This is a genomic window from Pseudomonas sp. R1-6, from assembly GCF_051132115.1.
Lineage (GTDB): Bacteria > Pseudomonadota > Gammaproteobacteria > Pseudomonadales > Pseudomonadaceae > Aquipseudomonas.
In genome coordinates this window covers 2,695,631-2,753,301 of record NZ_CP071662.1, presented here as the reverse complement: position 1 = coordinate 2,753,301, position 57,671 = coordinate 2,695,631, and the positions used below count along the sequence as shown (strand labels likewise).

The window sequence follows — 57,671 nt, the reverse complement described above, 5'->3', positions numbered from 1 at the left end:
GCGAAAAATGCGCAAGCGCCAGGTCCACCGCATGCAGACTGGTCACCAGGGTGACCTGCTGCTCCCGGGCATGCTGGCAGAGCACCGAGAGCGTGTGCTCGGCGAGCACCGGGTCCATCGCCGATACCGGTTCATCCGCCAGCAACACCTCCGGCGCCTGGTAAAGCACGCGGGCGATGCCGACGCGTTGCAGCTGCCCGCCGGACAATTGCTGGCACTGCACGAACAGTTTTTCCCCCAGGTCCAGACGGGCCAAGGCTGCCCGAGCCCCGCGCACGTCCAGCGGATGGAACAGGTTCAGCAGGCTTTTGCCGAGACCCCATTGTCCCAGCTTGCCAGCCAGTACTGCGGTGACCACACGTTGGCGCGGGGGCAGGGGAGGCGCTTGATGAATCAAGCCAATGCGTGCACGCAGGCGTTGGCGCTGGCGCGCCGACAGCTGCCAGGCCCGCTCGCCCAGCACTTCTACTTCACCGTGGCCTGGCCGCAGCGCGGTGGCAAGGACGTTGAGCAGGCTCGACTTGCCAGCGCCGGACGGGCCGATGATCGCGACCTGTTCCCCTGCGCGCAGGTGCAGGTCCACGCCGCGCAACGCCTGGGCGCCGTTGGCGTGGATGACGCTGGCCTGGGTCAAACGCAATGTCATTTGAGCAGGTCAGCGGCGCGTGCGGCTTCTTCGATGCCCTTGTAGTTCTCGGGCTTTGTTTCGATGAAGCGGCTGGCGGCTTGCAAATCAAGGATCTCCTTGTCCTTTGGGTTCGCCGGATCGAGCGCCAGGAACGCGGCCTTGATCTTGGCGGCCACCGCCGGGTCGAGGGTCCCGCGCACCGTCCAGTTGTAGTCGAAATACGCTGGGGTGGTGGCGAAGACCTTGACCTTGCTGGTGTCGACCTTGCCGGCGGCCACCAGTTTTTCCCAGACGCTGGCGTTGAGCACGCCGGCGTCGACCTTGCCGGCCTGGACCCACGCGGCCGTCGCGTCATGGGCACCGGAGTAGCCCACGCGGCTGAAGTAGGTTTCCGGCTTGATGCCATCCTGGAGCATGAAGTAACGCGGCATCAGGCTGCCGGAGGTAGACGAAACAGAGCCAAAGGCAAAGCTCTTCCCCTTCAGGTCGGCCAGGGATTTGACGGCCGGGTCGGCACTGATGAATTTACTGGTGAACTGCGCGTCCTGCTCACGTTGCACCAATGGAATGGCGTTGCCGGTCTTCAGGCGAGCCTGGACGAAAGTAAAACCGCCCAGCCAGGCCATGTCGATGCGGTCGGTGGCCAATGCCTCGACCACCGCGGGGTAGTCGCTCACCGGTACGAACTCGACCTTCATGCCGATCTGCTGCTCCAGATAAGCACCCAGCGGCTTGAACTTGCGCAGCAATTCGGTCGGCGCTTCGTCGGGAATCGCGCTGACTTTCAGGGTGTCGGCGGCCTGCGCCAGGACAGAACTCAGGGTCAGGGTGAAACCGACGGCCAAGGCCAGGGAACGCTTGAGCATGGAAATCTCCGGTGCGTGAAAGCAAAAAGGTTCAATCACCTGGCATTCTTGCCGGGCGCGTTGTGAGGGTAGACGAATGGGGGCGATTTTGATCGTTTCCGGTGATCAGGTAAATGGCTATAGTCGCTTGCTACATCCTGTTGCGTCAGAGCGAATAACGTAGGCCGAGCATGACCGATGGGGCTTCGTACTGTGGACCGAGCAGATCCATGTGCCGACCAGTGCGTGTCTTGTGTCCGTCGAAAATCCTGACTGTTCAAGTCCGCAGTCCTTGCAATGCAGCTCATTACAGTTGCTGTCCGGTTGCATGACGCTGTGACCGTTCATGCTCAGTGTGAACGTGCTGAGGTGGCAATCGTGGCTTCAAATCTGTCTGCCCACGCCCCAGGTAGCTCCATACGAAGGTTCACATAATGTATATTATGTTAAACACGATGTTTACGTATCCGCTCCCTTCCTGTTGTCCACTTCCAGTAACCCCGCTTCTCGAAAATCAGAAGATTGACCCACATTCATAATCCACCTCTCGACATCGGCGCTCACTAACGGCTTGGACTGTTTCCGGCTCACACGCTCGCTACCAGAATTTTCCTAACGTCCAAGCGAGGGAGATGCCGGGCCGGAGCTTTGCAGCTGCGGCCCGGCTGATATCGACGGACACGTCGCCCAGGTTAAAGCACATTCTCCGTTGCAACCCGCTTGATCGCGGGGGCCGACCCGACATCTCTGACAGGGTTGCCGCCCGGCGCCTTCAGGTCCTTGGCAAACGTCCCGTCCACCTCCCCCTTGAAAAAGTTCTTGCCGTAGATCAGCAAGCACAACACAACGCCAATTCCAAATGCCCAGCTCGCGCCTTTGATCGCCAGCACCGCGCCAATCACGCCCGCGATGCCCAGGTCACGCTGGCTTCGGGCTTCGAGAATGCCCAGGCGTACGCTAACGTACCCTTGGATCAGCAGCGTCAGTGACAAGGCGACACCGAGAATCGGCTGTACCAGCGTGACGACCGGCAACAACAGCAGACCGCTGTTGGTACCCCAGCGGAACGACCCGACGCCGCCAATGATCGACTTCATTGCCTTCGGTCCACCTTTGAAACGCTCGATCACCACCACCAGCATCGCGGCCCATTTTGGCCCGCACATGGCGACATCGGGACCAAAGATGCTCATGAACGCGTTGCGCGCGCCGAAGATCAGGTGAGCGCGATCGGCGTTGTAGTCGACGACTTCGTCGGTGCGCACGGTTTCTGCCTCATCGAGGAGCGATTTGGCGCTGAGCACGTCGCCGAACACGATGATGTAGGCCGCCAGCATGGTCGGCAACGCTGAGATGAACATGGAGACTGGCGGCATGCCCAGACCGAAGACGGTGTAGTCATTCCACAATCCGGCAAAGTCCGGTTGGCTGATTCCCCACTGAATCGTCGGCCATGGCGCCTCACCAAACAACGGTGCAATCACCACCGCCAGCAGGATGATCGGCAGGATGCCGAGCTTGGCGAAGTTCCACCAGAAGCGGTTGCGTTGCTTGAGCTCGTTGAAGTGCTGGGAAAAGATCAGGTAGAAGGCTATGCCCACCGCAATGGAGATGGTCCAGGGCAATACATTGAATTTGCCGCCCACCTGGAACACCGCGATCACGGCACTCAAGCCAGCCCCGACGATGATGCCGGACTTGATTGCCGAGGGCACGAATTCCACAACCTTTTTCGCCATTCCAGTCGCCCCCAGGGCAATTGAAAAAACGCCAAGCATCAGTTGGAAGGCTATCAAGGCATGGACACGCTCCGGGCCCATTGGGAACTGCGCGCAGTAAGCCATCAACAGAGGAACCGCCGGCGTGATCCAGCCAGGAACGGTCGGGTCACCGAGCAAATGGTGCGCCAGGTAAAGCAAGCCGTTGAGCATCACCACGGCAAGCGCGACTTCGAAAGGCATGCCCAGCAGTTCGGTCATCAGCGGGATCGCGGCCAGGTCCACGGCACACATCAACAAGCCTTGGAGGTAGTCTGGAAGTTCGATTTTGTAATGGAGAAACGGCAACCGGACCTTGAAAGGACCGAGCGGGATGTATGGACTTTCGCCCCGCTGCGCAGGAGTGTCAGACATTGGGTTCACCTGTGTTATTGGTCTTGTAGTGGCGGGCGCACGCTCCGGGAAACCGGAGCCATGGCTTTATGGATCAGTAGGCGGCGCGATAGATCTTCTCGATATCGGCGGCCGTCAGCTTGCGCGGGTTGTTGCGCATCAAACGGTCGATCTTGCTGGCCTCCTCCGCCATCGCTGGGATGGCCTCCTCGGGCACGTTGAAACTGCGCAGCCCGGAGGGAATATCAACGCCAGCACACAGATCCGCCATGGCTTTCACAGCCTGGTCCGCAGCGTCCCTGTCGCTCAGGTTCGCGACGCGCACGTCCATGGCTTCGGCGATGTCACGGAAACGCTCGACGCAAGCCGTCTTGTTCCACTCCATTACGTACGGCAGCAGCAAGGCGTTGCTGACGCCATGGGCGATGTTGAACCGTCCGCCGAGCGGGTACGCCAGCGCATGCACCGCCCCTACCCCCGCGTTGCCAAACGCCATGCCGGCCATCAGGCTCGCGGTGGCCATGTCTTCCCGGGCTTGCAGGTTGGTTGGGTTGGCATAAGCCTTCGGCAGCGCCTTGCTGATCAACTTGATCGCACCGAGCGCGATGGCATCGGTGATTGGCGAAGCGTTGACTGAAAGATAGGACTCGACCGCATGCACCAGCGCATCGACGCCACTGGCCGCCGTCACACTGCGTGGGCAGGTCAACGTCATGGTCGGACTGACCAGCGCCACGTCCGGTAGCAGGTAGTCACTGACGATGCCTTTTTTCAGCTGTGCTTGCTTGTCGGAGAAAATCGCGACGTTGGTCACTTCCGAACCTGTGCCGGCAGTTGTCGGGATAGCAATCAAGGGCGGGCCCTTGCGTTTCACCAGATCGACTCCGAACAGTTCCGTCAGCGGACCTGCATGACCGGCATACGCCGCGACGCCCTTGGCAATATCGATGGCACTGCCGCCACCCACCGCAATCAGTCCGTCGTGCCCACCCTCGCGATAGGCGCGAGTGCACTCCTCCACGATGGCCACCTCAGGCTCCGGTTTGACCTGGTCGAAAACGCCGTAGTGGCGATCACCGAGTTGCGCCAGCGCCAGGTCCACAGTGCCGGAGTTCACCAGGACGGTGTCCGTGACGATCAGTGGGTTCTTGATCTCAAGGCGCGTCAGCTCAGCGCAAAGCTGCTCGATTGCGCCGGGTCCGGTGATTAATTTATTGGCGATTTTGAAAGAAGAAATGTTCATCGGGCTCGTCCAGTTGATGTTGTTTTATGGAAGACGTGCCAAATGGGATAGCGAAAGCCGTGCCAATGCCCTGGAAGCCCCGCCCTACGGGACTTTGCGTGAATTATGGGCTTATTTACCGGTGAGCTCCGATTAGTTTTCTGATCGTTTTACCCTAGATTGATCAGAATCCTAATCAGACTATTCCCAGCGTTTCATTTTCTGCACCACAGTCGCCTGGCTCACCCCTAACGCCTTGGCCGCAAGGCGCGTGGTCTTGTGCGCAAGCAGCGCGGCGCGAATCGCGCTGCGCTCGGCATTTTCCAATACCTTGCGCAGTGGCAGCCCCGCGTCATTGGTTTTCGACGGATTAAGGTTGAGGATCTCTTCCGGCATATCAAGCGCCTCGACAGTCCCGGTCTGATTGGTCACCACCAGCCGTTCGACGACATTGATCAACTCGCGAATATTGCCGGGCCAGGCGTATTCGCACATCAAGTCGAGGGCATCCAGACTCCACTGGACCTGGCGTTCATAACGAACGTTGAATCGGTCGAGGTAGTAACGCAGGAGTGGCGCAATCTCCTCCCGACGTTCGCGCAGTGCCGGTATGTGAATCGGCACCACGTTGAGCCGGTAATACAAATCAGCCCGAAAATGCCCCTCCGCCACCCGCTGCTTGAGGTCATGGTGGGTGGCGCTGATGATGCGTACATCCACCTCCTTCAATTCCAGGCCGCCTACAGGAATGAAGCGGTTCTCTTCGATGACCTTGAGCAGCTTGACCTGCACCGGCAGCGGAAGATCACCAATCTCATCTAGAAACAACGTGCCGTGATGCGCCAGTTCCAGCAGGCCACGCTTGCCTTTGGGACCTGCGCCAGTGAACGCCCCAGGTGCATAGCCAAACAGCTCGGCTTCGATCAGATTCTCGGGCAGCGCGCCGCAGTTGAGCGCGAGGAAGGGTTCGCTGGCACGGGGGCTGGCGTTATGGATGAATTGCGCGACGAGGGTCTTCCCGACGCCGGTTTGGCCTTGAAGCAACACCTTCACCGAGCTGCTCGCAACCTGCCGGGCCAGCGAAAGGACGCGGCCGGAAACTTCCTGATCGGCCATGAGCGGAGAACGCAGCAGATTGTCCCGTTGCCCGGCATGAAGCTTGGCGGTGCTGTTGCGCAGTTGTTTGAGCTGTTGCAACTCATCGCGCTCGTGTTTCATGCGCAGCAGTTCAGTCATGTCGCGCACGGTGCTGACCACATATGAAATTCGCTTTCCAGCGTCGAGAATTGGCGTGGCACTGACGAGCAGCTTTTTGCCATGGCTCAGGCTCTGCATCACCGATACCGGCCGACCGCCCTGTAACACGCGCAATGTGGCCGATTGCGAGATGACGCCCTCCTTCACCAGCTCCTGCATGGATCGACCGACGAGATCCGCACCACTGAGCCCGGTCAGGCGCTCATAGGCTTGATTTACTTTTAGCGTATTGCCGTCGCCATCCGTGATGTAGACGCCGTCATGGAGAGCGTTGAGCAGTTCTTCGAAGCTGGCGTCATTGACGTTCACCGGGGAGGTTCCTTCAGGGGGAGCAGTCATATGCAGAGGGTACATTCTTGCAAAACCCCGCCTGCGAGAAAATCGCTTCCCTGGGACAAGCCCTGAAATACGCGGGTCTTTCGGATTGCACGATTACACGGAACCGGAATCACGTGTTGTTCCGATACTGAGCCAGCCTACTCCACCGCCTCAACCACCCCCTGATCCTCCCCCAGGAAACCGCCACTCTGGTGATGCCACAATCGCGCATAGGTCCCGTTCTTCCCGAGCAGCTCGGCGTGGGTGCCCTGCTCGATGATGCGGCCTTCATCCATGACGATGAGCCGGTCCATGGCCGCGATCGTCGACAGCCGATGGGCAATGGCGATCACGGTTTTGCCCTTCATCATTTCATCGAGGCTTTCCTGGATGGCGACCTCGACTTCTGAATCCAGTGCGCTGGTGGCTTCGTCAAGCAGCAGGATCGGGGCGTTCTTGAGCATCACCCGGGCAATGGCGATGCGTTGTCGCTGGCCTCCCGAAAGCTTGATCCCACGCTCCCCAACCAGGGTGTCGTAGCCGCAATGACCTTGCTTGTCACTCAGTTGGCTGATGAATCCATCGGCTTGAGCGCTGATCGCGGCGCTGCGGATCTGCGCGTCGGTTGCATCGGGGCGGCCATAGGCGATGTTGTCGCGGATGGAGCGGTGCAACAGCGACGTGTCCTGGGTGACCATGCCGATGGCACTGCGCAAGCTGTCCTGGGTGACGTGGGCGATATTCTGCCCATCGATCCGAATCTCGCCGCTGTCCACGTCGTAGAAACGCAGCAGCAGGTTGATCAGCGTGGATTTCCCGGCGCCGGAACGGCCTACCAGGCCGATCTTTTCGCCCGGGCGGATGCTCAGGCTCAGACCATCGAGCACCTGTCGTTCGCCGTTATAGTTGAAGCGCACCTTGTCGAAGGTCACCGCGCCGCCCGTGGTGACCAGCACGCCGGCGTCTGGCGCATCCTGCACCTTGGGGCCGCGGGTCAGGGTCGCCATGCCATCCTGCACCGTGCCGATGTTCTCGAACAGCGAGGTCATTTGCCACATGATCCAGTGCGACATGCCATTGATACGCAACGCCATGGCGGTAATCGCCGCGACGGCACCGGTGCCGACTTCGCCTTGATGCCATAGCCAGAGGGCATAACCGCCCGAGCCCATGATCAACCCGACCACCAAAGCCTGGTTGACGATCTCGAACTGGCTGACCAAGCGCATCTGGCGAAAGCCGGTTTGCTTGAAATCCTCCATGGCGGCGCGCGCAAAATGCGCTTCGCGCTTGGAGTGGGAGAACAGCTTCACCGTGGTGATGTTGGTGTAGGCGTCTGAAACTCGCCCGGTCATCGACGACCGCGCATTGGCCTGTTCCTGCCCGACTTTCTCCAGGCGCGGCACGAAGTAGCGCATGGCGACACCGAACAAGACCATCCAGGCAATGAAAGGCAGCATCAGTTTCAGGTCAAAACCGCCTGCCAGGGCGATGATCGCGATGAAGTACACGCCGATCCCGGGAACGATCTCGATGATGGTGAACAGCACCTCACGCACCGACAGCGCCGTCTGCATCACTTTGGTGGTGACCCGGCCGGAAAACTCATCCGAAAAGAACGACAGGCTTTGCCTCAGCATCAGCCGGTGAAAATCCCAGCGCAGGCGCAACGGCAAGTTGATCGCTAGAATCTGGTGCTGCACCATCGTGCGCAACGCGACCAGCCCAACGCTGGCCACCAGGATGATGCCGATGCCCCACAGCACCCGACTCTCTTGCGCTGCCGCATCGCCGCCTGCCTGCCAGGTCGAGAGCAAGTCCACGACCTGACCGAGGAAAGAAAACAGCCAGGCTTCGTAGATCGACACACCGGCACTGAGCAGCGCGAATGCGAGAATGTAACCGCGTGCGCCTCGCGTGCAAGCCCACAGGAACCGCGCCAGACCGTCGGGTGGCGGGGGGACTTCATCGGGTGGGAAAGGGTCTAGCCGTTGTTCAAATAGGCGAAGCATGGTGATTTCCAAAACGATCTGACGAATAGATAGTCGCATTTAAAGGATGCGTTGAGGGTTTTGGACGCGCAGGCAGTGCCGTTTGCTCAGAATTTTTACCCGCAGAGGGCCGGAATTTCTCCGGCTCCCGCTGAAATACGAAAAATGAAGAAAAACGCCATGCCCTTGGACAAGTTCCTGCATGACATTCTTGAATTGCTCGAAATCGACTCCACAGGAACTTGTCGTCGAGCGCGCCAAGCCATTACGGTTTGCCGAATCCAACGGCTCACATGATGAGATTCTAAGTTTGCTGGCCGGATACAGGCCGGCGCAGGAATGATGAGACTTGCACACTGTCCACAAGCGAGGTGATTGAAATGAAACTCGGAATTATCGGCGCAGGCAACATTGGGGCGACCCTTGCCCGCAAACTCGCGGCGTGCGGCCATGACGTCAAACTGGCGAACTCAAAAGACCCTCAAAGCATCCAGAAACTTGCCAGCGAAATCGGCGTGCATGCCGTGACCAAGGACGATGCGGTGTCCGGCGTGGACGCTGTAATCCTGTCGATTCCGTTTGCTAGATACCCTGACCTCAAGCAGACGTTGAGCAACGCTTCCCCGAAGACCGTCGTCATCGATACTTCCAATTACTATCCGGGTCGTGACGGGGCAATCAAGGAAGTTGAGGACGGCAAGCCCGAGAGCGTCTGGGTGAGCGAACAGCTTGGTCGCCCGGTGGTCAAGGCATGGAATGCCCTGCTCGCCGCCACGCTTGCCGACAAAGGCCAGCCGGCGGAAGCTTCAACGCGCATCGCGATACCCGTGGCTGGGAACGATGCCGCCGCTGTGGCGCTAGCGCAGGATCTTGTCGAGCAGACAGGCTTTACCGCTTTTGCCGCCGGCAGCCTCGAAGCCTCATGGCGTCAGCAGCCAGGCACACCGGCTTACTGCACCGAGTTGACACTGCCGGAGCTGGAAATGGCGCTGGACGCGGCTGAAAAGGCACGGGCACCGGAGAACCGCGACGCACTGATCGCCAGGTTCATGGATCCCGGCAGTCAGCTTACCCATGAGCAGATTGTGGCCCTGAATCGCACGATGACAGCCTGACTTGCTAGCCGGTCGTAACCCGGCGCAACGGAGCCCGCTGGACCGGCCTCTGCTGCCAATCAAGCTGCGCCTGGACCATGGCCACCGCATCCAGCACCTTCTGCGCCCAGCCTTCATCCTCCGGATGCACCACGACAACGCGAAACCCGTGGTCATCCCCTTCAATCTGCACACCCTCGGAATCATCGACGTGCAAGTCGATATCGAACGCCGGCGGGTACTTGGAGGGTGAGTTGGACAGCCCATGTGTCGTCAGGGCGCGGTTGTGGAGCACGCTGTTGACGACACCGTCGACGCGGATGCCGTACAGCAGCAGCCAACGTCTGATGTAGGACGGCGTGCGCCCAGACGATGTGTATACCCAGATACTGCAACCCTGGCGACGCAGCTCCCGGATCAGCGAGCGCGTACCCATGCGCAGCGGCTATCCCAGCCAGCGCTGAACACAGGCCGGCAACCGGCTTCGCTCGACATCGCAGTGGTGGAGTTGGCAGGCGAGCGTGTCGTCGATGTCGAACGAAATGCGTATGCGCTGGCGTAGGAGCAGCCGCGTCGGATTGACGCTGCGGATAGCCTGCCCTACCCGGCCACCTAAGGTTTTGCATCCGGCGAGCACCAGAGCCCTGCTCATCGGTGGCGGCCCTGTGAGACGGGCAAGGATTTGCCCTCGAGGAAAAATTTCATTGGGTCCGGTGCCTGTTCTTCGAGGAACGCTGCGTATTTCTTCTTGATCTTGGGCAATTCATACAAAGCCTTGACGCCATGCTTGGCGGAGTTGCGTATGACCGAGGACGGATTGAAGTAGCCCTCGGCGTTTTCCAAAGACAGCACAAAAGGAGGAAGCCCCGCGCGCATGAGCAGATAGCTGACGATGAGCGACCCACTGCGGTTGTTGCCCTCGATGAACAACTGCGGCTTGCTGAGAATGCGTACATAGACGCCGGCCGCACGCTTCCACACCGACTCACTGCGATACGCGCAATACCAGTTGTACAAGTCCTTGATGCCGCCCTCAACGTTGTTGAAGAAATGCGCCTCGGTCGCCGCCAGGTGCTGGGCGTATTCCAGCCGGCGTACGGGGTCTCGGCCACACAGCACCGTGGCGTTGATCTCGAGCATCAGGTTCAGTTGCTGGAGATCGAACAGGTCGACGCCGCGGGCCACATAGTCGTCAATCAGCCCATAGCCTTCAAGCACATTTTGCAGCACTTCATCCGTCAGGGGGTCCCGCGGCTCCGTGAAGTGCCGGCTCAGCGCGGCGAAGCTCTTTTGCACTTCGCGCAGTGCGCGCTCAATCGCAGGCAAATCAAGGCGATGCGTAGCAGGCATTGGTGCTCCTTGGAAACGCTTGGTAAATGTCTACCGGATGCCCGCCAAATCCATTTGGCTTCTGCAGGGATGCGGCCTCGACCGGGAATGTGGCTCAGCTGAACTTGCCGCTGATGTAATCGCCGGTCATCTGTTCACGGGGGTTATCGAAAATCTGCGTCGTCGGGCCCATTTCCACCAGATAGCCGGTGCGTGTGCCCTGGGAGATGTCCACCGAGAAAAACGCTGTGGTATCTGCGACGCGGATGGCTTGCTGCATGTTGTGAGTCACCAGCGCGATGGTGTAGTCCTTTTTCAACTCGACCATCAGTTCCTCGACCCGCCGGGTAGCGATCGGGTCGAGCGCCGAACAGGGTTCATCCAGCAGCAACACTTCCGGCTCGGTGGCGATGGCGCGGGCAATGCACAGCCGTTGTTGCTGACCACCGGAGAGCGACAGGCCGCTGACCTTGAGCTTGTCCTTGACCTCGTCCCACAGCGCCGCGCCTTGCAGCGCATGCTTGACCCGGTCGCCAATGTCACCTTTATAGCGATTGAGGCGCAGGCCGAACGCGACGTTGTCGAAGATGCTCATCGAGAACGGGTTCGGCTGTTGGAACACCATGCCGATATAACGGCGCACCACCACCGGGTCGACACCCTTGCCGTAGACGTCCTGGCCAAGAAAATGCACGTGGCCCTCGAAGCGGAACCCCTTCACCAGATCGTTCATCCGGTTGAGGCTGCGCAGCACGGTGCTCTTGCCGCAGCCGGATGGGCCGATGAAGCCGGTGATCTTGTTTTTCTCGATCGGTACGTGGCTGTCACGCACCGCCATGAAGTTGCCATAGAAAATCTTGTCCAGTTTGCAGTCCATGACTACAGGCGCCTGGGTGACAAACGGAGCGGCTATTTGCGCAGTGGATACGTTCAAGATCAGATGCTCCCGTTCTCAATACTTGGGCTTGCCGAAAATACGGCTGATGATGTTCACGACCAGCACGATCATCACCAGCACCAACGAGGCCGCCCAGGCGAGCTCCAGTTGGTTGTCGAAAGGCATGCCGGAAAAGTTGTAGATCAGCACGGCAAGCGATGCCGTCGGATTCATGACCTCCAGGTTGCCTTGGTGGTAGATCCAGTAGTTGCTGAACAGCGCGGTAAACAGCAACGGCGCGGTTTCGCCGGCGGCGCGCGCTACCGCCAGCATCACGCCGGTGAGGATCGCGGGCATGCCGGTGGGCAAGATGATTTTCCAGATCACCTGCGAGCGGGTGCAGCCCATGCCATAGGCGGCGTCTTTCATGATCTTGGGCACCATCCGCATCGACTCTTCCGCCGTCAGCACGACGATAGGCAGCATCAGCACCGCCAGCGCCACGCCACCGGCCGGTGCCGAATACGTGCCGGTGGTCATCACCACCAGGGCATAAGCGAAGACACCGGCAAGAATCGATGGCAGACCCGTGAGCATCTTGGCCGCAAAACGCGCGGCGTTTGCCAGTTTGCTGTCCGGCCCCAGCTCTGCGAGGAAGATCGCTGCCATGATGCCGACGGGCACCGCGATGGCCGCCGCGATACCCACCATTACGAAGGTGCCTGCCATGGCATTGCCGAAGCCTCCGCCCATCTCGAAGCCAGTCGGTGGCAGCTCGGTGAACACTTCCAGGTTCAAGCGCGCACCGCCGCGGGTGATCAGCATGTACAGCACCGAAATCAGCGGTACGCTTGCCAGCAATGCCCCCGCCCAGACCAGGGTGGTCAAGATCAGGCTGCGCAGGGCCCGGCCCTCGAACCTGCGTTGCAGGCTGGGCATCGCGCCCGCTGGAGCCGTCAAATCTGTTGCAGCAGTGAGATCAGTCATCACTTGTTACCCCGTTGGGCGTACATCATGATCATCGAACCGATGATGTTCACCAGCAGCGTGATGAACATCAGCACCAGCGCGGCATACATCAACACCTCGATCTCGTTCGGCCCGGCCTCGGGGAAGTTCAGCGCCAACAGCGCCGCGAGGGTGTTGGCCGGTGCGAACAGCGAGAGCGAAAGCGTGTTGGCGTTGCCGACCAGCATGGCCAGCGCCATCGTTTCACCCAGCGCCCGGCCCAAGCCAAGGACCAGCGAGCCGAAGATGCCGGTGGCGGCAGACGGCACCATCACCTTGAGAATCGCTTCCCAGTGGGTGGTGCCCATGCCGTAGGCGGCCTGCTTGGTTTTCATCGGTACGGCTGTGAGCGCATCCTGGGAAACGGCGGCAATGGTTGGCAGGATCATGATGGCCAGCACCAGCGCCGCAGGGAGCAGCCCCGGCCCGCTCAAGGAAGTGCCAAAGAACGGGATCCAGCCCAGTTCGCTGTTCAACCAAGTCGTCAGCGGACGGATCGCAGGGATGACCACGTAGATGCCCCATAGGCCGTAGACGACGCTGGGGATAGCCGCGAGCAGTTCGACGATGGTGCGAAAAATGGCGGCGAGCTTGGGGGGCAGAAAATCCTGGGTCAAGAAAATCGCCATGCTGACGCCGAAGAAACCTGCAATGAGCAATGCGATCAAGGCGCTGTAGAGCGTGCCCCAGATCGCCGGGAGGATGCCGTATTTACCTTGGTTAACGTCCCAGACAGTGCCGAAAAGCACATCCGTGCCATGCTTCTCCATGCCCGGAAGCGCCTTGCGCCCCACCTCGAACACCAGCGCAAATACCAGCGCCAGGATCAGAACCACCCCTATGCGTGCAAGCGCACGGAAGGTGCGATCAACCAGGAAGTCCTTCGCCGATGGTGGTTGGCAGGCAGAGTCCGGATTAACCGGTACGACAAAAGGTTTGTTCATTGGCTAAGTCCGAACAAGGGAAAAGCTCTCCCGGCGCGGCTGATCGCGCACGCACCGGGAGAGGCCTCATGCATCACTGAATGTTGGCGGACGCTTTGCGAACCTGCTCGACGACGGAGGCCGGCAGTGGGATGTAACCCATCGAGTCGGCAATCTTCTGGCCTTCGGTCAGGCTGTATTCGACCATTTCACGCATGGCCTTGGCCTTGGCCGGATTGCCGTTGTCCTTGCGGAAGATCATCCAGGTGTAGGACGTGATCGGGTAGGACTTGGCACCGTCCGGATCAGGCAGCCACGACACCAGGCTTTGCGGCATCTTCACCGCAGCCAAGGCCTCGGCACCGCTTTCGGCGTTCGGCACGACGTACTGGCCGGCCTTGTTCTGCAACTGGGCAAAGTCGACCTTGGCGAGTTTGGCGAAGCCGTATTCGATGTAGCCAATCGCACCCGGGGTCTGGCGCACGGTAGCCGTCACGCCATCGTTCTTCGGCGACTTGATGAACTTGTCGCTGGCCGGCCAGTTGACCGTATTGCCCTCGCCCAACGCCTGCTTGAACTCAGGGTTGATGGTCGCCAAATGCTTGGTGAACACAGCGGTCGTACCGCTGGAATCCGCACGCACAACGACGGTGATCGGCGTATCGGACAGTTTCAGGTCCGGGTTGGCGGCGACGATCTGAGGATCGTTCCAACGGGTGATCTTGCCCAGGAAAATGTTGGAGTAAACGTCCCGTGGCAGCTTCAGGCCCTTGGGATTGCCCGGCAGGTTATAGGCCAGGACGATTTCACCGGCCGTCATCGGCAACAACTGCACGCCTTCGGCGACCTTGGCGATGTCTTCGTCTTTCATGGCCGAATCGCTGGCGGCGAAATCGACGGTCTTGTTCAGGAAATCCTGGACCCCGGCGCCGCTGCCCTTGGATTGGTAATCCACGGTGACACCGTCGGACTTCTTGCTGAAATCCTTGAACCAGGTGAGGTAGATCGGCGCGGGGAAACTGGCGCCAGAGCCCGTCAGGCGGACGCTCTCTGCGGCGAAGGATGCCGAGCTGGCACAAAGAGAAACCGTAACGGCAAGCGCAGCAGACTTCATCAAACTTTTCATTAAAGGAAACTCCTTGTGATGACGGGCTGAGGAACTCTGCAACAGAGTTGTTACGTTTTTATGAAGATCGAATGGCAACGTCGCTTTTTTCGACCTGACATGTTCCTGTCAGCGGCCCGTCACCCTGACGTCAGTTCCCTGCGCCTAAGGTAGGCCTTGATCTCTCTGAGGTGGTTGCGCGAGCAACAGGCCCGGTGGGACGTCGTTTTTTGCTGGCCTCATGCATCAGCGGAAGGAGAAACGCTAATGAGCCATCCCGATGGGCACGACAGCACGCTCGATCAATTGACCTGGCGGGCGACCCTTGACCGCAATCTGGACAAGAAAGACCTGTTGCTTCACATGCTCGCCGAACAGCAGTTCGTGGTCGCGCAACTGCGAGCCCGCAATATGGATCATCGGGACTATCTGCTCGCGGTGATTGATTCGGCATCGGTCGTGAGCGAAGGCGCTGGCCAACCCTCCCCCTTCGATGCCCATCGAATGCGTCGCGTCATTACCGAGGCGGCCGCGAGGGGCCATTGGGGCAAGGCAGGCGAACGTGGCCGGACTCAGGGGATCGCCGCTCATTACGATGCCCAGGGCTGCGCCGCGATCGTCGTCGATATCGAGATGAGCGATGAGCGCCGCTTGATTGTTCATCACGCGGTCGTAGTGGCGGACCTGGGTTATGTGGAGAGCCCAGGCCGTGTGCGCTCGCAGCTTGAAGGCGCCTGGCTGATGGGCGTGGCTTTGGTGACGTCTTGTGATATCGGGCCCGCGATGGGCAATCGTTGCGCGATACTGGCCAACCGTGCGAGTTGGCCACTGGTTCCATGGTTGCCAGGCGAAATCGCCGTGCACCTGATCAACCCAACGGGTGCTGTCAATGTCGGGCAGCCCAGTCAGGTGAGCTACGTACCGGTCGTCCGGGCCCTTTGCAGCGCAATTTGCCAGGGCCCGGACAACCGAGCCAGCGACGCGCGGCTCAGCAGCCAGGTGCTCGAAAAAGCCGGCGAACGTTGAGCCGTTGCCTGGGGCAAGAGTCTGCCCTGTGTCGAGGTTCTGCCAGGCGCCAGCTTAGGAAGCGCTGATTCGCAGCATCATTGCACCTGCAACCGGCGCAACTCGCCGCCCTCTTGTTTCAAGCGTTCCAGGAACGCCGCAGCGTCCAACAACTGATAGGGAAAATAGAGCCCTGCCGACGTCACCGGCTGACCATCCAACCCAAGCAGGCGTTCAAGAAGCATGGCGACGCTAAGGCCGGTCAGCGGCGCCGTGCCCGCCGGGTGAACGACGGCGTGACGGGTGCGCAGCGGTTCGCCTTTCAGGTCCGCGCCGGCAAGCTCGATGATGATTTCGGTGGACATCGGTTGTCCTTGTCGCCGACTGGAGCTCACCCCGATGCCGATGTTGAACTGGACATTGGCCGCGCCCGTCGCAGCCGCCAGGCCGGCGACATCAATGGATGAGAAGCCGCCGGCGTCGATTGGCGTACCGTCCACGGCTTGGAACTGCGTATTGGAATGTTCGCCTTCACGCCATACGAACACCCCGTCGCGCCTTGTCAGCGCTGCGGGGAGCATCTTGTTGAGGTGTTCGAAATCGCTGGCGACGGTCGGCCCGCCAGTGTCCTGCTCATCGACCAGCGCATCGATGCGGATATCATCGATCCGGCCAAATTCCCGGGCCACGCTCAACGTCGCCGCCGTCGTTGCGCCGGCCATCCATTCGTAACCCAGAACAATGGGCGAGGCGCCTGGCGCATGCATGTACATTGCGATTTCGGGGGCGATCTCGAAGACCCCGGAAGATATGCTCAGGTGCGGCACCCCGCGCTTTTGCGCATAGCGCAATCCGGCGAGGGCGTGGTCCATGTAGAAAACCACCACGGCGCTGACCGGACGATCGCCGAGGCCCAGGTCGTCTGCGCTGGAATCGATCACCACGGCCTGCGCCCCGCCCATCTGCGCTGCGACCCGTTGGGCCTTCGCAAGGTCCCGCCCACCAATCAGCAGCGGCACGTCAGGATAAGCGGCGCGTAGCGCTCGGGCTGTGTGGTGGCCGATTGCGCCGGAACCGCCCATGAACAAGATAGGATTGAGTGACATTGTTTGTTCTCCTTGTTTCCGGGTTAACCTACTATTAGTAGGTAACCTAGCACACCATCACCGACAGTTACCTACCATTGGTAGGTTTTTTTGAATTGGAAGCGACAACGTGCAAAAAGAAATCGAGCCGACCCCTGTCAGCGCTCCGCCCCGCAGGCTTTCCAAAGCCGAACGGCGACGCCAGCTACTGGACACTGCCTTGTTGATCGTGCGCGAGGAAAACGCCGACCGACTGACCCTGGGCCACCTGGCCGTCCGCGCCGGTGTGTCCAAGCCCGTCGTCTATGATCATTTCGGCACACGCTCGGGGCTGTTGATCGAGCTGTACAAGTGGATCGATACCGAGCGTGTCAACGCGTTCCGGGACGCGATGTCCAGCACCACCCTAAGCCTTGAGCAAACCGCCCAGGCCCTGGCCAGCGCCTACATCCAGTGCGCGGCGGACCATACCGACGAGTTTCACGCGGTGGGCGCGGCCTTGGCCGGCAGTGACGAAAAGGCGGCGTTCCAGGAATTGCTCGACAATTGCGTAAAGATGTTCATGGCCGTTCTCAAGCCCCACGCCCGCCTGGCAGAAGCCGAACTTGAGCGGTGCTGCATCGGCCTGGTTGGCGCGGGAGAAGCGCTCTCCGGCGCCTTGGTTAGGGGGCGACATGGCGAGGAGGAAGTGATCGAAGCGTTCACGGCATTGATACAGGGCGTTCTGAAGCCGATGTCCTCGCAGCCTCAGGGGCCTGCTGATTAGGTCGGTGTGACGCGTCCGCCGTTCAAACCTGTTGCTCAAGCAGGGCGAGGGTTTTGCGATCCGGCTCGCCGGAATAGAACTGGTCGAGCGCCTGTTGATACAAAGGAGAGCCCGACTGGGCGCTGACGAACAGCGTAAGACAGGAACGAAACTTCATATCATCGGGCGAGCCGAATATGCGCTCGGCGCTGACGTCGCTGTGTTGCAACACCGCTTCAACAGAGCTCTCCAGTCGCGGACCGAGCACATCGTGTTGCAGATACGCGCGGGCCTCGGCAAGGCCGGAAATGGCGAAGCGACTGGCCATTTCGGAACGGCCAAGCCCGCGCAATTGCGGAAATATGAACCACATCCAGTGGCTCGTCTTACGGCCCGCACGCAACTCATCCATGACGCGACTGAATACCGGGTGTTGCGCGTCAACGAAACGGGCCAGATTGTAAGGGTCGTGCATGTTTGATGCTCCTCCAACGGGAGCGACTTGATCGGTCGCCCCCACAAAGCCGGATTCAAGCGCTCTGCTCTTGCTTCAGCCGCTTGAGCAACGCATGGGCGGCCGCTTGCGATGAGGCCGGATTCTGGCCGGTGATCAGGTGCCCATCCTCCACCACATGACTCGCCCAGTCCGCGCCCTTGGAGTATTGGGCGCCTTTGGCCTTGAGCATGTCCTCCACCAAAAATGGCACCACTTGCGTCAGGCCCACCGCCTCTTCTTCGGAGTTGGTGAATCCGGTGACTTTTTTACCTTCCACCACAGGCTCGCCATCCGGTGCGTTGACATCCTTGAACACCCCAGGCGCATGGCAGACCGCGGCGATGGGTTTGTTCGATGCATAAAAGGCTTCGATGAGGGTCTTGGAGTCGGTGTCTTCGGCGAGATCCCACAGGGGGCCGTGGCCGCCAGGATAGAACACCGCATCGAAATCATAGGGATCGACCTCGCCCAGCGGCACGGTATCGGCCAGTGCCGCTTGGGCGCTGGTATCCGTGGAGAAGCGCCGCGTGGCGTCGGTCTGGGCTTGTTCCTCATCGCTCTTGGGGTCCAGAGGGGGCTGCCCGCCCTTAGGGGACGCCAGCGTCACCGCGGCGTTGGCGTCGATGAACACGTAATAAGGGGCCGCGAATTCTTCCAGCCAGAAACCGGTCTTCTTGCCGGTGTCGCCCAACTGATCATGAGATGTAAGCACCATCAAAATTTTCATGTACACCTTTCCTCCGATCGGTAATGGGCGAAATGCATCCGCCCTGCATTATTGTCAGAGGCTGCATCGCGGTAGACGTTCAAGTCGTTAGCGCCACGCCGCGATGCAAATGCACAGGCGTCATGCCCTGGCCGAAATGGCCGCCAGGCGCAGTTCCCTTGATGCGGCGCAATCCGCCTGTCGCCCCAGTTGCCAGCCCAGGTAACCCCACAGTAACGCGCAACACGCACCCACCATTGCCGCCACCCCTACCCCTTGGCCCAGTTGGTCGAGCAGGCTCTTGGCCCAGCCGCTCATGGCGTCGCCGGCGCGATAGACCACGGTGTCGATGAAGTTCTTGGCTGTGTATTTACTTTCAGCATCCAGCGGTGCGAAGAGCATCTCCCGGCCCGGCCGCACGAATGCGTATTCGCCGATGCGTCGCACAATCATCAGGGTCGCCAGCAGCGCAAACCCAGGCGCCAGGGCCAGGCCCAGGAAGCCGATGCACATCAGCAACGGGACGATAGCCAGCAACGCGCGCACGCCAAGCCTCGGTGCGATTCTGCCGGTGATGAATAGCTGGGACAGCAACGCACCGGCCTGCACGATGATGTCGATGGTGCTGAAGATGCGAACTTGCGAGGCGCGGTCCGGATAGTGTTCGGCCACCAGACGCGCTTGCTCGAAATAGAGAAACGTACTGACCGTCGCCAACAACACTACGAAACCGGCGATGCCCAACAAGTAAGGCGAGCGAAGCACGGCAACTATCCCACTCAACGGATTGCCGGCCAACGGCTGTCGGGGGCTTTGCGTGGGCGCAGCACCGGGCCGCCCCGCCCCACCTTCTTCACGCCAGTTCATCAAGGTCCGTTTCAACACAAGCGTCGCACCGAGCAACACCGCCGCCAACAGCATCAAGCCTGACGCACCCACGATGTCGATAAGCAAAGCGCTCAGGGCCGGCCCCAACAGGCCGCCGACACTGGCGCCGGCGGCGATGAACGCGAACAAGCGCTTGGCCTGCTCGCTGTCGAATACATCCGCCATCAAGCTCCAGGCCACCGACACGACGAACAGGTTGTAAACCGATATCCAGACATAAAACACCCGGGCCAGCCAGACGCTGTCCGGTTGGAATTGAAAGAACTCGACGAACATCAACAGGTTAATGCCGAAAAAGCCGTAGACCCAGTCGATCAGACGCAGTCGCGGCACCCGGGAACTGAGCCAGGCGAACAGCGGAACGGCCGCGAGCATGACCAGGAAGGTCGCGGTAAACAGCCATTGCAAGTTCTCGACGCCTGCTGCAATGCCCATCGATTCGCGGATCGGACGCAGCATGAAGTAACCGGTAAACAGGCAAAGAAACAGCAGGAACCCGCACAGCGCCGGACGCAGCTCGCCGTCGCGGGCGTTGAGGGCGAGACTCAGCCGATGCAAGTAGGAAGTCGTACTCATGAAAACTCCAGAGGGAGGCGGCAGCAGGCTAGAGAGCAGGCGCGAGACGGACACTCGCGCCATGACCGGTTCAGCGATAGGTAACGCCGGTCAGACGTTCGGAGGCGGCCCAGAGCCGTTCGGCGTCCGCTTCGTTGGTCGCGGCTGGCGGTGTCTTGGCGAACCCCAGCGGGCCGCGTTTTTCCTCATCGCCCGTCGGGCCGTAGTAGGCACCGCCAACGGCCTGCTCGGCGGTGGCCCCGTAGAGCGTGGGCAGCGCACCTTGTGCCGCGGAATGGTACGCATCGCGATCCTTCGCCCAGCGCTGGCCGAACACGCTATTGACGCCCGGGCCGCGGGCGATCAGTTCGGTGACGGCCACGCCGGGATGGGCGGCAATGCTGCGGATACCCCATTTTTGCGCGTCACTACGCCGTTGTAATTCGAACGACCACTGGAGCACAGCCAGTTTCGACTGGGCATAGGCTGCATAAGGGTCGTATTTCTCCTCGGACTGCAAGTCATCGAGATTCACCGCGCCGCGCGTGGCCGCGATGCTGGAAAGGCTTACCACTCGCGCGTCGTCGCTTTGGCGCAGAAGCGGAACCAGCAGGCCAGTCAGCGCGAAGTGCCCCAGGTAATTGGTCGCCAGCTGAAGCTCAAAGCCATCGGCGGAGGTGCCCCGCTCCGGCGGCGCCATGATGGCGGCGTTGTTGATCAGCACGTCGAGGCGCGGCAATCGCTGGTTGAGCCGCTCGGCCAGGCCGCGCACCGATGACAGGTTGGCCAGGTCGACGGGCTCGAACTGCAACTTGGCGTCGGGTACGGCCTGGCGGATACGCTTGATGGCCTCCGCGCCCCGCTCCGGGTTACGCGCCGCGATAATCACTTCGGCGCCGGCGCGCGCCAACGCCAGCGCATCTTCGTAGCCCATGCCGCTGGTGCCGCCGGTAACCAGCACGATCCGGCCCTTCTGGGAGGGCATGTCACGGGTCGACCAGTCGGGTTTCGGCGCGGCACGATCCGATGCTTCAAGACTCATCGCACTGAGGAGCGCGACGCCGGCCGTCAACGTACGGGCCAGCCTCATGAGCTTGCTGATGTTGTATGAAAAGCCAACGGCGGGGGTGATCGTTCTATTCCACATGATTGAGTTCCTTGATTGGGTGGCAACCGGCGCGACCGGGCTTACTGAATGGCGCAGGCGTCAGTCTGCTGAAGGAAACTGACGTGCCGGATCTGTCCTTGGGTGTCTACGTAGGTCATCTTTGCCTGCGCGACCTCGCATACGGCTGATTTCGGCTCCTCGATACGCAGGGCCTGGGCAACGTCCAACGGCATGCCGTACTCATAAGCCGGAATAGGGGTTTGCTCTTTGGCAAACAGAGGCGAACCGCTCAACGTGATCACTGCCAGCAGACTGGCGACCGACAAGGTTTGAATGTTCATGGTGGACTCCACTGTCCTGACCGGGATGGTGGTTGAACTTTAAGAGCGGGACGCTGACGTCAAGGTGACCGGTGCCTGTCAGGAACATGTCAAACGCCAATGCGATGGAGGTGCTTCAGTTGATGAAGATGCCGAATGTGCCGGTGTCTTCGCGAGCAGGCTCGCTCCCACAGGGGGTGTGTTGCCCTTGGGATTCAAGTCACCCGCAGATCCAATGTGGGAGCGAGCCTGCTCGCGATGGCGGTGCTTCAGTTGATGAAGATGCTGAATGTGCCGGTGTCTTCGCGAGCAAGCTCGCTCCCACAGGGAGTTGTGTTGCCCTTGGGATTTAAGTCCGCCGCAGATCCAATGTGGGAGCGAGCCTGCTCGCGATGGCGGTGCTTCAGTTGAGGAAGATGCTGAATGTGCCGGCGTCTTCGCGAGCAGGCTCGCTCCCACAGGGGGTGTGTTGCCCTTGGGATTCAAGTCAGCCGCAAATCCAGTGTGGGAGCTAGCCTGCTTGCGATGGCGGTGCTTCAGTTGATGAAGATGCTGAATGTGCCGGCGTCTTCGCGAGCAGGCTCGCTCCCACAGGGGGTTGGGTTGCCCTTGGGATTCAAGTCAGCCGCAGATCCAATGTGGGAGCGAGCCTGCTCGCGATGGCGGTGCTTCAGTTGATGGAGATGCTGAATGTGCCGGCGTCTTCGCGAGCAAGCTCGCTCCCACAGGGGTTGTGTTGCCCTTGGGATTCAAGTCAGCCGCGAATCCGGTGTGGGAGCGAGCCTGCTCGCGATGGCGGTGCTTCAGTTGATGAAGATGCCGAATGTGCCGGTGTCTTCGCGAGCAAGCTCGCTCCCACAGGGAGTTGTGTTGCCCTTGGGATTCAAGTCAGCCGCAAATCCAGTGTGGGAGCGAGCCTGCTCGCGATGGCGGTGCTTCAGTTGAGGAAGATGCTGAATGTGCCGGCGTCTTCGCGAGCAAGCTCGCTCCCACAGGGGGGGTGTGTTGCCCTCGGGATTCAAGTCAGCCGCAGATCCAATGTGGGAGCGAGCCTGCTCGCGATGGCTGTATCACGGGCAACGGGGACTGAAGGCGGACTAACGCGCTGCCTGGCTTGTCAACGAGAACCCGAAGGTATTGAGCCCGTCCTTGCTGTGGGCGAACACGCGACCGCCGTGCATGGAGGCCACCGCCCGTACGATGGAAAGCCCCAAGCCATGATGCGCGTCACTGCGGGCCCGGGCGGCGTCGGCCCGGTAGAAGCGCTCGAACAGACGCTGCAGATGAACGTTATCAATCGGCTCGCCAGCATTGGACACGCTCACCTCGGCCTGCATGCCATGGCTGACCAGGCTTACCGTGATCGTGCTGGTCGGTACCGCGTATCGCGCAGCATTCTGGATCAGGTTGGCCAGGGAACGGTGGAACAGGCGTCGGTCGATGCACACCCGCATGTCGCCTTGAATCACCACGCTCAACTGCTTGTCGTGCAAGACCGGCTCCAGGTAGTCCACTGTCTTGGAGGCCTCTTCATAGAGCGAGACATCGCTCAGCTCCGTGGCTCGCTGCCCGCTTTCGGCACCCGCCAGGAATAGCATGTCATTGACGATGGTGCCCATCCGCTCCAGCTCTTCGAGGTTCGATTGCAGCAGGTCTTGAAGCTCATTCACGTCCCGGCCGTGGGCCAGGGCGACCTGGGTCTGGCCGATCAGGTTGGTCAAGGGCGTGCGCAATTCGTGGGCGACATTGGCATTGAACCCTTCGAGCTGGCACCAGGCGGCCTCCTGGCGAGCCAGGGCGCCGTTGAACGACACCGCCAGCTCCTGCAACTCACCAGGCAACGCCTCGGTGTCCAGCCGTTGCTTGGAATCCCCCGGCGGCAGGCTGTTGGCCTGGCGGCTCAGGCGCCGGACCGGTCCCAGGCCAAAACGCGCGATCCAATACCCCAGCAGCGCGACCAGCACGACACCCAACGCGGACGTTACGATCAACGTCTTGGTGAAATTATTCAGGGTCTTCATGAACGGCGTCGAATCGAGCCCCACGATAAAACGCACCTCCGGCCGGCTGCCCATGGCCGCGATGGTTTCGATCATCAGCACCATGGGGCGATCCCGGTCAGGGATGGCGACCGTGGAAAACCCATCCGGACGCTTTGACCAATCCTGGCCGTCCGGCATCGCCCCGCCATAGCTGTAGGCCGGGTTATCGACCAGGACCCAGTAACGCACGCGCTCATCGGTGGGTGTCAGGCCGTCGAGCTTTTGCCGCAGCCCCACCCAGAATTCCGGTGAATCATATTTCGCGAGCACCGGATCGAGAACCGAATGCCGCAGGATCAGCTCGTTCTGCATCTGGTCTTCGAGCGATTGCTTCAAGGAACAGCGCAGCAGCGTTGCGCTGACCGCGGTGATAAGCATGACCGCGAGGGCAAACATCAGGGCGAGCCGCTTGGAGATCGATCCTTTCATCACACCATCCCAACGTGCCTGTCGTCCGCTTCACGACTTTCCAATACATAGCCCATTCCGCGCACGGTATGCAGCAATTTGCGTGGATATGGCGCATCCACCTTGGCGCGCACACGCTTGATCGCGACCTCCACCACGTTGGCATCGCTGTCGAAATTCATGTCCCAGACCTGCTCGGCAATCATCAATTTGGAAAGAATCTCCCCCTGGTGTCGCGCCAGCAGGCTCAACAGGCAGAACTCCTTTGCCGTGAGGTCCAGCCGCAAACCGGCCCGGGTGACCTTGCGAGCTTGCAGGTCGACCTCCAGGTCGTCGATGCGCAGATGCGTGGGATCGGCCGCATCATCGGCGCGACGGCGGATCAACGCCTGGACGCGCGCCACCAGCTCGGCAAACGAAAAGGGCTTGCCCAAGTAGTCGTCAGCACCCTCGCGCAACCCCCGGACGCGATCATCCACCGTGCCCCTGGCCGACAACATGATCACCGGGGTTTTTTTGTGCAGGCGCAGGCCCTGCAACACGGCATAGCCGTCCTTGCCCGGCAACATGACATCGAGGATGACCACGTCGTACTCAAGCTCCAGGGCATAGTGCAAGCCATCGATGCCGTTCGTCGCGACATCGACAATGTAGCCGAGCTCGCTCAAGCCGCGGTGGACATAGGAGGAGGTTTTTTCTTCGTCCTCGACGATCAGCAAGCGCATCTGGTGACTCCTCTACGAAAGCGGGGCAACCAGAAGAGTCTAGACGCAGAAGGTGTCCGGAGGCTGACGGCTTGCTGACATTCTTGTCAGAAAGCCCCCCCCCGCGAACCCAGACCCTACCAAAGCGCGACGTCATAAGTGACGTAGACACGGTTGCTATCGCGTCCCCGTGAAAAGTCGGAGCGATAGACATAGTTACGCAATTTGACACCCAACCCCTTCAATTTACCTTGCTGCACGATGTAAGCGACTTCGGCGTCGCGCTCCCACTCGTTCACGACGCTGTTGGATTTGCCATCGGCGCCACTGAGGTAGCGGCTGGAAAACGTCAGGCCGGGCACGCCTAGGCGAGCGAAATCGTAGCCGTAGCCGAGCATCCAGGTCTTTTCATCTTCCTCGATGAACTTGCCGATCCCGACGTTGCTGAAGGAATAGACCGTGGCGCCGCTGATGTATGGCAAACCCCCTTCCCCGCTCAGCTTTTGGTAACCGGCACTGAACGTGTGGCCGAGGGCAACGTACGACAGCGAGCCGCTGAACATGTCATTGTCGACTTTACCGCCATGGGCCAAGCCCGAATCGGCACTGTTGAAGTAGCGCAGGTCGCTGGTGAGCACGCCGGGACCGAGCTGTAGGTCATATTGGACACCGGCGAAGTTCTGCCGGTAGAAGTTTTCCAGTTCGCCATAGAAATAGCTCAAGCGAATGTTCTTTCCCAGCTTGTAGTCGGCGCCGGCATAAATGAAGTCGCCTGACTCGTTGCCACTGTAGCCGTCGGGCACGATCGGCATGCTGTCGCTTGAATCGCGCAGTTTGAAACGTTCCAGCCGCCCCCCCGTCAGGGTGAGGTTGTCGATGTCGTTGCTGCTGACCTGCCCGCCCTGATAGGTCTGGGGCAGCAGCCTCGCGTCGTTGTAGATCAGTACTGGGTTCTTGGGCAGCAGCGTGCCGTATTTGAACGTGGTTTTTGCCAGTCGGGCCTTGGCGGTCATCCCCGCGCTGGCGAACTCTTCTGCGGCACGACCGTCGTCATGGACCGGTAGCAAGCCAGTGCCGCTACGACCGCGCCCCGAATCAAGCCTGAATCCGAGCAGGCCCAGGGCATCGACGCCGAAACCGACCGTGCCTGACGTGTAGCCTGACTGATAATCCAACAGCAAGCCCTGAGCCCATTCGGTGCGCTCGCTTTTGGCGGTCCGCGCCGCTCGCGCACTCATGCCATGTTCATCGCGAAAGTTCTCGTTGAAGTAAACATTGCGCAACTGCAATTTGAGCTTGCTGTCGTCGACGAATCCCTCTGCACTGGCGTTGGCCAACGGCAGCAGACCAAGGATCGGAAACAGAACCCCGCGAATCAGGTAAATACTCATGTCGAGTGTCTCGTTGTTGTTATTTGGCGCGCAGGCCGGCGCACTCCCCATGCGGGGAGCGTCAGGCAAAGACTAAAGGGTGTCGGGTGAATCAGGAGAACAGCGTCAGCGCCCCGGTCAGAAGCGCCAGCGCCGTTATTACGATTGAGGTGAGCACCGCCCATTTGATGGTGGCTTTCTGGAAATCGCCCAGGTCGCGATCGACCATGCCCACCAGCAACAAGGTCGAGGCCACCAATGGGCTCATCAGGTGCACCGGCTGACCGAGGATGGACGCCCGAGCTATTTCGACCGGGTGAATCCCGTAGGCGGCAGCGGCGTTAGCCAGGATAGGAACGACCCCAAAGTAATAGGCATCGTTGGACAATACGAACGTCAGCGGCATGCTGGTAATTGCCACCACCAAGGGGAACAAATGGCCCCAGGAAGGCGGAATCCAGTCGACCAGCGTTTGCGCCAGGGCATCGACCATTTTCGTTCCGGAGAAAATTCCGGCGAAAATACCCGCCGCGAACACCAGCAGGACCACGGTCATGGCGTTACCCGAGTGGGCGAGAATGCGCTCTTTCTGGATGTCCAGCTGCGGATAGTTGATCACCAGCGCCAGGACGAAACCGATCAGGAACAGGATCGCCGAGTGCATGAGGCCCATCACCAGCGCGACCATGACTGCGACGACCAACATCAAATTGACATAGGCCAGTTTCGGACGCTTGTGCGGCGTGTCCTCCAGGATGGCCTTGATATAGCAATCGCCGCCTCCGCTCTGTAGTTGAATGTTGCCGATACGCTTGCGCTCGGCACGACCCAGCAGGAACGCGGTGAACACCACCCACATCGCGCCACCGATCATAGTCGGCAACAAAGGCACGAAGTACTCGCCGGCATCCAGGCCGAGTGCCGCGATGGCCCGGGTCGCCGGCCCGCCCCAAGGCGTCATGCCGCTCATGATGCTCAGCGAAAGCATCGCGACGGTCGCCAGGATCATCGGATTCATGCCGATGCGCTTGTACAGTGGCAGCATCGCGGCGCAGGTAATCATGTAGGTCGTCGTGCCGTCACCGTCCAGTGCAACGAGAAGCGACAGCAGTGCGGTGCCCACGGCGATTTTCATCGGGTCGCCATTGACCCGCTTGAGGATCTTGCGGATCAGCGGGTCGAACAGGCCCGCGTCGATCATCAGACCGAAAAAAAGAATCGCGAACAACAGCAATGCCGCCGACGGTGCAACCATCTTCAGCCCATCCAGCATCATCTTGCCAGTGGTCCCACCGAAGCCGCCGATCACCGCGAAGACTATCGGCACGATCGTCAGGGCGACGATCGGCGACAGCCGTTTGGTCATTATCAGAAAGGTGAAGACCACCACCATGGCCAAGCCAAGTAAAGCGAGCATAAGTCAGTTCTCTTGTTGTTATGAGTGGCTGATGCAATGACAAAGTCTGCCCGGGTCATCCGGCCAGGCGCTGGGGAACCGTGGCGTAGACAAAACCTGAGAAAAGCCTGCGGGCGGTACGGACCACCGAGGCGCGAATGGTCTCACCCTTTTCGCCGGTGTAGGACAACACGACATCGATACCGCCACTGGGGTGCTCGATGCGCACCCGCTGAAGGCGTGGTTCGCTGACGCCGCCAAGCAGGTTGGCCGCGACACTGCCGTCGGTCACGCAGGCCGTCGCCAGCCCGATGGAACCGGTAATCGCCAAGGCGCGATGGCAGCTATGCGGCATGAAGTAGCGCACCTGGATCGTCCCGCCGCACGTGGCCGTCGAGACCAGCACTGGCTTGGGAATCACTTTGTCGCTGACGTCGCCCAGGCCCATCGCCAGGCCGGCCTTCAAGCGCAAGGACTCCAAGCGCTGCAAGAACGCCGTATCGCCATCAAGCTCGGCGGGGCTTTCGTCGCCACGCTTGCCGAGCTGGCCGGCCTCGACAATCAGCATCGGCATGGCCATGTCGATGCAAGTCACCGGGATGCCATCGATCAAGTCGACGGATTGCCCCGTGGGGAAGAGTTTTCCGGTCTTGCTGCCGGCTGCGTCGAGAAAGGTCAGTTGCACTGGAGCGGCCGTACCCGGTACACCGTCGATGGCAGTGTCGCCTTCGTAGCTGACCTTGCCCTGAGGTGTCTGGACCTCGGCATTGACGAAGGTTCCGGTATTGAGGTTGCGGATCCGCACGCGGGTCAGGTCGCCTGTGGCCTTGACCAGCCCTTGCTCAATTGCGAACGGGCCGACGGCACAGAGCATGTTGCCGCAGTTGGGTGCAGTGTCGACCCGGCGCTGGGAAACCATGACCTGGACAAACAGGTAATCCACGTCGGCTTCAGGGTGCAGCGATGGGCTGACGATCGCCACCTTGCTGGTTTGTGGACTACCACCCCCGATGCCGTCGATCTCCAGCTCATGGCCAGAACCCATCAGGTTGAGCAGCAACTCGTCACGTTCAGGAATCGTTGCCGGCAAATCCCAGGCGAGAAAAACCGGACCTTTGGAAGTGCCGCCGCGCATGAGTACACAAGGAATTCGTTGCATGACCACTAACTCTTGTTGATCAATCTGGATAATTGATGCTCTGTGCACAAGAGTGGCAGGGTTTAAAAAGTGTTTCCAATGCAAAGATCGGAGTTATTATTGCGTTTCGCAAAAGAATTATTTTGGAGTTCTTTGGAACTTGGTAGCGAGAAAAATTGATGGAATATGAACTTCAGGACATCCGATCTTTCGTTAAGATCGCCGAACTTGGCAGTTTCCATGAAGCCGCCGATGCACTGCACCTATCCCAGCCCGCCCTCAGCCGACGGATGAAAAAGCTTGAGGAAGGATTAGGCACCGCCTTGCTCGACCGCACGACGCGAAAGGTCAGCCTGACCAGCGTTGGGCGTGATTTCCTGCCTAAGGCGCGGCGCTTGTTGGATGATTTTGACGATTCCATTCTCAATATCCGCGAATTGGCCGAGCGGCAGATCGGCCGAGTGACCTTGGCCTGCATCCCGACGGCGGCGTTCTATTTTCTGCCCTCGGTAATCCGGCTTTATAACGAACGCTACCCGAAGATCCGCATACGCCTGCTCGATCTCAGTGCCAACGAAGGATTGGAGGCTGTACTGCGTGGCGAAGCTGACTTCGGCATCAACATGATGAGTGGCCAGCACCCGGACATCGAGTTCGTGCCCCTGGTCAACGAACCCTTTGTGCTGGCCTGCCGACGAGACCATGAGCTCGCTGGCCGCAGTGCGGTCACCTGGTCGGAGCTCAGCGACTATCGGCTGATCGGTGTCGGTCGCTTGAGTGGCAACCGCATGCTGCTTGACCACGCCTTGTCAGGCCTGAGCTGGCGTCCGCAGTGGTTCTACGAAGTGCAGCACCTGTCCACATCCTTGGGCTTGGTCGAGGCTGGCCTCGGCGTGTCGGCGATGCCCAGCCTGGCGATGCCGGCGGTCGATCATCCGACGCTGGTCAGCGTACCGCTGATCGAGCCGGTGGTGAATCGGTCGCTGGGCCTGGTTTATCGACGCGGTGCCTCCCTTTCCCCCGCTGCGGAAAAGTTCGTCTCGATCCTGCTGGAGCAGTGGCCACAGTAGAGGCCAACGCTATGCACCGGCCAATCGATGCCATACTCGCTCACCACAACGCTTGGTCGAGAACAAGGCGCCAGGACGCTGACGCATTGTTTCTCAGAGCGCCTTGTCCCTGTCGCGCAACAGGGGCTTGGGTCGGCTTCATGAGTGCTCGGAGTGAGCCCCCACCGCTTCATTACCCGTGATGTTACGCATACGCGCATATATTCCCTGCGCGCCGTCGTCCACCAAGGAAAACACTACGGGAATGACCAGCAGGCTCAGCACTGTCGAAGTGATAAGCCCGCCAATCAACACGATGGCCATCGGCGCGCGGAAGCTCGGGTCAGCCCCCCAACCGAGTGCGATGGGCATCATGCCGGCGCCCATGGCGATTGTCGTCATGACAATGGGCCGCGCACGCTTGCCGCAGGCATCGATGATCGCTTCAGAGCGCGTCAATCCGTGGTCTCGGCGCGCGAGGAGGATGTAGTCGATCAGCAGAATCGAATTCTTCGTGGCAATCCCCATTAGCATGATGAGCCCAATCATCGACGGCATCGACAATGTCGAGCCGGTGACGAACAGCGCAAGGAAGGCGCCTGGCACCGAGAGCACCAGGGCGGCGAGAATGGTCAGCGGTTGCAGGAAGTCCTTCAGTAACAGGACCAGGACCATATAGATGCACAACACCCCGGTCAGCATCGCCACGCCGAATCCCGAGGCAAGCTCCCCCATGGCTTCGGCATCTCCCACCGAAGTGCGCACCAGGCCGGGCGGCAGTGCTTGCAGGCTCGGCAAGGCAAGCACTGCTTGTTCAATGTCGCCCAATGGCTGGCCGTTTGTCTCGATTTCGATGTTGACGTTGCGCATGCGGTCGAAACGTTCGATCTGCGCCGGGCCGCTGGCGATCTCCAGCGACGCGACATTTTCCAGCGGCACCGGACCACGGGCGCCGGGCACCGGCAGGCGCTTGAGCGTCTCGAAATCCTGACGAGCGGCGTCGGTCAAGCGCACGACAACAGGCACTTGCCGTTCACTGAAATTGAGTTTGGCGAGCGCCTGGTCGTAGTCACCCAAGGTGGCGACGCGCAGGGTGTCGGCGATAGCTGCGGAGGTCACGCCAAGGTCGGCCGCCCTGGCGAAATCGGGTCGCACCAGCAGTTCGGGGCGTTTCAGGCTCGCGGTCGAAATCACCGCTCCCACGCCAGGCACGCCGCGCAGTTCGCGCTCCACCAGCTGCGCATGCCGGGTGAGCAAGGCGCCGTCTTCGCCGGCGAGCACCAGCACGTAGTTTTCCGACTCGCCCATGCCCACCTTCACCCGCGTTGCGGGCAGTATCGCGAGGGCTTCGCGCAATTGTTTCTCGATCTGTTGCTTACTCAGTCCGGGTCGATCGTTGCGGTGCGTCAGGTTAAGTGTCAGCACCGCCGTGCGGACATTTTTGACGTTGCCGCCCGCTCCTATAGGGTCGGTGCCGGCATTGCCGTCCCCGACGGCGGTGTAGACCTTTTTCACCTGGGGGTTGTGCCGGACTATCCCCCGCGCCTGCTCGGCCAGCACCAGGGTGTCGCCCAGTCTGCTACCGGGCGCAAGCGTGAGGGTGACCTGGGTTTGCCAGTCGTCATCGGGCGGCATGAAGGTGCGCGGCAACGCTGCCGCGAGCATCAACCCGCCGACAAAAAAAATCGCTGCGCCAACAGCGGTCACGGCTCGATGACGCAGGCACCAGCGGGCCCAGGACAAGTAGTGCGTCACCCATCCGGCCACCCTGGGCTCGGGTTTTTTCGGGGCGCGCATCAGGTAGGCCGCCATCATGGGCGTCAGCAGGCGCGCGACAACGAGAGAGAAAAATACCGCCGTGGCCGCCGTCCAGCCGAACTGGACGAAAAACTTGCCGACCGTGCCGCTCATGAACGCGGTGGGCAGAAACACCGCAATCAACGTAAACGCCGTGGCGACCACCGCCAGGCCGATCTCCTCAGAGGCATCCATGGCCGCCTGGTAGGGTTTCTTGCCCATCTGCAAGTGACGCCCGATGTTTTCCACTTCGACGATGGCGTCGTCCACCAGCACACCGACCACCAGCGACAGCGACAGCAGCGTAACGGTGTTGATCGTGAACCCCATCCAGTGCATCACCGCGAATGTCGGTATCGCCGACAGCGGCAGCGCGACAGCCGAGACGAAGGTCGCTCGCCAATCCGGCAAGAACAGGAACACCACCAGCACCGCCAGTGCCGCGCCCTCGTAGAGCAGGTGCAGGGAACCCTGGTAATTTTCGATCACCGGCTCGACGAAACTGAACGCCTGGTTGAACGTGATTCCAGGATGTCGGTTCTTGAGCCGCTCAAGGGCGGCGCGTACACCTTCATCGACCTCGATTTCCCCGGCCCCTTTTGCCCGTACGATTTCGAACGCGACCACCGGCTCGCCGTCCAGCAGCGCCGCCGAACGTCGCTCGCCAACGGTATCGGATACCGTCGCGACCTGGTCGAGCCGCACTCGCCTGCCGTCACTCAAGGTCACGTCCAGTATCGCGACTTCATTGGCCGACCGTACCGTGGCAAGCGTACGCACCGTTTGCTCGATGCCACCCAGATCCACGCGCCCGCCGGAGGCCTCTTGCTGGATCTGGCGAAGTTGACGAGAAATATCCAGCGCCGTGGTATTCAAGGCCAACAGGCGTGCCGGGTCCAGATCGATGCGGATTTCCCTCGTCACCCCACCGACACGCTCGACTGCGCCCACGCCAGGGACAGCCAGCAAGGCCTTGCTGAGGGTGTTGTCGACGAACCATGACAGCGCCTCTTCGTCCAGGCCCGTGGCCGACACCGTGTAGGTCAGGATCGGCGTGCCAGCAACCTCGATCTTGCTGATCACCGGGTCGCGCAGGTCGGCGGGCAGGTCTGCCCGGAACCTGGAAACCGCATCACGAACGTCATCGAGCGCTTCCTGGGTGGGTTTGCCGAGGCGGAACTCAACCGTGATATCGGCGTTGCCGTCGGTCAAGGTGCTCTGGATATGCTTGACGCCCTGCACGGTGGCGAGAGAATCCTCGATCTTGCGGGCCACATCGTTTTCCAGCTGGACCGGCGAAGCACCCGGCAGCTCGGCTGAGATAGCGACCATGGGCAGGTCGATGTCGGGAAAGTTCTGCACCTTCATCTTCCAGAAGGCCATCGCGCCGGCAAATGTCAGCAGGATGAACAACAGCACCGAAGGCGTTGGGTTGCGGATCGACCAGGACGACACGTTAAGGCTCATTGCGCGCTCCCGCTGGTGAGATTGTGTATCGGTTGGGTGCGCCCCTGGACGACGCGGACAAGGTCACCTTCAGCGAGAAAACCGCCTCCGGCTTCGATCACGGCGGCGGTGCTGTCGATGCCAGCGGTGATCTCGATTCGATCGCCGACGCGGCGCCCTACTGTCACCTTGGCCTGGGCCACTTGGAACGCCGCGCCGACCTGCAAGACGTAACTGAAGCCGTCGTGCTGCAGCACGGCAGTTTGCGGCAGCGTCGCCATCCGCTCGGCCCCGACGTCGAACTCGCCACGGGCAAACATCCCGGCACGCGCCGCCGTGTCGGCGGGCAGGTCGACATACACCAGGCCATTGCGGGTCTGCATGTCCACCGTGGGCGCAACCCTGCGCACCCTGCCCTCGATCGCCGCGCCATTGACCGGCACCACACGCGCAAGCTGGCCGGGATGGAATTTCGCGAGATCCGCTGCCGCGACCTCGGCGCGCCATTCGAGCCGGCTCTCGCGGATCAGGCGAAACAGCTCCTGGCCGGCGGGTAATACGGCGCCCACCGTGGCACTGCGCGCCGATATCACTCCGTTGTCGGGCGCCAGGACGCGGGTCTGGGCCAGGCGCAGGTGCTGCAATCGTTCGGCGGCCTCGCCCGCCTCAAGCCTTGCCTGCGCCGTGCGTTCGGCTGTCACATGTTGATGGACCTGCTGCTGCGAAAGCGCCCCGCTCGACTGCAACTGCCGGGCACGCCGCGCGATGGCCCGGGCTTCGGCCAGGGCCGAGTGTGCTTCGGCGGTGGCCGCGCGACGTTGCGCGAGTTCGGCGGCCACCGTATCGGAGCTGAACGTTGCAAGCACCTGGCCACGCCGCACCACATCGCCAACGTTCACCATGACCTCGGCCAACCGCAAGCCATCGGCCTCGGTGCCGACGCTCGCTTCCTGCCACGCCATGATGTTGCCATTGGCCTGGATGCGCACCGGCAGCATGGCCGATTCAAGCCGGGTGACGGCCACGGTCATTGCCGGTCTGGGGTGATGTTCAGAACCGGGCGGTCGCGGGTCCGGCGACAGGCCCATCATCACCAATGCAACGGTGCAGGCGATGGTCGCGACAAACAGAACGACGTGGCAGGTTTTTCTTTTCATGGGGATCGGATTCCTGCGCAGGGTTCGCATCGCTCGCGGGTGCCGATACATCCACATGGCGCGATTGCTCGAGACGGCCACTATCCGACAGGCAGTCTTTCGCAACACTTACCGGCAAAAGGCGGTTAGCCATGCCGAACCGTAAGTGTTCAGTAAGAAGAAGTTCTCAACGATAGGCATGCATTCATCCCACCGATCCGGAGACTTCCATGCGCGCCTTGACCTTATCGAAACCTTACCTTGCGATCCGGCTGACCATCGCCAGCTCCGCGCTTGTGCTGGGCGTGTGCTCACCGATCGCGGCCAGTGCCGACGAGTCTGAAGGCTCCGCTTGGGGCCTCGGCGTGGGTGCAGCCAGCAGCCAACAGCCCTACAAAGGCATCGACCGTGACAGCGAGGTCCTGCCGCTGATCTATTTTGAAAACGAATATGTGCGCGTCTTTGGCCCAACCGCCGAGATCAAATTGCCGAGCCTGGACATCAGCGACACCCAGCAACTCGAATTCAGCCTCGTCGGTGAGTACGATTTCAGTGGCTATGATGACGATGACGCCCGCATCCTGGACGGAATGAGCGACCGCAAGGGCGGCTTTTGGGCGGGGGGCAAGGTGCAGTGGCGCAACGACCTGGCCGATGTCAGCGCCGAGTGGTTGGGCGACGTTTCGAGCAACAGCAAGGGCCAGCGCTTCACCCTGGGCCTGGAACGGTCCTGGAATTTCGGCGAGCACATCAGGCTCACGCCACGGCTGGCCGCCATCTGGCAGGACGACAACTACGTCGACTACTACTTCGGCGTCCGGGAAAATGAAGCTCGCGCCGATCGGGCAGCCTATGATGGCAAGTCCGGCATGAACACCGAAATCGGCTTACGTGGAAACTATATGTTCGATGATCATCACTCCGTGTTTCTGGACCTCAAGGCCACGAGCCTGTCCGATGAAATCAAGGACAGCCCGCTGGTAGATCGATCTACCGAAAACAGCGCGCTGTTCGGCTACCTGTACCGTTTCTGATGAGCCGCATACTGCTGGTCGAAGACCATGAGCGTCTGGCGCAACTGGTGTGCAAGGGTTTGTCGAGCGCAGGCATCGCCGTCGACGTCATCAGCCGCATCGATGCGGCATGGGCGGCCATCCAACAGGTGCCCTACCAGGCGTTGATTCTCGACCGAGGTTTGCCGGATGGCGATGGGCTGCTACTGCTCGAACGCTTGCGCAACGCCGGGTTGGGCGTGCCCTGCCTGGTGCTGACGGCCCGCGACGCGCTGCATGACCGGATCGAAGGCCTGGACGCCGGGGCAGATGACTACCTGCCCAAGCCATTCGCCATGGACGAAATGGTCGCACGCGTGCGGGCCTTGTTGCGCCGCCCCGTGGAGCGCCGCCCCTTGGCGCCGTCACACGGCGACCTCAGCGTGCAACCCGACGCAGGGGTCATGTGCAGCGTCAAAGGCAGCGTTCCACTGGCACCGGCGGAAATGCAGATCATGTTGTTGTTACTGCGCAAGCCCGGTGAAATCGTCCGTCGCAGCGCCATCGAGGCGGCTGCGTGGGGCTTGAGCGAAGCCGTGACGCCAAACGCCCTCGACGTGGCCTTGCATCGTATTCGCCGCAAGCTCCTGGCGATCGGCTCCCACCAACGGATAGTCAACTTGAGAGGCCTGGGCTATGCCCTTCGTCAAGACGACCTGGCGCAATAGCATCAGTTTCAAGGTCCTGCTCGCCTACGTCGCCGGCGTGGGCTTGAGTATCTTGCTGATTGCGCTGGGCGCTGTCGCGCTCATTACGTCCAGGAGCGATATCCTCCTGACCACCGACGTCGCCGAACGCACCCATGAACTCGCCGGCAAGCTGATGTTCGACGCTGCGGGCCATCCTACCGGCTTCGATGACAGCGAAGGTGATCGCGTCTGGACCTTCAAGAGCCTGGGGGCGGAGATCGGCTATCGCGTGCTGGACTCGCAGGCAAACGTCGTCCTGGCCTCCACCGACGAGGCATTCTGGTCGCCGGTCGCCAAATCACCGCCTTCGGACCAAGGGCGCTTCAAGTTCGAGCGTGAGGGCATGCTGATGTACGCCGCCACCGCCCCGGTGGAGCGCGACGGCACGATCTGGTATCTGCAATTTGCCGTCAGCGAACGACTGATGGAACTGCTTCATCAGGGTTTCGCCTGGCCTTTCATGGGGGCCGGTATCGTCCTGTTCAGCCTGGTGCTGCTTTTTGTCTTCGGCGCTTGCGCCTATTTCACGCTGGGGTATGCGCTCAAGCCACTGCGCGAAGTCTCGGAATCGGCGGCGGCCATTTCCCCTCGATCCTTGCATTCACGCCTGGACAGCAAAACCGTGCCGTCGGAAGTCGCGCCACTGGTCAGCAGCTTCAACAGCGCCCTTGAACGCCTGGAACAGGGATACCGCGTGCAGCAGGAGTTCCTCGCGACCGCGGCCCATGAACTGAAGACGCCACTGGCGCTGATCCGCGCGCAAATCGAATTGATGGCTCCAGACAAGACCCGCGACTCGCTGCTCGATGACGTCGAGCACATGACACGCCAGGTTCAACAATTACTGCTGCTGGCCGAGACCAGCGAGGCCCACAACTACAGCTTTGCCGCCGTGAACGTCGGGGAAGTGGTGCAGCAAGCCGCAGACTACCTGCAACGCATGGCCGACGCCGCGCGGGTCGGCATCGTCCTTACAGGGCATACGGCCACGCAAACGCCTTGGCAGGCCGACCGCAGCGCCCTGTTCACGCTGCTGAAAAACCTGCTGGAAAACGCCATCCAGCACGCGCCTGAAGGCACGCAGGTGCGGGTGCAATGTACCGCCGACCAGTTGACCGTGCGCGACTGGGGCCCCGGCGTGGAGCAAGCGCAACTGCCCCACATATTCACTCGTTTCTGGCGCGGCGCCCATCGGCGCGATCACGGCGCGGGACTGGGGCTGACCATCTGCCAGGAGATCGCTCGCGCACACGGGTGGACACTGGTTGCGCACAGGGCGGAACCGGGATTGGCGTTTTGTTTGTCCCCGCCTTTCACCGATTCACCGAGTATAAATAGCAGTCAGGAGAGTTCATGAAAATCCATCGCCTGTTTTTCGCATGCGCGTTAGTACCGGGTCTCTTTGCTGGTGGCTGGGCATCGGCGCAAAGCTTCCCTTCCACGGCCGTGGTCCGTATCGCGCAACTTGAGATCGACATTTCAAGCTTTACATCGAGCAAACCAAGTCGGTGATCCGCTCGCGACGGCTGATCGAGACGACGCCGGTGCAACTGAGTTCGAAGTGACAACGTCGCGACTTGGTTCGTTACGCTGGGCCCGAACTGACATCCAAGCCCAGCCAGCACTCAATAATCCCAGGACCCCGCCACCCAACGAAACGCGTCGCCATCCACCGCCACACGGCCCACGGAAGGAAACGAAAGGTGGGTCGCCACGAACAGCTCCCCGCTTGCCGCGGCCTCTTGCATCAACCGTACGCGAACGCGCACCGCTTCTTCAGGGTCATGCTCGAAGCCGTTTTGCCAATCGGGATGGTCGAAAGCCACCGGAAACAAGGCGTCGCCGGCAAACGTGAGCTTTTCGCGGCCAGACGTCACATGCACCACACTGTGCCCCGGGGTATGCCCGCCGGTGCGTTTGACCACGACACCCGGCGCCACTTCATGCTCCTGCTCGAAGGTGTGCAGTTTGTCGTGGTATGCCTCCATGAACTGCCGCGCGGTCGTGTGCAGCACGTCCGGTATCGGCGCGGGCATGACGGTGCGGGAGAAGTCAGGCTCCGCCCAGAAATCGACCTCGGTTTGGCAAACATGGATCCGCACGTCCGGGCTCAGGCGGTTCCGTACCTCGTCGACGAGCAGGCCGCCTATGTGATCCATATGCATATGGGTGATGACCACGTCGGTAATGGAGGAAAGCTCGATGCCGGCCGCCTCCAGCCGCTTTGGAAACAGCCCTGCACGTGGGAAGCCGGGGAACTGCCCGCCCAGCCCCGCGTCGACCAGCAGGGTTTGCTCGCCGCTGCGCACCACCAGCACGTTCAACGCCCAATCGAACGCGTCCGGGCCAAGGAACATGTCCTTGAACCAGGCAGCACGTGCGGCGGGGTCGGCATTGGTGGACATGGTCGAGGTCGGCAGCGGCAGCACGCCGTCGCTCACCACCAGTACATCGATGTCGCCGACCTTGAGTGCGTAGCGCGACGGAACCAGTTCCTCGGTCGCGGGTACTCCCTGGATGGTTTTTTGCGGCGTGTCTTGCAGATGCATCGTCATGATCGCTCTCCTGTGCTGGATGAGGCGAATCCGTATCCATTGGTAGAACAACGGATCACCTGGAGGACGAGTGTGCATCGCGGTATGGCGCGCCCGATATCATACGCGGGTATGCCGTGCCTACATCTTGGCGTGGTCGTTTCAAACGAATGGCTGGGTGATTTGCAAGATTGGGCAATCATCGGACCGGATCGTGCAAGCTATCGCGCCCAATGCTTTCTATAGTAATCGGTGCCCAACCATCTGGAGCTGGTCCGACTATGAGCGCCCTCAATATCAATGGCCGTGAGCACACGGTTGACGTAGACCCTGGCACCCCTATTCTCTGGGCCCTGCGCGACACGCTGGGCATGACCGGCACCAAGTTCGGCTGCGGTGCGGCCTTGTGCGGCGCCTGCACCGTTCATCTGGATGGCCAGGCCATTCGCTCCTGCGTGACGCCGATAGCCGCGGCGGTTGGCAGGAAGATCACGACCATCGAGGCGGCCACCGACGGCAGCGACCCGGTAGGCACCGCGGTGCACGAAGCCTGGGTCAAGCATGACGTGGCGCAGTGCGGCTACTGCCAGAGCGGGCAGATCATGAGCGCGACCGCGTTTCTCAAGGCCCAGCCCAAGGGCAAGCAGCCGACACCGGCCGAGATCGACTCGGCCATGGCCGGCAATATCTGCCGCTGCGGCACCTACGCACGAATCCGCGCCGCGGTGGCCGACGCCGCCAAAGCCCTCGCCTGACAGGGAGTTGCGCCATGCTGAACGAGATTTTTCCAACCGAACTTCCGCGAGCCTTGCAGCACTTGCTCGAACGCGATGACGCGGACGGTCCCGCGACCCTGCCCCGCCGCAGCTTCCTCAAGATCGTCGGCATCGGCGGCCTGGCCTTGGGGGCTTTTCCTCACCTGGCCCTGGCCGAACAGGCCAACGGCGCGGGCGAAGGCCCACTCAAGCCGACCCAGCAACCCTCTGCCTTCGTCCAGATCGCGCCTAACGGCGAGGTGACGGTGACCATCAATCGCCTTGAGTTCGGCCAGGGCGTGCAGACCGGCCTGCCGATGATCCTCGCCGAAGAGCTCGACGCCGACTGGAGCCTGGTGCGCACGCGCAACGGCAGCAACGACGCGGCGTACATGGATCCGGCCTTTGGCATTCACCTTACCGGCGGCTCCAATTCGATCAAGAACAGCTACACCCAATACCGCGAACTGGGCGCCCGGGCCCGTTCAATGCTGCTGGCCGCCGCAGCGGCGCGCTGGAATGTCGACGCCTCCAGCCTGACCACGCAAAACGGCGCGGTGCTTGGCCCTGGCGGTCGCAAGGCCACCTACGGTGAGTTGGCCGAAGCCGCCATGGCGATGCCCGTGCCGGAGAAGGTCACGCTCAAGGACCCCAAGGACTTCCGCCTCATCGGCCAGGCCACCACCCGCCTCGACGCCAAGGCCAAGAGCAGCGGGCAACAGGATTTCGGCATCGACGTGCATCTGCCGGGGCAACTGACCGCCGTGGTCGCCCATCCACCGGTATTTGGTGCCCGCATCGCCTCCCTGGACGACAGCGCCGCACGCGCGACCAAAGGTGTAAAAGCCGTGCTGCGCGTGCCGTTGGACGGCGGTGCCGAAGGCGTCGCGGTGATCGCCGACGGTTACTGGCAGGCCAAGCTGGCGCGTGATGCGCTGAAGGTCGAATGGGACGTAGCCAAGGTCGAAAAAGTCGACACGGAAAAACAACTGGCCCAGTACCGCGAACTGGCCGGCCAATCCGGACCGCTCCACTTCGATGCCGACATGAAGCCCCTGGCGTCGGCGCCCCATCAACTGGAAGCCGAGTTCGTATTTCCTTATCTGGCCCATGCGCCCATGGAGCCGCTGAACTGCACCGTCCAGTTGTCCGAGGGCCGTGCGCAGTTGTGGGTGGGTACGCAGTTTCCCGGCGGCGACGGCGCGGCAGCGGCCAAGGTGCTCAATCTCAAGCCCGAGCAGGTCCAGGTGAATGTGCAGACGGCGGGCGGTGGCTTCGGCCGGCGCGGCGTGCCCACCAATGATTTCGTCGTACAGGCTTGCGAAGTGGCCAAGGCGGCCCGCGCCGCCGGGCTCGATGCCCCCATCCGCACCCTTTGGAGCCGTGAAGACGACATCAAGGGCGGCTACTACCGCCCCATGCACCTTCACCGCGCGCGGATCGGCTTCGACGACAGCGGCAAGGTGTTGGCCTGGGACCACGCGCTGGTGGGGCAATCCATCTTGACCGGCACCTTGTTCGCCGGGCAGATGAAAAACGGCATCGACCCCACCGCCACCGAAGGCCTGCGCGATCCGTATCCGCTGCCGATGCGATTGACGGTGCATCATCCCAAGCTCAACGTGCCCGTACTGTGGTGGCGCAGCGTCGGCTCGACCCACACCGCCTTCGTGATGGAGACGCTGCTCGACGACATCGCCCGCACGACCAAGCAGGACCCGGTGGCGTACCGCATGAAGCTGTTTGGCGACCAGAACCCGCGTCATCGCGACGCGCTACAGTTGGCGGTGGACAAGAGCGGCTACGGCAAGCGCCAGTTACCCGCCGGTCAAGCCTGGGGCGTGGCGGTGCACGAGTCGTTCAGCTCGGTGGTGGCCTACGTGGTCGAAGCCTCGGTGCAGGATGGCCGTCCCGTGCTCCATAACGTCACGGCGGGCGTGCACTGCAATCTGGCGGTCAACCCACGCAGCATCGAAGCCCAGGTCCAAGGCGCTGCGCTGATGGGCCTGTCGATGTGCCTGCCTGGTGGCGCCGTGACGTTGAAGGACGGTGTCGTGCAACAAAGCAACTTTGCCGACTTCAGCGTGCCGCGTATCACCGACATGCCGCAAATTGCCGTCCACATCGTCCCGAGCGCTGAGCCACCGACCGGCATGGGCGAACCCGGCCTGCCCGCCTTGGCCCCGGCGTTTGCCAATGCCATTGCCAGCCTGACGGGCAAACCCCTGCGGCAGTTGCCCGTTCAGCCTGGCTTGATTGGGAGCGAACGCCAAACCTTGGCGAGGGGTTTTATCCCCTCGCCACAGCCACATGGGACACCCGTTTCTTCAATTGCCCTGACCGCAATCCTGCTCGATCGCGCTGTAGTCCAGCGCCTGGATCGCCCCGGTGGAATCCAGGTAGGTCATTCGCGACTCGACGACGCCGCAGCCTGAGCCCATCCCTTGCTTGACCGACAGCACCTTGGCGATGTCCAGGTTATCACCGTACATGTAGGTATGCGGCTTGACGGCGTCCTGGGCGTTGGCTGCCAGAGCGCCGAGGCTGAGGACGGCGAACAGTGAAGCAATGCTGAGATTCTTGACGTTCATGGCGATGTCTCCGACGTTTGAGTGAGTAGCTGAGACGGCTTGTGCTGTCTCGATGGGCTCATTTGACGCCGGCGAGGTATCTGGGGTGTGTCATCGACTGGCACAAAGGAATCAGTGCGTATCGGCAAAGGGTCTGGATACACAGCGATACAATCATGCCGTTCACGCTTTATCATGGCGCCATCCCCATTCCCTGACCTGATGGAACGACCATGACTTTCGATTTCGACCTGGTGTTCGAGCGCCACGGCACCGGTAGTACCAAGTGGAGCCGCTACCCGGCGGATGTATTGCCAATGTGGGTGGCCGATATGGATTTCGCCGCGCCACCGGTCGTCGTCGATGCGCTGCGCAAACGCCTGGAGCACCCGATGCTCGGCTACAGCGTTGCCCAGGACAATCTGCGCGCGGCCATCGTCGCCGATCTCTGGAGCAAATACGCCTGGCGCGTCGAGCCCCAGCAAATCCTGTTCCTGCCTGGGGTCGAGCCGGGTTTCAACATGGCACTGCATGCGCTGGTGGAACCGCAGCAGAACGTCGTGGTGCAGGTGCCCAACTATCCACCGCTACGCAACGCGCCTGGTAACTGGAACCTGAACAAGGTGGAATTGGCATTCGACACGGTCGATGGCGAGTTCCGCACACCGCTGGCCGAACTACGGGATGCTCTGCAGGGCGGCGGCGCGCTGTTGCTGAGCAATCCGCATAACCCGCTGGGCAAGGTATTCGGTCGCGACGAACTCAAGGCGGTGGCGGATATTTGTGTCGAGCAGGACGCCTGGATCATCTCCGACGAAATCCATGCCGAGCTATGCTTCGATGGCCGCGTGCACATCCCCACCGCCAGCCTGGGCGCGGACATTGCCGAACGCACCATCACCCTGATGTCCGCCAGCAAGGCCTATAACATCGCGGGGCTGAAAACCTCCTTCGCCATCATCCAGAACGCCAAGCTGCGCGAGCGGGTCAACGGCGCCAGGGCCGGCATGGTCGACAGTGTGAACGCCCTTGGCCTGGAGGCCACCCGCGCCGCGTACAGCGAAGCGGGACCGTGGCTGGAGGCCTTGAAGCAGTATTTGCAGGCCAATCGTGATTACCTGGTCGAGGCGGTGAAGACCCGCTTGCCGGGCATCACCATGACCGTGCCGCAGGGAACGTACCTGGCGTGGCTGGATTGCTCCGGATTGGGGTTGGACGACCCACAGGGCTTTTTCCTGAAGCAAGCCAAGGTCGGCCTGAGCGCCGGGCTGGATTTCGGCGACGACGCGGGGCAGTTCGTGCGGCTGAACTTCGGCTGCCCACGGGCGTTGCTGGAGGAAGGGATTGCGCGGATGGAGCGTAGCCTGAAATCCCGAACCTGACCGGATCCCCCGTGGCGAGGGAGCTTGCTCCCGCTGGGCTGCGAAGCGGCCCCAAAATCTTGCGGTCGCTGCGCCCGAAGCGTCGGGCCGACCGAGCGGGAGCAAGCTCCCTCGCCACAAAAGCCTCCACCACCGGCCATGCCGAAGTCAGTCATGCATATCCGGCGTATGCACAAAACACAGCTTGTTCCCCTCCGGATCCCGGCAATAGGCGCCGAAGTAATCCTTCGAATATTGGGGCCTCGGGCCCGGCTCGCCTTCGTCGAAACCTCCCATGTCCATCGCCATCTTCCAGGCTTCGCGTACGGCTTGCTGTGATTCAGCGGCAAAGCTGACCTGCATCCCATTGCCCCAGGTCGCCGGCAGCCCGTTGATGGGCACCTGGACGAACACCTGCGGCCAATGCCTGCCGGGCTGATGCCAGCCCTCGCCGGGTGGGCCAGAGTCGTCCTCGCTGTCCATGCGCACCAGGCCAAGGCAGCCCAGGACCGCATCATAAAACGCGACCATCTTCGGTAGGTCGCGCGCGCCGATCTGTATATGACTGAACATGCCCTTCTCCTTCTGAGACCTTATTCGATTGGAAAAGGCGGCTTCGCCCACGTTCACCTTAATCGGTGATCGGTCGATGAAACGCTCGTGGTCACGCTTATCGACCGGCAGGAAAATCCGACCGAACTCCGGCCAAAACCCCAGGGTCCACCCTCCATCGCAACCACTGGAGATGGAGAACGAAAATGGCCGATTACCCAACCCCACCCTTCCCTAAGCAAAACCAACCCGTACCTGGCAGCCAGCAGAAAATGGACCCTTACCCAGACTGCGGCGAACAGAGTTACAAAGGTTCAGGACGCCTGGCGAACAAGATCGCTCTGATCACCGGCGCCGACAGCGGCATCGGGCGCGCCGTGGCGATTGCCTTCGCCCGTGAAGGCGCGGACGTGGCCATTTCCTACCTGAACGAACACGAAGATGCCAAGGAAACCGCGCGCTGGGTTGAACAGGCCGGTCGCCAGTGCCTGTTGCTGCCGGGCGATCTTGCCGACAAGGCCCAGTGTCGCAAGGTTGTCGATGAAACCGTGGCGCGCTTCGGGCGTATCGATGTCCTGGTCAACAACGCCGCGTTCCAGATGACCCATGAAACCCTCGAAGAAATTCCCGATGAAGAATGGGTGCGCACGTTCGATATCAACATCACGGCGATGTTCAGGATCTGCCAGGCCGCGGTGCCGCACATGAAGGCCGGAGGCTCGATCATCAACACCACATCGGTCAACTCCGACATGCCCAAGCCGACGCTGCTGGCCTATGCTACGACCAAGGGCGCCATTGCCAACTTTACCGGCGGTCTGGCCCAGATGCTCGGGCCCAAGGGTATTCGCGTGAACAGTGTTGCGCCGGGGCCGATCTGGACGCCGCTGATCGTCGCCACCATGCCCGAGGAAGAAGTGCAGAATTTCGGTTCCCAGACGCCGCTGGGCCGCCCCGGCCAACCGGTGGAAGTGGCGCCGATCTTCGTGCTGCTGGCGTCGGATGAGTCCAGCTACATCTCCGGCTCGCGGTATGCGGTGACGGGGGGCAAGCCGATCCTGTAAGCGCAGGCACATATTCCGTGGCGAGGGAGCTTGCTCCCTCGCCACGGAAAGCGCCCTTCTGATCACTCCTTGGCAATCACCGAAATCTTCCCATTGCGCTCGATGATCGCGAATTTGATCTGGTCCAGGGTCTCGATGCCCTGGCTCGAGCGTGCCGCTTCCATGATGTCCGCCTCAACCAGCCGTGCGTGGCGCATACGGCCCTGGAGGATGCGCCCGTCCTCGACGATGATGGTCGGGCCGCCGTCGATGAGCCGGGACACCCAGTCGGAGCGCAGCTTGAGCAACGAAAATCCGACATCAATGGCGATCAGCGTGACGATGACCATGAACGAGTTGGTCATCGAAAAGTCATCCCCCAGCAGCGCTTGCTGGGTCGCCTCGCCAATGATCATCAAGAGCACGAAATCGAACGTGGTGATTTCCGCCAACGAACGACGCCCGGCGATCTTGAACAACACCATCAGCACCGCATACATCGCGGCGGCTCGCAGTACCGAATCCATATGTCACCTAAGGAAAGATGAATTGACTGAACGTGACCACGGCGCCGTTGGGCGTTGCGATGCGGCTCTGGTACGTGCCGAGGCCTTCGCTGAGCAATGACAGGTGCAGGTTCGCCTGCCCCTGACCATCCGCCTGGAGCCAGAGCTTCATGCCCGGACCCGCGGCGGCCGAGCGCATGGGCGTAGGTTGCACGCTTTGCACGTCGAATCCCTCCAGCCAGTCGCCCCCGAGCTCGATTTCCAGCACTGCATTGGGTGCTCCCTTCAAGCGCACGATCACGGGGTTGGTCGAGCCGTTGCGATGGAACCTCTCGTATTCGACCCCGATGCTGCCGTCAGCACTGTGAATCTCGCTATTGCTCAGTGGCCCATGGGAAAACAGTCCGAGCAACGTCAACAAGACCAGCAGCACCAACGCATACCAACCCACCCGTTCGAAACGCCAGACCTTGTGCTGGAACGCCATGTCCTCGCACACCGGGTACTGGCGACTGCGATGATCGTCCTGTTCGCATTGGTCGGTCATGGGGTCCTCCTATCGACGTTCACCCGCCATGGCGCGCCGGTGATAGCTGGGCAATTGCTGCAAGGCGTATTCACTGGATAACCGTTGCACCTGGCGCCGATCGCCGAAAAAACGCTCTCGGCGGCTGAACAGCGCGCGCTGCCCGTTCAATTCGAACGCCCAGGCAAAACACACCGTGCCGGCGGGAATGCCGTCCTTATCGTCGGGCCCGAGCAGGCCGGTGGTGGCCACCGCCACGTTGGCGTTGGCGTCGCGCAATGCGCCAAAAGCCATTTCCTCGGCGACTTCGCGGCTGGTCAGGTTGAAGGTATCGATGGTCCGCGGCTTGACACCCAGCAGCCGCTGCTTGGCTTCGGGGGAATACACCACGTAACCGCTTTCGATCAGCGAACCGCTGCCCGGCACTTCGGCCAACAGCGTGACGATAAGCCCTGCGGTGCAGGACTCGGCAGTGGTCAGGCGCAACTCATGTTCACGCATGTACTCGATCAGGGAATGGGCAACAGTCATGGCATACAGTCCTTCATGGATGCTGATGGGTTGACCCCCGCCGCCCCGAATCATTCCCTTTATCGCGCCGTCGCGCCAAGCGGTCAAATAAATGAAACCCCTGGTCATTCCTGTACCTCATAACGGTATGAGCCTCATGCAGAGGCTGTCTTGATCAGGAGGTCGTTATGTCCGTGCTTTTCGTCAAACTGTTCACCCATCCGGAATTCGCCTGGGGGGACATTCGCGAGCAGGAACAGGCCCATCCCCACCATTACCTGGCGCATCTTCTGTTGCTCGCACTGATTCCGGCGGTATGCCTGTTCGTCGGTACCACTTGGACCGGTTGGAGTCTGGCCGAAAACGAAACCGTGCGACTCAGCCACGCCAGTGCGCTGCAGCTGTGCGTCTTGCTGTATGTGACCATCGTTGTCGGCGTGACGTTGATGGGGCTGTTCATCCGCTGGATGTCGCGCACCTTCGAGGCCCGGCCAACCGTCAACCAATGCATCGGTTTCGCTGCCTACACCGCGACCCCCTACTTCCTGGCCGGAATATTCGGCGTGTACCCCAGCCGGTGGCTGGCAGTGGCGGTCCTGCTGGCGGCTTCGGTGTACTCGACTTTCCTGCTGTTCGTCGGCCTGCCTAAGTTCATGGGTTTGAAGAAGGAACAGGGCCTACTGTATTCGGCCAGTGTCTGGGGCGTCGGCCTGCTGGTGCTGGTCACGATTCTGGTGGAGATGATCCTGCTGTGGTTCAACTATTTGCAGCCGGAGTATTTGCGGGTTCCGGTAGGCTGAACGGGGTTTTGAGGTACACAATGACGGTGGCGGCGGTGTTGCGAAGCGTCAATTTCGCAATGTTCGTGTAACACGACTATCCTGCGGCTTTGCATCCTGAAATCGAGTCGGCAGCGCTGGACCGCCCCGCCGCCCCTTAAGGCCTAACCTAATATGTCATCTCCAAGCAAACGCTCTCCCAACGTTCCACAACGAAAGGAGCTGAGCCCCAGTCACCTGGATTTCGCCGTCGTGGGCATCGGCGCCTCGGCGGGTGGGTTGCAGGCCATCAAGCAGTTTTTCGAGCACATGCCCAAGGACAACGGCATGGCGTTCGTGATCGTACTTCACTTGGCGCCGGATCATCAGAGCATCGCCGACAAGATCATCCAGGAATCCACCAAGATGCCTGTATTGCAGGTGACCGAGGCGGTGCCGATCGAGAAGAACCATGTCTATGTGATTTCCCCGGCCCATCATTTATCGATGAACGACGGGTATCTGAAGGTTACCCCGGCCGAACCGCGCCAGGGTGGGCATGTGGCGATCGACCTGTTTTTCCGTGACCTGGCCGATGTGCACAAGGACCGCGCGTTTTGCCTGGTGCTGTCGGGCACCGGTTCCGACGGTGCCGTGGGTCTGTCAAGAATCAAGGAGCAAGGGGGGGTGACCCTCGCTCAGTCGCCCCAGGACGCCGAATTCGATGGCATGCCACAGGCGGCCATCGACACCCAGATGGTCGATCTGGTGCTACCGGTGGCGGAAATGCCGCAAAAACTCCTGGAGCTGTGGCAAAACTCCCAGGCCATCCGCCTGCCGACCGCCAACGACCCTGAGATACATGCCCAGCCGCCGACATCCGAGCGAGAAGCCGTTGCCGCCGAGCAATCGCTGCACGACATCCTGGTGCAGCTGCGGGCAGGCACCGGCCATGACTTCAAGCATTACAAACGGGCCACCGTGCTGCGGCGTATCGAACGACGCATGCAAGTCACCGCCCAACCGGACCTCAACGCCTACTACAGCTATCTGCAGAATCATCCGGAGGAAACCAAGGCCCTGCTCGGTGACCTGCTGATCGGTGTGACCAACTTCTTCCGGGACCGTGAGGCCTTCGAAGCCCTGGAGCGCGACGTACTGCCCAACCTGCTCAAGCCGGTGGAACCGGGCAGCGTCCCGCCGGAGGAAATCAGGGTCTGGTCGGCCGGATGCTCGACCGGCGAGGAAGCCTACACCCTGGCCATGTTGATCAGCGATCAACTGCAACACGATGCCAGCAACGCCAAGCTGCAGATATTCGCCACCGACATCGATGAGCGGGCAATTACAGTGGGCCGCGGCGGGGCCTACCCCGAAGCGATCATCACCGACGTACCGCCCACCCGCCTGCGCCAGTACTTCGTCAAGGAAAGCTCGACCTTCCGTGTGCGCAAGGAAGTCCGCGAACGGGTGCTGTTCGCCAAGCACAGCCTACTCTCGGACCCGCCGTTCTCGCAGATCGACCTGATCGTGTGCCGCAACCTGCTGATCTACCTCGACCGCGAGGTGCAGCGTGAAATCCTGCAAATGTTCCACTTTGCCCTGCGGCCGGGCGGCTATCTGTTTCTCGGCTCTTCGGAATCGGCCGACGCCTGCAGCGAGTTGTTCAGCCCGGTGGACAAGCGCAACCGGATCTTCCGCGCCAAGTACGGCACCGCCAGCAGCCGCCGCACACCGACCATGCCCCGTGGCGGTTATGTGCGCAGTACCTCGGCGTTGGTCCCGCCCCAGGTCGCGGTGCCACGCAAAGTCTCGTTCGCCGATATCCACCTGCGCGCCATCGAGCGGGCCGCGCCGCCCAGCATGATTGTCGACAACAATGGCGACATCCTGCACATGATCGAAAGTGCCGGCCGCTACCTGCGCCATGTCGGCGGCGAAATGTCGCGCAACCTGCTGACGCTGATCAATCCGCAACTGCGCCTGGAAATCCGCACGGCGTTGTTTCAGGTCAACCAGAACGGCCAACCGGTCAAGTCACGCCAGGTCAACATGGAACGCGACGGACGGCGTTTCCTGGTGGACCTGCTGGTCCAGCCCTATCGCGACGAACAATCCGATGGCGACTTTGTGCTCGTCGTCTTCGAAGAGGAAGAAGTCGACCCCGGCCAGCAGGTTGCCGCCATTACCAGCCAGACCGAAAACCAGGTGCTTGCCAACCTGGAACGCGAACTCCAGCGCACCAAGTCGCACCTGCAGGACACCATCGAGCAGGCAGAAGTCTCCAGCGAAGAGCTCAAGGCTTCCAATGAAGAAATGCAGGCCATCAACGAGGAGTTGCGATCGGCCACCGAGGAGCTGGAGACCAGCAAGGAAGAGCTGCAATCGATCAATGAGGAACTGCTGACGGTCAACTACGAACTCAAGACCAAGGTGGAGGAAACCGACAAGATCAACGACTACCTCACCAACCTGATCGCCTCCACCGATATTGCCACGGTATTCGTCGACCGCAGCATGCGCATCAAGTGGTTCACGCCTCGGGCCACGGAGATTTTCAGCATGCTGCCGGTGGACACCGGCCGTTCGTTGCTGGACATCACCCATCGGCTGGACTACCCGGACATGGCGGCGGACGCCACCCAGGTATTCGAATCCCTGAACATGATCGAGCGCGAAGTCACTAGCAGCGACGCTCGCTGGTACATTGCCCGGCTGCTGCCATACCGCTCCAGCGAAGATCATATCGACGGCACGGTGCTGACCTTCATCGATATCACCAAGCGTCGCGCGGCCGAAGAAGAGCTGCGCTTGGGCGAGGAACGCATGCGCCTTGTGGCTGAAAGCACCCGCGACTACGCGATTATCCTGTTGGACGAGCACGGCGTGATCAACAGCTGGAACACCGGGGCGGAGCTGATCTTCGGGCATACCAAGAGCGAAGCCGAAGGCAGTTACTACGACTTCGTGTTCACGCCCGAGGACCGCGCCACTGGCGTACCCGAAACAGAATTGAGCACCGCTCGAACCAAAGGCCGTTGCGAAGACGAGCGCTGGCACCAGCGCAAGGATGGCAGCCGCTTCTTCTGCAGCGGCGAAGTCACACTGCTCAGCGGCGAATATCTGCAGGGTTACGTGAAGATTGCCCGTGACCTCACCGGCCACAAGCGCCTGCACGAGGAACAGACCCAGCGGCTCATGGAAACCCAGAACTCCAGCCATTTGAAGGATGAGTTCTTCGCCGTCATGTCCCACGAGCTCAAGCACCCGCTGAACCTGATCCAGCTAAACGCCGAATTGCTTCGCCGCCTGCCGGTGACCAAGGCCGCCACCACCGCGGCCCGGGCCGTCAATACCATTTGCGATGCGGTCAACAGCCAGGCACGCATTATTGACGATCTGCTGGACGTGGCCCGTGTCCGCACCGGCAAGCTCAAGCTCAAGCGCCAAGCCGTCGATCTGGCGCGGGTGCTGCAAGACATCTACACCGTGGTGATCAACGACAATCATCCCAACAAGGTCACTCTGGACCTGCCCGAGGGTTCCAATGGAGAACTGATCGTCAATGCCGACCCGACCCGGCTGGAACAGATCATCTGGAACCTGGTGAACAACGCGCTGAAGTTCACCCCTAGCGGCGGCCGCGTGCAACTGGTCGCCAGCCACGACGACCATATGGCGCGCCTGGACGTAAAGGACTCCGGCGTGGGTATCGCGGCGGAGCACCTGAGCGAAGTGTTCGACCTGTTCGGCCAGGCCGAGACCCAACACGCGACACACCAGCGCGAAGGCCTGGGGATCGGCCTGTCACTGGTCCGGCAATTGACCGAAGCCCACGGCGGCAGCGTCGAGGTCAAGTCCGAGGGGCTGGGCAAAGGTTGCACCTTCACGATTCGCCTGCCCCTGAGCAATGCCGCGATCGTGCCCAAACCGCAGGCTTGCGAGGAACAGTCGGGACGCCTGAGCGGCCTGACGGTGTTGCTGGTGGACGATTCCCCGGACGTGCTCGATACCCTCAAGTTGCTGCTGGAGATGGAAGACGCCAACGTGGTCGCCTTCGACCAGCCGCTGCAAGCCTTGCAGGCCGCCAAGGACGCCCGTTTCGACGTGGTGATCTCCGATCTGGGCATGCCGGTGATGAATGGCCATGAATTGATGCAGGCGCTGCGCGAGCTGCCTCACATCAAACACATCCCGGCCATCGCCCTGACGGGCTACGGTGCGTCCATCGACCTGCATAAATCACAACAATCGGGCTTCGACCAGCACATCGGCAAGCCGGTGTCCTATGACGAGTTGATTGAAACGATCGAGCAGTTGCGGCGTTCGCGGGTTTACTAGCTGAGGCTGGCTAAAACAGCCTCTGTGGCGGGGGGAGCTTGCTCCCTCACCACAGAGGCGGGTTATTTTTAGCTACTCATTGCCTCGCCAAAAAAGGGAGGCCAATCAAGCTACTTCGCAGTCTTCTTCATCCCAATCCGCCGCCGCATGTCGGCGGTGATGCTCTGGCGGGTCTTGGGCAAGTCAGCCCAAGGCTCATGCCCCACTTCCGCCAGCCGCTCGTGGACGTTGTTCACGTTCCAAAGGTTGGCGCCCTTGAGCTCGGCCACTTCTTCCCGGTAGATGGGCACCGACACCGGCAGCCCTTCCCTGGTACGCACTGCGTAGGCACAAATGGTGGTTGCGCCCAAACCGTTGCGCAGGTAATCGATGAAGATCCGCCCTACCCGGTTCTTGGGACCCGACACTGCCGAGAAGCGATCGGGCAACAGCTTGGCCATGTGGCTGACGATGGCATGGCTGAAGCCCTTCACCTCATCCCAGCCCAACTTGCGAGTAATCGGCACGACAATGTGGATGCCCTTGCCGCCGCTGGTCTTTAGAAACGCCTTCAGGCCCAGCTCATCCAGCACTGACAAAGTCAATTGCGTGGCTTCCACCATGCTTTTCCACGGCAGCGCCGGGTCCGGGTCAAGGTCGAGGACGAAGCGGTCAGGCTTGTCCAGATCGGCAGAAGTCCCGTTCCAGGTGTGCAGCTCCACGGTACTCATCTGTACCGCGCCGATCAGCGCTTCGGCGTTGTTGATGATCATCACTGGTTGCCCGGTCAGGTCCTTGTCCAGGCTGGTGATGCCGGGAATTGCCAGGCGCTCGGGGTTCTTCTGGAAGAACAACTCGCCGGCGATGCCATCCGGCGCCCGTACCAGCGCCACCGGGCGATCGGCCAGCTCCGGCAGGATAAAATCAGCAACGCTGGCGTAATACTCGGCGAGTTGCATCTTCGTGGTGCCGCTGCTCGCGTCGATAATCCGATCCGGATGGGTAATGCGGACCTTGCCTTCCAAGGTTGGCGACTGCGTGGTCTTGGCCGTGGCCGAGGCCTTGGATTTGGATTTGGATTTGGCTTTCGGCTCGGCCGGCGCCGGTTCAGCATTGTCCTTGGCCGCCGCTTTTTTCACGGTTTTGGGCAATTCCTGGGTAATCGCCTTTGCCGGTTTGTCATTGCGCAGGCCATGGAACACGGCATGGCGTACCGAGCCTTCCTTGGTCATTTCGGCAAACGCCACTTCCGCCAGCAACTCCGGTTTTAGCCAGTGCACACCCTTGGCGTCATACCCTGTGGGCGGATTGACCACGGCGGCCTTTTTGGTTTCCAGGGGCAACAGCTGCTGATGGATGCTTTTGAGCGTGGTTTCGTTGAAACCGGTGCCAACCTTGCCGGCATAGCGCAGCTCGCCGCTGTCGACGTCATGCAGGCCCAGTAACAAGGCGCCAAACGCGCTGCGGGCGCCCTTCGGCTCGCTGAAGCCGACCACGACGAATTCCTGGCGGTTCTTGCACTTGAGCTTGATCCAGTCGCTGCTGCGCCGGGACACATAGGCGCTGCCCTGGCGCTTGCCGATCAGCCCTTCCATGCGCATCTGGCAGGCACTGTTGAGCAATGCTTGCGGGGTTTCCTCGAAGGAATCGGAGTAACGCAGCAAGGGATCTTCGTTGGGTTCCAGCACCGCAGCCAACGCCGCCCGACGCTCCTCCACCGGCACTTTGCGCAAGTCCATGCCGTTGAGGTACGGCAGGTCGAACAGGTAATAAGCGATCTTGCCACTGCTGCCAGCGTCGAAGGCGTTTTGCAGGGCCTGGAAGTCCGGCACGCCTTGCTCGTCGGCGACGACCATTTCACCGTCCAGCCAGGCCGATTCCAACCCCAGCCCCGCCAGAGCCTCGGCCTGTTTCGGCAGTTTGTGGGTCCAGTCATGGCCGTTGCGGGTAATCAAGCGCACGTCGCCATTATCGATGCGCGCCATGACGCGGTAGCCGTCGAACTTGATTTCGTAGAGCCATTCGCCGTCGGGTGCGCTTTCCACCAGGGTCGCCAGTTCCGGCTTGAGGGTCTCGGGGATGGGCCCGGCCACGGCGCCGCTGAGGGTGGTCTTGCCGCTCTTTTTGGATGGCTTCGCCTTGGCGGGTTTTTCCGGCTGCTTCACAGCCTTGGCGGCGGCCGCCTTGCCCCGCCGCTTGGGCACGATGGTGCGGTCACTGAGCACGCTGTCGGGCTCGGCCTGCACCACGTCGTACTCGCTTTCCGGCCGGGCGGCGTCATCTTGATGCTTGATCAGAAACCATTGTTCCTGCTTGCCCGGCATATGGGTGCGCACCAGGTTCCACAGCCCCGCGAGCTTTTCCCCCCGCAGCTCGAACTTGAGCCGGCCTTTTTCGTAGGCTTCGTGCACGTCACCCTGTGGAATCCACACGCCCCGGTCCCAGACGATGACGTCGCCCGCGCCGTAGTGCCCCTCCGGGATACTGCCCTCGAACGTCGCGTAATCGATGGGATGGTCTTCAACGTGAACCGCCAGGCGCTTGACCTTCGGGTCCAGGGACGGCCCCTTGGGCACCGCCCAGCTCTTGAGCGCGCCATCCAGCTCCAGGCGAAAGTCGTAATGCAGCCGCGTTGCATCGTGCTTCTGTATGCAGTACTGCAACGCGTGGGTGGTTTTTGCCGATTTGCGAGAGCGCTTCGCCGACGGCTCCGAGGTGGCGCCGAAATCGCGCATGCGGTTGTAGTCGTCGAGGGTTTTGCTGGTCATTGGCCACCTGCAACTTGCGCGAGGGTGGGATCGGCCACCGGCAAACCGGCGGTTTCCGACAACAGCTGATCGACCACCCGGCCCAGGGCCTCTTCGGTCGTATCGCCCAGCAGCAGGCCTTGCTCGTAGAGGACCACTTGTCGATCAGCGCTGGTGCCCTCCTGGATGATCCGGCGCGCTTGCTTGAACACGTCCTGCACGCCCAGCGCCGTCGCGGTCTCGCCGAAGGTCTGCTCGGCCAGGTTCAGCCACTCGCCAATCAGCATCGGTTGCTCCTGGCCTTCGACAATAAATTCCGCGAGGATGCCGTGGCGCTTGGCCCGATAGCGGTTTTCCTTGAGGATCCAGTGGGACATCAAGCTGTAGTGGGCGCCTGGCTTGGGCTGGGCGACGGCGTGGGCAATCATCAGTCGAAACAGCGAGACGAGGCACAGCACATCTTCGGTCCGCGGGCAGGCATCGCAGATACGCAGCTCCAGGGTCGGATAGTGCGAGGAAGGCCTGATCACCCACCAGCAATCGCTGGGCTGGCGGATGGAGCTCGTGCGGGTGAGCATGTTGACGTAGCCATTGAAGGCTGATTCGTCCTCGAAGAATTCCGGCACGCCCATGCGCGGCCATTCATCGCAGGCCACTTGCCTATAGCTGCTGAAGCCACTGTACGCGCCGTTCCAGAACGGCGATGACGCGCTGAGCGCCAACAGCATCGGCAGCCAGGGCAGCACCTCATTCATCACCTTGACCCGGTCATGATCGCCCGGCACTTCCACATGTATGTGCAGGCCCGACAGGACGCTGCGGCGCGCCACGCGCTGGTAGTCGTCGAACAACTGCTGGAAGTGCAGCTCGTCGGTGGGTTGCAAGCCAACGGTCGCCATTGGATGGGATCCGGCGCTCAGCAATCCCAGGCCATGGGGCGCCAAGCGCTGGGTCAGGCCGTTACGCACCTGGGCCAGGTAATCGGCCGCTTCGGCCAGGCTGCGGAAGATGGGCGAAGCCATTTCCACCTGGCTCTGGAACATTTCATGGGCGAAGTGCTTGCCCAGCTCTTCCCGGCACGCCGTCACCGCCGCCGCCGACGGTTGATCGGGCATGCGGCGGGTTTGCAGATCGGTGATGAAATATTCCTCTTCAATGCCGAACTTCAGACGCCTGTTCATCGATATTCCCTCCGATACCCGCACCCGTGCGGGTGACAACCAACGCCACCACGGCGATCCGTTCCACGTCCTGATAACCGGGTGTCAGCAGTTCCTCGCCAAACACATCCGGGTCCAATTCCCTGTAGGTCCAGGCGAACTGCGGTGAATCGCGCCAAGGGCCCAGAGCCTCCAGAAACGGATCACGACCGTCGACCATCGCCACGCCGGTGTAGAGCACCAGCGAACCGCCGGGTGTCAGCCGTGGCAATGCCTGTTCGACGATACGCAGCGACAATCCCGCGCCCAGCGTTCCGCCGCCATGGCGATAAGCACGCTCGGCGGGGTCGGCCATATACGGAGGGTTGGCGACGATCAGGTCGAAGTCACCCTCGACGTCCTTGAGCACGTCGCTGCGGGCGATCTCGACATTTGCCACCTCGGCCAGCGCCGCGTTGACGGCGCACAGCCGCAAGGCCATCGGGTTGATGTCGATGGCCAGTACCTGGGCTTCGCGACGGGCACGGGCAATCACCATCGCCCCGACACCGGCGCCGCAGCCAATGTCCACCGCGCGATGCACGGCCGTGAAGTTCTGTTGCAGATGGGTATGGATCAGGTGGGCGAAACGGTAGCTGTCGGGGCCAAAGAACACTGCGTCGTTGGCCTGGGTCGGAAATTGCGAATGGGCGAACAGCATGCCGTCCAGGCTTGACCAACGCACGCGGCTGCGCAGCAGGCCGTCGTGTTCTTCCAACACTTCTGCTTCTTGCAATTGACGCTGCTCGTCGGCGGAAATAAGCCCCGGCGCGAAGGGCCTGGACCAGCCGAAAACATCCCGCAAGGTCTTGGAGCGCTCGTTGCCTGGCCGCTGGTTGACGCGCTCGTGAGTAAGCGGCGTTGGGGTGATGAAACGGTAGCCGTCAGCGTGCAGGCGACGACCTAGCTGCAGCAGCGCCAGGTCGGGTTCGGACAGGCGGTCTTCCTGATTCATGCAGGGCTCCTAGCGAAGGGCGGATTTGAGTTCGATGAACCGGCGGGTCGCCAACAACCCGGCCGGGTGGCTGTGGCAGCGGGCCGAGAGCCAGGGCATCAGAATTTGCATCTGCTCATCGGGGGCCTTGCCCCGCAGCGTTTGCTGCAGGTTCTGCACATCCGGGTCTTGGGCCGGTGCCGGCGATTCATGGGCCGCGCCATGATTGCGGCGGGCGCCGGGACGACCGCGCTGGTCCAGCCAGTCGCCGGCGATCCAGTCGTGCAGCAGCTGTTTTTCGTAAGGGCTGAAAACCCCGAACATGGCCGCGCCCGGGCCTTCGATCAGGGTCCAGAAACGGCTGTTCTGGGGATCTTCATGGCGTCGGATCCAGCCTTTGCCTTGCATGGCCTTGAGGAAACCCTCCAACTGCCCCGGTTCCGCCAGCCATTGGTTGACGGTCTTGCCTTCGAACTTGCAGTAATCGGAATGCATGTGCTGGCCGAACGGGCGCTTGCGCTCAAGCATGTCCAGGACTTCGCGCTCAAGGTCGAACGACTCGATGACCGCCCGGCTGCCCTGCCCCAGGTCGTTAAGGCGATAGCCCAGTGTGACCCGGCGCCAGAACGACTCGCGGTCAGCTTCCATCGGCATCAGTTGTTGCAACGCTTGCACGGCTTTGTGGGCGTGCCCGGTGCTGGCGTTGTCGATGGTCACGTGAAGCGTGAAGTAATACGGGTCGATGTCCAGCTCGCTCAGCTCATAGGCGCTGATCAGCAAATGCAGGGGCAGTTGCTCATAACCCAGGTTGTAACCGATGACCTCGGGCAGGTATTCGTCGCCGGCATAGCCCAGGGCCAATTGAACAGCACCTTGCAGGTAGCGTTCGTCATCGATGTCGGGCATGTCCTGTAAGCCGTGTTCGGCCAACAGCTTGCGGTAGAGCACGACATGGTTCTGGGCCGGAACGCCATCCCCAAGCTCTTCCAGATAGGTGCACAGCAGCCCTTCGAAGCGATGGTCATGCCAGTGTTTGAGCACACCGTACAGCCATGCGCCGTCCACGAGCTTAGTCGGCGCCACGGCCTGGATAAAATACAGGGCATGGGCCTTGGTCTGGAAAAACTCCCGACCGCCGCCGCTTTTGCGCCGTTCCAGGTAGTCGGCATATTGCCGGGCCACGCCGGCGCTGTGCTGTTCTACCCAGGCGAGCAACGCGCCAGGGTCGTCAGGCATTTCTTGAGGCAATGCGCTCGCTTGTTCGAGACACGGTTGCAGGAAGGCCTGGGCAACCGCTTGTTTGTCAGCATCGTCGGTGCCTTGCAACAGCCGCTCGTAACACTGGCGAACGTTACCAGCACTTGTGAATGGCTGCGCGGTGGCAGGCCTGGATTGGAGGGGTGTCAGCGCAGTCATATAGGCCTCTTGGGTTCTTGGCTGGACGCTCGAATCGGCACGTCTCTTCCTTTGCAGAGCCTCGCGCAGGGCAAAAAATTCCCCTGGATCGAAAAGC

48 protein-coding genes and 1 pseudogene (1 of these 49 cut by a window edge) are annotated in these 57,671 nt (G+C 61.3%); 14 read left to right on the top strand and 35 right to left on the bottom strand.

Going from position 1 to position 57,671, the window contains the following annotated elements; translation table 11 throughout:
- From J3P81_RS12500 to J3P81_RS12475, 6 genes are all read right to left on the bottom strand, one after another.
- Positions 1-646, bottom strand: partial view of a phosphonate ABC transporter ATP-binding protein gene (locus J3P81_RS12500; protein WP_434564045.1) — the 5' portion only. 152 nt of this gene lie to the left of the window's left edge; the window shows 646 of its 798 coding nt (coding positions 1-646); it begins with the start codon at positions 644-646; its stop codon lies off the left edge, out of view.
- Entirely contained in the window at positions 643-1,494 is an 852-nt protein-coding gene (locus tag J3P81_RS12495) for a putative selenate ABC transporter substrate-binding protein (RefSeq protein WP_434564044.1), read from the bottom strand. Before J3P81_RS12495 ends, J3P81_RS12500 begins: the two co-directional genes overlap by 4 nt.
- A gap of 671 nt (positions 1,495-2,165) precedes the next feature.
- The gene (locus J3P81_RS12490; RefSeq protein ID WP_420763958.1) at positions 2,166-3,605 is read right to left on the bottom strand and encodes a hypothetical protein; all 1,440 of its coding nucleotides are present in this window, start codon (positions 3,603-3,605) and stop codon (positions 2,166-2,168) included.
- A gap of 73 nt (positions 3,606-3,678) precedes the next feature.
- Complete coding sequence (locus J3P81_RS12485) at positions 3,679-4,827, bottom strand: iron-containing alcohol dehydrogenase (protein WP_434564043.1); 1,149 nt, start codon at positions 4,825-4,827, stop codon at positions 3,679-3,681.
- A 180-nt stretch (positions 4,828-5,007) separates the two neighbouring features.
- The gene (locus tag J3P81_RS12480; RefSeq protein ID WP_434564042.1) at positions 5,008-6,372 is read right to left on the bottom strand and encodes a sigma-54 interaction domain-containing protein; all 1,365 of its coding nucleotides are present in this window, start codon (positions 6,370-6,372) and stop codon (positions 5,008-5,010) included.
- 167 nt (positions 6,373-6,539) lie between these two features.
- Positions 6,540-8,393 carry an ABC transporter ATP-binding protein gene (locus J3P81_RS12475; protein WP_434564041.1) on the bottom strand — a complete coding sequence of 618 codons (1,854 nt, stop codon included), beginning with the start codon at positions 8,391-8,393 and terminating at the stop codon, positions 6,540-6,542.
- A gap of 359 nt (positions 8,394-8,752) precedes the next feature.
- On the opposite strand from J3P81_RS12475, the gene J3P81_RS12470 reads away from it, so the two are divergent.
- Complete coding sequence (locus tag J3P81_RS12470; RefSeq protein ID WP_434564104.1) at positions 8,753-9,487, top strand: NADPH-dependent F420 reductase; 735 nt, start codon at positions 8,753-8,755, stop codon at positions 9,485-9,487.
- A 4-nt stretch (positions 9,488-9,491) separates the two neighbouring features.
- Here the strand turns inward: J3P81_RS12470 and J3P81_RS12465 are convergent.
- The 6 genes and pseudogenes from J3P81_RS12465 to pstS all read right to left on the bottom strand — a co-directional run bounded on the left by J3P81_RS12465 (position 9,492) and on the right by pstS (position 14,729).
- Positions 9,492-10,118: pseudogene (locus J3P81_RS12465) on the bottom strand (hypothetical protein).
- Complete coding sequence (locus J3P81_RS12460) at positions 10,115-10,816, bottom strand: hypothetical protein (protein WP_434564040.1); 702 nt, start codon at positions 10,814-10,816, stop codon at positions 10,115-10,117. Before J3P81_RS12460 ends, J3P81_RS12465 begins: the two are co-directional and overlap by 4 nt.
- Before the next feature lie 94 nt (positions 10,817-10,910).
- The gene (gene pstB / locus J3P81_RS12455) at positions 10,911-11,672 is read right to left on the bottom strand and encodes a phosphate ABC transporter ATP-binding protein PstB (protein ID WP_025214260.1); all 762 of its coding nucleotides are present in this window, start codon (positions 11,670-11,672) and stop codon (positions 10,911-10,913) included.
- A gap of 75 nt (positions 11,673-11,747) precedes the next feature.
- Positions 11,748-12,659, bottom strand: coding sequence for a phosphate ABC transporter permease PstA (gene pstA / locus J3P81_RS12450; RefSeq protein ID WP_039588462.1), 912 nt, complete (start codon positions 12,657-12,659; stop codon positions 11,748-11,750).
- A complete protein-coding gene (gene pstC / locus J3P81_RS12445) occupies positions 12,659-13,624 on the bottom strand; it encodes a phosphate ABC transporter permease subunit PstC (protein ID WP_420763964.1) in 966 nt (321 codons plus the stop codon). The genes pstA and pstC overlap by 1 nt, the downstream gene beginning before the upstream one ends.
- A 73-nt stretch (positions 13,625-13,697) precedes the next feature.
- Positions 13,698-14,729, bottom strand: coding sequence for a phosphate ABC transporter substrate-binding protein PstS (gene pstS, locus J3P81_RS12440; RefSeq protein WP_420763965.1), 1,032 nt, complete (start codon positions 14,727-14,729; stop codon positions 13,698-13,700).
- Between the two features lie 246 nt (positions 14,730-14,975).
- Between pstS and J3P81_RS12435 the strand changes: the two genes are divergently transcribed.
- Positions 14,976-15,734, top strand: coding sequence for a hypothetical protein (locus tag J3P81_RS12435; RefSeq protein ID WP_434564039.1), 759 nt, complete (start codon positions 14,976-14,978; stop codon positions 15,732-15,734).
- Positions 15,735-15,811: 77 nt separating this feature from the next.
- Here the strand turns inward: J3P81_RS12435 and J3P81_RS12430 are convergent, their stop codons facing one another.
- Positions 15,812-16,819, bottom strand: a complete 1,008-nt coding sequence (locus J3P81_RS12430; protein WP_434564038.1) for an NAD(P)-dependent oxidoreductase — start codon at positions 16,817-16,819, stop codon at positions 15,812-15,814.
- Positions 16,820-16,928: 109 nt separating this feature from the next.
- On the opposite strand from J3P81_RS12430, the gene J3P81_RS12425 reads away from it, so the two are divergent.
- Entirely contained in the window at positions 16,929-17,564 is a 636-nt protein-coding gene (locus J3P81_RS12425; RefSeq protein WP_434564037.1) for a TetR/AcrR family transcriptional regulator, read from the top strand.
- Positions 17,565-17,586: 22 nt separating this feature from the next.
- On the opposite strand, the gene J3P81_RS12420 is transcribed toward J3P81_RS12425, so the two are convergent.
- The 10 genes from J3P81_RS12420 to J3P81_RS12375 form a co-directional block, all read right to left on the bottom strand.
- On the bottom strand, positions 17,587-18,018 hold the full coding sequence (locus J3P81_RS12420; RefSeq protein WP_420763969.1) for a DUF1810 domain-containing protein: 432 nt from the start codon (positions 18,016-18,018) through the stop codon (positions 17,587-17,589).
- A 55-nt stretch (positions 18,019-18,073) separates the two neighbouring features.
- Positions 18,074-18,766: a type 1 glutamine amidotransferase domain-containing protein gene (locus J3P81_RS12415; protein WP_434564036.1), complete on the bottom strand. Its 693-nt coding sequence runs from the start codon at positions 18,764-18,766 to the stop codon at positions 18,074-18,076.
- Between the two features lie 120 nt (positions 18,767-18,886).
- Positions 18,887-20,209: an NTP/NDP exchange transporter gene (locus tag J3P81_RS12410; RefSeq protein WP_434564035.1), complete on the bottom strand. Its 1,323-nt coding sequence runs from the start codon at positions 20,207-20,209 to the stop codon at positions 18,887-18,889.
- 70 nt (positions 20,210-20,279) lie between these two features.
- Positions 20,280-21,335, bottom strand: coding sequence for an SDR family oxidoreductase (locus J3P81_RS12405; protein ID WP_434564034.1), 1,056 nt, complete (start codon positions 21,333-21,335; stop codon positions 20,280-20,282).
- A 41-nt stretch (positions 21,336-21,376) separates the two neighbouring features.
- Positions 21,377-21,637 (bottom strand): DUF2790 domain-containing protein, encoded by a 261-nt coding sequence (locus J3P81_RS12400; RefSeq protein WP_434564033.1) that lies wholly within the window; start codon positions 21,635-21,637, stop codon positions 21,377-21,379.
- 1,076 nt (positions 21,638-22,713) lie between these two features.
- Positions 22,714-24,087 (bottom strand): heavy metal sensor histidine kinase, encoded by a 1,374-nt coding sequence (locus J3P81_RS12395; protein ID WP_420763974.1) that lies wholly within the window; start codon positions 24,085-24,087, stop codon positions 22,714-22,716.
- Positions 24,087-24,791, bottom strand: coding sequence for a heavy metal response regulator transcription factor (locus J3P81_RS12390; protein ID WP_420763975.1), 705 nt, complete (start codon positions 24,789-24,791; stop codon positions 24,087-24,089). Before J3P81_RS12390 ends, J3P81_RS12395 begins: the two co-directional genes overlap by 1 nt.
- 116 nt (positions 24,792-24,907) lie before the next feature.
- The gene (locus J3P81_RS12385; RefSeq protein WP_434564032.1) at positions 24,908-26,161 is read right to left on the bottom strand and encodes an OprD family porin; all 1,254 of its coding nucleotides are present in this window, start codon (positions 26,159-26,161) and stop codon (positions 24,908-24,910) included.
- Between the two features lie 91 nt (positions 26,162-26,252).
- Positions 26,253-27,557 (bottom strand): CitMHS family transporter, encoded by a 1,305-nt coding sequence (locus J3P81_RS12380; RefSeq protein WP_434564031.1) that lies wholly within the window; start codon positions 27,555-27,557, stop codon positions 26,253-26,255.
- A 55-nt stretch (positions 27,558-27,612) separates the two neighbouring features.
- Positions 27,613-28,695, bottom strand: a complete 1,083-nt coding sequence (locus J3P81_RS12375; protein ID WP_434564030.1) for a 4-oxalomesaconate tautomerase — start codon at positions 28,693-28,695, stop codon at positions 27,613-27,615.
- A gap of 158 nt (positions 28,696-28,853) precedes the next feature.
- Here J3P81_RS12375 and J3P81_RS12370 point away from each other — a divergent pair, with 158 nt between their 5' ends.
- Entirely contained in the window at positions 28,854-29,744 is an 891-nt protein-coding gene (locus J3P81_RS12370; RefSeq protein ID WP_039588554.1) for a LysR family transcriptional regulator, read from the top strand.
- A gap of 138 nt (positions 29,745-29,882) precedes the next feature.
- On the opposite strand, the gene J3P81_RS12365 is transcribed toward J3P81_RS12370, so the two are convergent.
- The gene (locus J3P81_RS12365; RefSeq protein ID WP_434564029.1) at positions 29,883-32,987 is read right to left on the bottom strand and encodes an efflux RND transporter permease subunit; all 3,105 of its coding nucleotides are present in this window, start codon (positions 32,985-32,987) and stop codon (positions 29,883-29,885) included.
- Complete coding sequence (locus J3P81_RS12360) at positions 32,984-34,123, bottom strand: efflux RND transporter periplasmic adaptor subunit (RefSeq protein ID WP_434564028.1); 1,140 nt, start codon at positions 34,121-34,123, stop codon at positions 32,984-32,986. Before J3P81_RS12360 ends, J3P81_RS12365 begins: the two co-directional genes overlap by 4 nt.
- A 209-nt stretch (positions 34,124-34,332) precedes the next feature.
- Here J3P81_RS12360 and J3P81_RS12355 point away from each other — a divergent pair, with 209 nt between their 5' ends.
- Genes J3P81_RS12355 through J3P81_RS12340 form a run of 4 tightly spaced genes read left to right on the top strand, consistent with a single transcriptional unit; the run spans position 34,333 to position 37,355 of the window.
- Positions 34,333-35,136 (top strand): MipA/OmpV family protein, encoded by an 804-nt coding sequence (locus tag J3P81_RS12355; RefSeq protein ID WP_434564027.1) that lies wholly within the window; start codon positions 34,333-34,335, stop codon positions 35,134-35,136.
- Complete coding sequence (locus J3P81_RS12350; RefSeq protein ID WP_434564026.1) at positions 35,136-35,822, top strand: response regulator transcription factor; 687 nt, start codon at positions 35,136-35,138, stop codon at positions 35,820-35,822. Before J3P81_RS12355 ends, J3P81_RS12350 begins: the two co-directional genes overlap by 1 nt.
- Positions 35,791-37,200: a sensor histidine kinase gene (locus tag J3P81_RS12345; RefSeq protein ID WP_434564025.1), complete on the top strand. Its 1,410-nt coding sequence runs from the start codon at positions 35,791-35,793 to the stop codon at positions 37,198-37,200. Before J3P81_RS12350 ends, J3P81_RS12345 begins: the two co-directional genes overlap by 32 nt.
- A complete protein-coding gene (locus tag J3P81_RS12340; protein ID WP_434564024.1) occupies positions 37,197-37,355 on the top strand; it encodes a hypothetical protein in 159 nt (52 codons plus the stop codon). The genes J3P81_RS12345 and J3P81_RS12340 overlap by 4 nt, the downstream gene beginning before the upstream one ends.
- A 113-nt stretch (positions 37,356-37,468) precedes the next feature.
- Here the strand turns inward: J3P81_RS12340 and J3P81_RS12335 are convergent, their stop codons facing one another.
- Positions 37,469-38,398, bottom strand: coding sequence for an MBL fold metallo-hydrolase (locus tag J3P81_RS12335; protein ID WP_434564023.1), 930 nt, complete (start codon positions 38,396-38,398; stop codon positions 37,469-37,471).
- Positions 38,399-38,658: 260 nt separating this feature from the next.
- Here J3P81_RS12335 and J3P81_RS12330 point away from each other — a divergent pair, with 260 nt between their 5' ends.
- Together J3P81_RS12330 and J3P81_RS12325 are read left to right on the top strand one after the other, a co-directional pair.
- The gene (locus tag J3P81_RS12330; protein WP_420763984.1) at positions 38,659-39,132 is read left to right on the top strand and encodes a (2Fe-2S)-binding protein; all 474 of its coding nucleotides are present in this window, start codon (positions 38,659-38,661) and stop codon (positions 39,130-39,132) included.
- A 14-nt stretch (positions 39,133-39,146) separates the two neighbouring features.
- Positions 39,147-41,567 (top strand): molybdopterin cofactor-binding domain-containing protein, encoded by a 2,421-nt coding sequence (locus J3P81_RS12325; RefSeq protein ID WP_434564022.1) that lies wholly within the window; start codon positions 39,147-39,149, stop codon positions 41,565-41,567.
- Here the strand turns inward: J3P81_RS12325 and J3P81_RS12320 are convergent.
- Positions 41,460-41,723 (bottom strand): DUF2790 domain-containing protein, encoded by a 264-nt coding sequence (locus J3P81_RS12320; protein ID WP_434564021.1) that lies wholly within the window; start codon positions 41,721-41,723, stop codon positions 41,460-41,462. The genes J3P81_RS12325 and J3P81_RS12320 overlap by 108 nt on opposite strands.
- Before the next feature lie 212 nt (positions 41,724-41,935).
- Between J3P81_RS12320 and J3P81_RS12315 the strand changes: the two genes are divergently transcribed.
- A complete protein-coding gene (locus tag J3P81_RS12315; RefSeq protein ID WP_434564020.1) occupies positions 41,936-43,084 on the top strand; it encodes a MalY/PatB family protein in 1,149 nt (382 codons plus the stop codon).
- Between the two features lie 147 nt (positions 43,085-43,231).
- Here the strand turns inward: J3P81_RS12315 and J3P81_RS12310 are convergent, their stop codons facing one another.
- Positions 43,232-43,636, bottom strand: coding sequence for a VOC family protein (locus tag J3P81_RS12310; protein ID WP_434564019.1), 405 nt, complete (start codon positions 43,634-43,636; stop codon positions 43,232-43,234).
- 185 nt (positions 43,637-43,821) lie between these two features.
- Between J3P81_RS12310 and J3P81_RS12305 the strand changes: the two genes are divergently transcribed.
- On the top strand, positions 43,822-44,679 hold the full coding sequence (locus tag J3P81_RS12305; RefSeq protein ID WP_420763989.1) for an SDR family oxidoreductase: 858 nt from the start codon (positions 43,822-43,824) through the stop codon (positions 44,677-44,679).
- Between the two features lie 62 nt (positions 44,680-44,741).
- Here J3P81_RS12305 and J3P81_RS12300 read toward each other — a convergent pair whose 3' ends face one another.
- From J3P81_RS12300 to J3P81_RS12290, 3 genes are read right to left on the bottom strand one after another with little or no spacing between them, the layout of a single operon-like run.
- Entirely contained in the window at positions 44,742-45,185 is a 444-nt protein-coding gene (locus J3P81_RS12300; RefSeq protein WP_420763990.1) for a DUF421 domain-containing protein, read from the bottom strand.
- A 7-nt stretch (positions 45,186-45,192) separates the two neighbouring features.
- Entirely contained in the window at positions 45,193-45,711 is a 519-nt protein-coding gene (locus J3P81_RS12295; RefSeq protein WP_420763991.1) for a hypothetical protein, read from the bottom strand.
- A gap of 9 nt (positions 45,712-45,720) precedes the next feature.
- Positions 45,721-46,221: a CinA family protein gene (locus J3P81_RS12290; protein WP_420763992.1), complete on the bottom strand. Its 501-nt coding sequence runs from the start codon at positions 46,219-46,221 to the stop codon at positions 45,721-45,723.
- Between the two features lie 167 nt (positions 46,222-46,388).
- Between J3P81_RS12290 and J3P81_RS12285 the strand changes: the two genes are divergently transcribed.
- Complete coding sequence (locus J3P81_RS12285; RefSeq protein ID WP_420763993.1) at positions 46,389-47,000, top strand: Yip1 family protein; 612 nt, start codon at positions 46,389-46,391, stop codon at positions 46,998-47,000.
- A gap of 153 nt (positions 47,001-47,153) precedes the next feature.
- On the top strand, positions 47,154-51,299 hold the full coding sequence (locus tag J3P81_RS12280) for a CheR family methyltransferase (RefSeq protein WP_434564018.1): 4,146 nt from the start codon (positions 47,154-47,156) through the stop codon (positions 51,297-51,299).
- Between the two features lie 110 nt (positions 51,300-51,409).
- Here the strand turns inward: J3P81_RS12280 and ligD are convergent, their stop codons facing one another.
- The 4 genes from ligD to J3P81_RS12260 are packed head-to-tail and all read right to left on the bottom strand — an operon-like array spanning position 51,410 to position 57,574.
- Positions 51,410-54,046, bottom strand: coding sequence for a DNA ligase D (gene ligD, locus J3P81_RS12275; protein ID WP_434564017.1), 2,637 nt, complete (start codon positions 54,044-54,046; stop codon positions 51,410-51,412).
- Positions 54,043-55,206 carry a carboxylate-amine ligase gene (locus J3P81_RS12270; protein WP_434564016.1) on the bottom strand — a complete coding sequence of 388 codons (1,164 nt, stop codon included), beginning with the start codon at positions 55,204-55,206 and terminating at the stop codon, positions 54,043-54,045. Before J3P81_RS12270 ends, ligD begins: the two co-directional genes overlap by 4 nt.
- Positions 55,178-56,179 carry a methyltransferase gene (locus J3P81_RS12265; RefSeq protein ID WP_420763997.1) on the bottom strand — a complete coding sequence of 334 codons (1,002 nt, stop codon included), beginning with the start codon at positions 56,177-56,179 and terminating at the stop codon, positions 55,178-55,180. The genes J3P81_RS12270 and J3P81_RS12265 overlap by 29 nt, the downstream gene beginning before the upstream one ends.
- 9 nt (positions 56,180-56,188) lie before the next feature.
- On the bottom strand, positions 56,189-57,574 hold the full coding sequence (locus J3P81_RS12260; protein ID WP_420763998.1) for an iron-containing redox enzyme family protein: 1,386 nt from the start codon (positions 57,572-57,574) through the stop codon (positions 56,189-56,191).
- Positions 57,575-57,671 lie beyond the last annotated feature (97 nt).

Excerpts from the sequence above, each read along its gene's own strand:
- J3P81_RS12435 (WP_434564039.1), top strand. The coding sequence starts at position 14,976 with ATGAGCCATCCCGATGGGCACGACAGCACGCTCGATCAATTGACCTGG.
- J3P81_RS12265 (WP_420763997.1), bottom strand. The coding sequence starts at position 56,179 with ATGAATCAGGAAGACCGCCTGTCCGAACCCGACCTGGCGCTGCTGCAG.
- J3P81_RS12400 (WP_434564033.1), bottom strand. The coding sequence starts at position 21,637 with ATGAACATTCAAACCTTGTCGGTCGCCAGTCTGCTGGCAGTGATCACG.
- J3P81_RS12315 (WP_434564020.1), top strand. The coding sequence starts at position 41,936 with ATGACTTTCGATTTCGACCTGGTGTTCGAGCGCCACGGCACCGGTAGT.
- J3P81_RS12395 (WP_420763974.1), bottom strand. The coding sequence starts at position 24,087 with ATGAAAGGATCGATCTCCAAGCGGCTCGCCCTGATGTTTGCCCTCGCG.
- J3P81_RS12370 (WP_039588554.1), top strand. The coding sequence starts at position 28,854 with ATGGAATATGAACTTCAGGACATCCGATCTTTCGTTAAGATCGCCGAA.
- pstB (WP_025214260.1), bottom strand. The coding sequence starts at position 11,672 with ATGGACTGCAAACTGGACAAGATTTTCTATGGCAACTTCATGGCGGTG.
- J3P81_RS12380 (WP_434564031.1), bottom strand. The coding sequence starts at position 27,557 with ATGCTCGCTTTACTTGGCTTGGCCATGGTGGTGGTCTTCACCTTTCTG.
- pstA (WP_039588462.1), bottom strand. The coding sequence starts at position 12,659 with ATGACTGATCTCACTGCTGCAACAGATTTGACGGCTCCAGCGGGCGCG.
- J3P81_RS12430 (WP_434564038.1), bottom strand. The coding sequence starts at position 16,819 with ATGTCACTCAATCCTATCTTGTTCATGGGCGGTTCCGGCGCAATCGGC.
- J3P81_RS12475 (WP_434564041.1), bottom strand. The coding sequence starts at position 8,393 with ATGCTTCGCCTATTTGAACAACGGCTAGACCCTTTCCCACCCGATGAA.
- J3P81_RS12345 (WP_434564025.1), top strand. The coding sequence starts at position 35,791 with ATGCCCTTCGTCAAGACGACCTGGCGCAATAGCATCAGTTTCAAGGTC.
- J3P81_RS12495 (WP_434564044.1), bottom strand. The coding sequence starts at position 1,494 with ATGCTCAAGCGTTCCCTGGCCTTGGCCGTCGGTTTCACCCTGACCCTG.
- J3P81_RS12295 (WP_420763991.1), bottom strand. The coding sequence starts at position 45,711 with ATGACCGACCAATGCGAACAGGACGATCATCGCAGTCGCCAGTACCCG.
- J3P81_RS12470 (WP_434564104.1), top strand. The coding sequence starts at position 8,753 with ATGAAACTCGGAATTATCGGCGCAGGCAACATTGGGGCGACCCTTGCC.
- J3P81_RS12320 (WP_434564021.1), bottom strand. The coding sequence starts at position 41,723 with ATGAACGTCAAGAATCTCAGCATTGCTTCACTGTTCGCCGTCCTCAGC.
- J3P81_RS12365 (WP_434564029.1), bottom strand. The coding sequence starts at position 32,987 with ATGAGCCTTAACGTGTCGTCCTGGTCGATCCGCAACCCAACGCCTTCG.
- J3P81_RS12360 (WP_434564028.1), bottom strand. The coding sequence starts at position 34,123 with ATGAAAAGAAAAACCTGCCACGTCGTTCTGTTTGTCGCGACCATCGCC.
- J3P81_RS12375 (WP_434564030.1), bottom strand. The coding sequence starts at position 28,695 with ATGCAACGAATTCCTTGTGTACTCATGCGCGGCGGCACTTCCAAAGGT.
- J3P81_RS12300 (WP_420763990.1), bottom strand. The coding sequence starts at position 45,185 with ATGGATTCGGTACTGCGAGCCGCCGCGATGTATGCGGTGCTGATGGTG.
- J3P81_RS12305 (WP_420763989.1), top strand. The coding sequence starts at position 43,822 with ATGGCCGATTACCCAACCCCACCCTTCCCTAAGCAAAACCAACCCGTA.
- J3P81_RS12415 (WP_434564036.1), bottom strand. The coding sequence starts at position 18,766 with ATGAAAATTTTGATGGTGCTTACATCTCATGATCAGTTGGGCGACACC.
- J3P81_RS12290 (WP_420763992.1), bottom strand. The coding sequence starts at position 46,221 with ATGACTGTTGCCCATTCCCTGATCGAGTACATGCGTGAACATGAGTTG.
- pstC (WP_420763964.1), bottom strand. The coding sequence starts at position 13,624 with ATGAACAAACCTTTTGTCGTACCGGTTAATCCGGACTCTGCCTGCCAA.
- J3P81_RS12280 (WP_434564018.1), top strand. The coding sequence starts at position 47,154 with ATGTCATCTCCAAGCAAACGCTCTCCCAACGTTCCACAACGAAAGGAG.
- ligD (WP_434564017.1), bottom strand. The coding sequence starts at position 54,046 with ATGACCAGCAAAACCCTCGACGACTACAACCGCATGCGCGATTTCGGC.
- J3P81_RS12355 (WP_434564027.1), top strand. The coding sequence starts at position 34,333 with ATGCGCGCCTTGACCTTATCGAAACCTTACCTTGCGATCCGGCTGACC.
- J3P81_RS12385 (WP_434564032.1), bottom strand. The coding sequence starts at position 26,161 with ATGAGTATTTACCTGATTCGCGGGGTTCTGTTTCCGATCCTTGGTCTG.
- J3P81_RS12330 (WP_420763984.1), top strand. The coding sequence starts at position 38,659 with ATGAGCGCCCTCAATATCAATGGCCGTGAGCACACGGTTGACGTAGAC.
- J3P81_RS12390 (WP_420763975.1), bottom strand. The coding sequence starts at position 24,791 with ATGCGCTTGCTGATCGTCGAGGACGAAGAAAAAACCTCCTCCTATGTC.
- J3P81_RS12260 (WP_420763998.1), bottom strand. The coding sequence starts at position 57,574 with ATGACTGCGCTGACACCCCTCCAATCCAGGCCTGCCACCGCGCAGCCA.
- J3P81_RS12270 (WP_434564016.1), bottom strand. The coding sequence starts at position 55,206 with ATGAACAGGCGTCTGAAGTTCGGCATTGAAGAGGAATATTTCATCACC.
- pstS (WP_420763965.1), bottom strand. The coding sequence starts at position 14,729 with ATGAAAAGTTTGATGAAGTCTGCTGCGCTTGCCGTTACGGTTTCTCTT.
- J3P81_RS12335 (WP_434564023.1), bottom strand. The coding sequence starts at position 38,398 with ATGACGATGCATCTGCAAGACACGCCGCAAAAAACCATCCAGGGAGTA.
- J3P81_RS12410 (WP_434564035.1), bottom strand. The coding sequence starts at position 20,209 with ATGAGTACGACTTCCTACTTGCATCGGCTGAGTCTCGCCCTCAACGCC.
- J3P81_RS12405 (WP_434564034.1), bottom strand. The coding sequence starts at position 21,335 with ATGTGGAATAGAACGATCACCCCCGCCGTTGGCTTTTCATACAACATC.
- J3P81_RS12340 (WP_434564024.1), top strand. The coding sequence starts at position 37,197 with ATGAAAATCCATCGCCTGTTTTTCGCATGCGCGTTAGTACCGGGTCTC.
- J3P81_RS12485 (WP_434564043.1), bottom strand. The coding sequence starts at position 4,827 with ATGAACATTTCTTCTTTCAAAATCGCCAATAAATTAATCACCGGACCC.
- J3P81_RS12420 (WP_420763969.1), bottom strand. The coding sequence starts at position 18,018 with ATGCACGACCCTTACAATCTGGCCCGTTTCGTTGACGCGCAACACCCG.
- J3P81_RS12350 (WP_434564026.1), top strand. The coding sequence starts at position 35,136 with ATGAGCCGCATACTGCTGGTCGAAGACCATGAGCGTCTGGCGCAACTG.
- J3P81_RS12325 (WP_434564022.1), top strand. The coding sequence starts at position 39,147 with ATGCTGAACGAGATTTTTCCAACCGAACTTCCGCGAGCCTTGCAGCAC.
- J3P81_RS12310 (WP_434564019.1), bottom strand. The coding sequence starts at position 43,636 with ATGTTCAGTCATATACAGATCGGCGCGCGCGACCTACCGAAGATGGTC.
- J3P81_RS12460 (WP_434564040.1), bottom strand. The coding sequence starts at position 10,816 with ATGCCTGCTACGCATCGCCTTGATTTGCCTGCGATTGAGCGCGCACTG.
- J3P81_RS12285 (WP_420763993.1), top strand. The coding sequence starts at position 46,389 with ATGTCCGTGCTTTTCGTCAAACTGTTCACCCATCCGGAATTCGCCTGG.
- J3P81_RS12490 (WP_420763958.1), bottom strand. The coding sequence starts at position 3,605 with ATGTCTGACACTCCTGCGCAGCGGGGCGAAAGTCCATACATCCCGCTC.